Origin of the sequence: Acidovorax sp. (assembly GCF_047607405.1) — a bacterium.
Lineage (GTDB): Bacteria > Pseudomonadota > Gammaproteobacteria > Burkholderiales > Burkholderiaceae_C > Acidovorax.
Map to the genome: position 1 here is coordinate 1 of NZ_JASGDA010000127.1, position 45,772 is coordinate 45,772.

Here is a 45,772-nt window from a genome sequence, read left to right on the forward strand (position 1 = left end):
CACCGCCCCCCGCGCAGGCTGGGGCTGGGCGCTGGCGGGCGCGCTGCTCGGCGCCCTGCCAGCGGTGCTGGCCTTCGCGCCCGCGCACTGGCTGGCCGACGGCGTGGCCCGCGCCAGCAGCGGACAGGTACTGCTGCTGCAGCCGCGCGGCACGGTGTGGAACGGCTCGGCCCAACTGGTCCTGACCGGCGGCAGCGCCAGCCAGGACCGCGCCGCCCTGCCGGGCCGCCTGGACTGGCAGCTGCGCCCCGCCTGGGCGGGCCTGCGCGCGCAACTGCATGCCAGCTGCTGCACGCCCGCGCCGCTGCGGGCGCAGGCCCGCGTGGGCCTGTCCGGCACCAGCCTCACTCTGGCCGATGGCGATAGCCAGTGGCCCGCCGCCGTGCTGGCGGGCCTGGGCACGCCGTGGAACACGCTGCAGCCCCAGGGCCAACTGGCCCTGCGCACGCGCGGCCTGCAGGCGCGCTGGGCGGCGGGCCGCATGGCGCTGGCGGGCCAGGCGCAGCTGGATGCGCGGGCCATGTCCTCGCGCCTGTCCACGCTGCGGCCCATGGGCAGCTACCGGCTGGTGCTGGACGGGGGCGAGGTGCCCGCGCTCACGCTGTCCACGCTGGAGGGGCACCTGCGCCTGTCCGGCAGCGGCCAGTGGGTGGGCCAGCGCCTGCGCTTCGCGGGCGAGGCCAGCGCGGCCACGCCGGAGCGCGAGGCGCAGCTGTCCAATCTGTTGAACATCATCGGGCGGCGCAACGGCGCGCGCTCCCTCATCACCGTGGGTTGACCGACACCATGAATACTCTCAAAACAATAGCTGTCTGCGCTTTACTAGCGTGCGCTAGCGGCCAAATTCATGCCCAAACCGCGATCGACACGGGCACCAGCAGCGTGCGCGCGGGCGAGCCGGTGACGCTGAACTTCGCCAACGCCGAGATCGAGGCCGTGGCGCGCACGCTGGCCACCATCACCGGACGCAACGTGGTGGTGGACCCGCGCGTGAAGGGCCAGCTCACCCTCGTCACCGACCGGCCCGTGACGCCCACGCAGGCGTTCCAGCAGTTCCTGGCGGCGCTGCGGCTGCAGGGCTTCACGGTGGTCGAGTCGGCGGGCCTGTACAAGGTGGTGCCCGAGGCGGACGCCAAGCTGCAAGGCGGCAGCGTGAACGTGTCGCAGGGCGGCGCCAGCGGCGTCCCGGCGGGCGGGCAGGTCGTCACGCAGATCTTCAAGCTCAACTTCGAGAACGCGAACAACCTGGTGCCGGTGCTGCGCCCGCTGATCAGCCCCAACAACACCATCAACGTGAACCCCGGCAACAACTCGCTGGTCATTACCGACTACGCCGACAACCTGCAGCGCATCGCGCGCATCGTGGCGGCGATGGACGTTGCCAATGCCAGCGACATCGAAGTGATCCCGCTGCGCAACGCGCTGGCGAGCGACATGGCGCCGCTGGTGCAGAAGCTGCTCGACTCCGCCACGACCGGCGGCAGCACCCCGGCGGCGGGCAACGCCACCCCGACGGCCGCCGCCAGCGGCGAGGGCGGCTACCGCACCACGGTGCTGCCCGAGCCGCGCAGCAACGCCCTCATCGTGCGCGCCGCCAACCCGGCGCGCGTGGCCCTGGTGCGTTCGCTGGTCAGCAAGCTGGATCTGGCGCCGCTGCCCGGCAGCCCGGAGGCGTCGGGCAACATCCGCGTGGTGTACCTCAAGCATGCGGACGCCGTGCAGCTGGCCGCTACGCTGCGCGCCGCCATGGCGGCCATGCCCGGCGCGTCGGCCAGCGGCGCGTCCGCCGCCACGGGCGCAACCGGCACGACGGGCGGCCAGGGCAGCACCACCACCAGCACGTCGTCCTCATCGACCACGTCCAGCACCACGTCGTCCACCGGCGGCCTGGGCAGCACCAGCGCCACCAGCAGCGGCCTGCCGTCGAACACCGCGCAGCCGAGCACGGGCGGGCAGATCCAGGCCGACCCGGCCAGCAACGCGCTCATCATCAGCGCGCCCGAGCCGCAATACCGGCAGATGCGCGCGGTCATCGACATGCTGGACACGCGCCGCGCGCAGGTCTATATCGAGGCGCTGATCTCCGAGATCAGCGCCGACGACACCAGCGACCTGGGCGTGCAGTGGCTGGGCCTGGCCAGCAGCGGCAACGGCTACGTCGGCAGCGGCACCAACTTCGGCACCACCGGCAACCTGTTCACCAACATCGCGCTGGCGGCGGCGGGCAGCACCAGCGGCTACACCTACAACCAGGGCCTGAACATCGGGCTCTACAAGGGCTCGCTCGCCGTCCTGGCCAACGCGCTGCAGTCCAAGACGCGGGCCAACATCCTGTCCACGCCGACGCTGCTGACGCTGGACAACCAGGAGGCCAAGATCCTGATCGGCAAGAACGTGCCCGTCGCCACCGGCTCGTACTCCACCACGTCGAGCAGCTCCACCGTCAACCCCTACACCACCTACGAGCGCATGGACGTGGGCCTGACGCTCAACATCAAGCCGCAGATCAACGCCGACGGCACCGTCAAGCTGCAGATCTACCAGGAGATTTCCAGCATCTCCGGCTCGCTCAACAGCAGCGAGACCACCAGCTCCACCAACCTGGTGACCAACAAGCGCTCCATCGTCTCCACCGTGCTGGTGCAGGACGGCACCACCGCCGTGCTGGGCGGGCTGATCCAGGACCAGCTGGACATCAGCGTCAGCTCCGTGCCCGTGCTCGGCGAGCTGCCCGTCATCGGCTCGCTGTTCCGCAGCCAGAGCCGCAGCCGCACCAAGACCAACCTGATGATCTTCCTGCGCCCCGTGGTGCTGCGCGACACCCAGAGCTCCGGGGCGCTGGCGCTGGACCGCTACGACTCGATGCGCACGCTGCAGATCCTGCAGCAGCCCACGCCCAGCAGCGTGCTGAACGTGAACAAGGGCCCGGTGCTGCCGCCAACGCCCAACGCCCAGCCCGGCGCGGGCACCCCGCCCCCGCCGCTGGTTCACATCGAGCTGCCCATCGAGGCGTCCCAGCCCGCTGCGCCAGCGCCTGCGCCCGCCGCTCCCTGACCGCCTGAGCACGCACGATGCGCCACCCCCTGCCCTACGCCTTCGCGCGCGCCGCGCAGCTCCTGCTGGAGGACGACGGCCACCAGCTCGTGCTGTGGCACGGGCCGAGCCCCGACGCGGGCGCGCTGTCCGAGGTGCTGCGCAAGCACGCGGTGCGGCAGCTGCTGCCGCTGGACGCACCCACACTGGCGCAGCGCATCAGCGCCGCGTATTCGCACAGCGAGTCGAGCGCGGCCACGGTGGTGAGCGAGGTCGAGAGCGACGCCGACCTCTCGCGCATGATGCAGGAGCTGCCCGCCGTGGAAGACCTGCTCGAATCGGCGGGCGACGCGCCCATCATCCGCATGCTCAACGCCCTGCTCACGCAGGCCGCGCGCGACGGCGCGAGCGACATCCACATCGAGCCCTACGAGCGCCACAGCAGCGTGCGCTTTCGTGTCGATGGCACGCTGCGCGAGGTCGTGCAGCCCAACCGCGCGCTGCACGCGGCGCTCATCAGCCGCCTGAAGATCATGGCCGACCTGGACATCAGCGAAAAGCGCCTGCCGCAGGACGGCCGCATCAGCCTGCGCCTGGGCACGCGCGCCATCGACGTGCGCGTCTCCACCCTGCCCAGCGCCCACGGCGAGCGCGCCGTGCTGCGCCTCTTGGACAAGAGCGAGAGCAAGCTCAGCCTGGAGGCCGTGGGCATGCAGGGCGAGGTGCTGCGGCGCTTCGACGGCCTGATCCGCCAGCCGCACGGCATCATCCTGGTGACCGGCCCCACGGGCTCGGGCAAGACCACCACGCTCTACGCCGCCCTGGGTCGGCTCGATGCGGCGCAGAACAACATCATGACGGTGGAAGACCCGATCGAATACGAGCTGCCCGGCGTGGGCCAGACGCAGGTCAACGCCAAGATCGACCTCACCTTCGCCAAGGCGCTGCGCGCCATCCTGCGGCAGGACCCGGACGTGATCATGATCGGCGAGATCCGCGACTTCGAGACGGCGCAGATCGCCATCCAGGCCAGCCTGACGGGCCACCTGGTGCTGGCCACGCTGCACACCAACGACGCGGCCAGCGCCGTGACGCGCCTGACGGACATGGGCGTGGAGCCGTTCCTGCTGTCCAGCTCGCTGCTGGGCGTGCTGGCCCAGCGGCTGGTGCGCAGGCTCGACCCCAGCGACCCCAGCGGCTACCGGGGCCGCACGGGCGTGTTCGAGCTGCTGGTGGTGGACGACACCATTCGCGCCCTCATCCACAACCAGGCCGCCGAGGCCGACATCCGCGCCGCCGCGCTGGCCAACGGCATGACGCTGATGCGCGACGATGGCGAGCGGCTGGTGGCCGCGGGCATCACCAGCCCCGAGGAAGTCTTGCGCGTCACACGCGACTAGCTTCTTTTTTGATAGCTACTGGTGCTTGCTGGATAAGCGCTAGAGGCCAAAAAGGCTTGAAATTTACCGAAGCTGCAGCGCCGCCGCAGGCGCTGGCGCGCCGCCGCCTTCGCGCAGCTTGAACTGGCGCACGGCGCTGGCCAGGTGCAGGGCCTGTTCGCGCAGCGATTCGGACGCTGCCGTGGACTCCTCCACCAGCGCCGCGTTCTGCTGCGTCATCTGGTCGAGCTGGGTGACGGACTGGCTGATCTGGCCGATGTTGTCGCTCTGCTCGGCGGCCGATGCGGTGATCTCGCCGATGATGTCCGACACGCGGCGCACGCTGCCCACGATCTCGGTCATGGTCTGCCCGGCCTGGCTGACCAGGCGCGAGCCGTCTTCCACACGCGCGACCGATGCGCCGATCAGGTCCTTGATCTCCCTGGCAGCCTCGGCACTGCGCTGCGCGAGGCTGCGCACCTCGCTCGCCACCACGGCGAAGCCCCGGCCCTGCTCGCCCGCGCGGGCGGCCTCGACGGCGGCGTTCAGCGCCAGGATGTTGGTCTGGAAGGCGATGGAGTCGATCACTCCGGTGATGTCGGCGATCTTGCGCGAGCTGGTGGTGATCTGGTCCATGGTGGTCACCACCTGCGACACCACGGCGCCGCCGCGCGCGGCCACTTCGGCGGCGGACGTTGCAAAGTCGCTGGCCTGGCGAGAGGACTGGGCGCTTTGCCGCACGGTGCTGGTGAGCAGCTCCATCGACGAGGCGGTTTCTTGCAGGTTGGCCGCCGTTTGCTCGGTGCGCTGGCTCAGGTCGTGGTTACCGCTGGCGATCTCGGAGCTGGCGGTGGAGATGCTGCCCGCCGCGTCCTGCACGTCGCGCACCAGGCCGCGCAGCGACTCCTGCATGCGGCCCATGGAAGCGACGAGCTGGCCCACCTCGTCCTGGTTCATGGCCGCCACGTCGCGCGACAGGTCGCCGCTGGCGATGCGCTCGGCCAGCTCCTGCGCCTGGCCCAGCGAGCGGGTGATGGAGCGCACGCTGAAGATGGTGAGCGGGATCAGCACGGCCAGCCCCAGCAGCAGGCCGATGCCGATCAGCGCCGACATGAGCTGCGTGCGCGCCTCCACGGCCGCGCGCGCCCCGTCCATCTGCGTGCGGGCCGATGCGGCCAGGCCGGAGAACAGCTTGTCCGTCGCCTCCATGTGCCCCTTGAGGCGGTCGGCATAGGCGCCGCCGCCCGCGCCGTCGAGCTGCGCGCCCTCGATCTTCTCGAAGATGGGGGAAATGCCCTCGGCGTACTGCCTGATCTCGTCGAGCGACTTGTCGATGGACGCGACGACCTCCGCGTCGCCCGCCTGCGCCTGGCGCTCGTCGGCCAGGCTCTTGCGCAGCGCGGCCAGGGTCTTGGCCCAGGATTCACGCAGCGCGGCGACCTCGACCGGGTTGTTGAAGCTGATGATGATGTCCTTCTCGGTGCGGCGCAGGTCACCCAGGACGGTGCGCAGCTCCGCCATGTCCATCAGCGTCAGCACCCGCTGCGAGAACAGCACCTGCAGCGTGTCGCGCGTGCGTTCCAGGGCCATGTAGCCCATGGCGCCTATGACGACCAGCAGGAAGAGGGAGAAGACGGTCCCGAAATACAGGCGCGCGCGGATCGAGAAGCGGCTGAGAGCGTTCATGGCCCCTCTTTACATTTCTTAACACATGCCGGAAAAGCAAATTGTGCGCCAGCCATCTCCGTCCAGCGGAAGGCTGCGCGGCGCTTACCAGGCCCGCGCGGGCTGGGCGAAGCCCCTGGGCGCCTGGCGCTCGTCCTCGAAGGTCACGATCTCCCAGGCGTCGCGCTCGGCCAGCAGCGCGCGCAGCAGCTGGTTGTTCATGGCATGGCCCGAGCGGAACGCGCTGTACGCGGCCAGCAGCGGCTTGCCGATGATGTACAGGTCGCCCATGGCGTCCAGGATCTTGTGGCGGGCGAACTCGGCGTCGTAGCGCAGGCCGTCGCTGTTGAGCACCTTGTAGTCGTCCATGACGATGGCGTTGTCCAGCCCGCCGCCCAGGGCCAGGCCGTTGGACCGCATCATCTCCACGTCCTTGGTGAAGCCGAAGGTGCGCGCGCGCGCGATGTCGCGCATGTAGTTGCCTTGCCCCAGGTCGAACTCCGCGCTCTGCTCGGTGGAATCGACGGCGGGGTGGGCGAAGTCGATCTCGAAGCGCAGCTTGAAGCCGTGGTACGGGTCGAGCCGCGCCCACTTGAGGCTGCTGCCCTCGCCCTCGCGCACCTCCACGGGGCGCTTGATGCGGATGAAGCGCTTGGGCGCCTTTTGCAGCTCGATGCCCGCGCTTTGCAGCAGGAAGACGAAGGACGCCGACGACCCGTCGAGAATGGGCACTTCCTCGGCCGTGATGTCCACGTACAGGTTGTCAATGCCCAGCCCCGCGCAGGCCGACATCAGGTGCTCCACCGTGTGGACCTTGGCGCCGCCCGTGCCGATGGTGGAGGCCATGCGCGTGTCGGTGACGGCCTCGGCGCGGATGGGAATGTCCACGGGCTGCGGCAGATCCACCCGGCGGAACACGATGCCCGTGTCCGGCTGCGCGGGCCGCAGCGTCAGCTCGACCCGCTGGCCGCTGTGCAGGCCCACGCCGACGGCGCGGGTGATGGTCTTCAAGGTGCGTTGCTGGAGCATGGGGCGATTTTACCGGGCGGGGCGGCACCCCTGCACCAGACAGGGGCGCAATGGATTCAAGCCAAATCGGCCTCTAGCGCTTGATACACAAGCGCCAACAGCTATCAAAAAAGGAGTAAACCCATGAAAAAGCCCGCTGGCATGCCAGCGGGCTTTCAGGGCATGGCCCCCGCTTCCTCAGTCCGCTTGCTTGCGCAGGAAGGCGGGGATTTCGAGGTCGTCCATGCCGCCCGAGGACAGCGCGTCCACGCGCGCCGCCGCCTGCGTGCGGTTGGTGCGCCACACGCTGGGCACGGACATGTTGCCGTAGTCGGCCTGCCCGGCACCGCCATGGCCGCCCTGCATGCCCGCGGCCGCGCCCAGCGCGCCCACGCCCGCCACGGGCATCTGGTAGGCCACGTTGTCCGTGCCCGTGCGCAGGCCGCCCTGCACCACCGAGATGGGCTGGCGGCGCGCGTTGGGGCGCGACAGGCCGGTGGCGACCACGGTCACGCGGATCTCGTCGCCCAGGCTGTCGTCGTAGGCGGCGCCGTAGATGACGTGCGCGTCGGGCGAAGCGTAGGCGTTGATGGTGCTCATGGCCAGGCGCGACTCGGACAGCTTGAGGCTGCCCTTGGCGGCCGTCACCAGCACCAGCACGCCCTTGGCGCCCGACAGGTCGATGCCTTCGAGCAGCGGGCAGGCGACGGCCTGCTCGGCGGCGATGCGGGCGCGGTCGGGGCCGCTGGCGGTGGCCGTGCCCATCATGGCCTTGCCGGGCTCGCCCATCACGGTGCGCACGTCCTCGAAGTCCACGTTCACGTGGCCGTACTCGTTGATGATCTCGGCGATGCCGCCCACGGCGTTCTTGAGCACGTCGTTGGCGTGCGCGAAGGCCTCGTCCTGGGTGATGTCGTCGCCCAGCACTTCGAGCAGCTTTTCGTTCAGCACCACGATCAGCGAATCGACATTCGCCTCCAGTTCGGCCAGGCCGTCGTCGGCGTTCTTCATGCGGCGACCGCCCTCCCAGTCGAAGGGCTTGGTGACCACGCCCACGGTGAGGATGCCCATCTCCTTGGCGACGCGCGCGATCACGGGCGCGGCGCCCGTGCCCGTGCCGCCGCCCATGCCCGCCGTGATGAACAGCATGTGCGCGCCGTCGATGGCCTGGCGGATGTCGTCCACCGCCGCCTCGGCCGCCTCGCGGCCCTTGTCGGGCTTGCTGCCTGCGCCCAGGCCGCTGCCGCCCAACTGGATGTGGCGGTGCGCCGAGCTGCGCGTGAGCGCCTGCGCGTCGGTGTTGGCGCAGACGAACTCCACGCCCTGCACGCTGCGGGCGATCATGTGCTCGACGGCATTGCTGCCGCCGCCGCCCACGCCGATCACCTTGATCTGCGTGCCCTGGTTGAATTCTTCCGTTTCGATCATTTCGATGGACATGCTGCGACTCCTGTAACTTTTACTAAAACCAAATGCGTGAGGAAAACGGGGGTGAAGGGCGGTGGCGGCCCGGTGCATCGCCATCGCCCGCTGGGTATTCGGTGCGGGCTGGCCCTCACCCCGGCCCTCTCCCAAAGGGAGAGGGAGTGAATGGCACCCTCTCCCTCTGGGAGAGGGCGGGGGTGAGGGTGGGGCGGGTGTTTCATGGTCAGAAGTTCCCCACGATGAAGTCCTTGAAGCGGCCAAAGGCGGTCTTCATCGACCCGCTCTTGGCCGCCACCTTGAAGCCGCGCAGGCGCGCCAGGCGCGCTTCTTCGAGCAGGCCCATGACGGTGGCCGCGCGCGGCTGGGCCACCATGTCCGACAGGGCGCTGGAATACTTGGGGATGCCGCGCCGCACGGGCTTGAGGAAGATGTCCTCGCCCAGCTCGATCATCCCGGGCATCACCGCGCTGCCGCCCGTGAGCACGATGCCCGACGACAGCACTTCTTCATAGCCCGACTCGCGCACCACCTGCTGCACCAGCGAGAAGATCTCCTCCACGCGCGGCTCGATCACACCCGCCAGCGCCTGCTTGGAGAGCATGCGCGGGCTGCGGTCGCCCAGGCCCGGCACCTCGACCTGCGCCTCGGGGTCGGCCAGCAGCTGCTTGGCGTAGCCGCTCTCGACCTTGATGTCCTCGGCATCCTTGGTAGGAGTGCGCAGCGCCATGGCGATGTCGCTGGTGATGAGGTCGCCCGCGATCGGGATCACCGCCGTGTGGCGGATCGCCCCGCCGGTGAAGATGGCCACGTCCGTCGTGCCCGCGCCGATGTCCACCACCACCACGCCCAGCTCGCGCTCGTCGTCGGTCAGCACGGCCTGGCTGCTGGCGAGCGGGTTCAGCATCAACTGCTCCACCTCCAGCCCGCAGCGGCGCACGCACTTGATGATGTTCTCCGCCGCGCTCTGCGCGCCGGTGACGATGTGGATCTTGGCCTCCAGGCGGATGCCGCTCATGCCGATGGGCTCCTTCACGTCCTGCCCGTCGATCACGAATTCCTGCGGCTCCACGAGCAACAGGCGCTGGTCGCTGCTGATGTTGATGGCCTTGGCCGTCTCCACCACGCGGGCCACGTCGGCGGACGTGACTTCCTTGTCCTTCACGGCCACCATGCCGCTCGAATTGAGGCCGCGGATGTGGCTGCCGGTGATGCCGGTATAGACGCGCTGGATCTTGCAGTCGGCCATCAGCTCGGCCTCTTTCAGCGCCTGCTGGATGCTCTGCACCGTGGCGTCGATGTTCACGACCACGCCGCGCTTGAGGCCGTTGCTGGGCGCCACGCCCAGGCCCGCGAGCTTGAGTTCGCCGCCGGGCAGCACCTCGGCCACCACGGCCATGACCTTGGCCGTGCCGATGTCCAGCCCCACCACCACGTCTTTGTATTCTCTTGCCATATCAGTCTCTGCCCTTCTTCTGCTGTTCTCTACCTTGTCCGCGCGGCTGCCGCAGTGCCCCCCGCCGGGGCTGCCGTGGTGCTGACGCCGCGCAAGCGCAGCGCGTAGCCGTCCGCGTGCCGCAGGTCGGCCGACTCCAGCGCGTCCACGCGCCGGCCGTACTGCGCGGCCACCTGGGTCAGCGTGCGGGCGAAGCGCTGCGTGCGCTGCACCACCTCCTGCGGCGTGCCCCCTCCCAGCTCCAGCGCCGCGCCGCTGTCCAGCACGGTGCGCCACCCGCCCCGGCCCGTCAGCTCCAGCGTTTCGATCTCCAGGCCCAGCGGCTTGAACACCGGCGCCAGCAGCCCGTGCATGCGCAGCACCTCGGCGGAGCTGCCGTCGGGGCCCATGAGGCGCGGCAGACCCTCCTGCTCCACGTCGCCCACGTTGGCCTCGAAGACTTCGCCCTGGGTGTTGACCAGCGCCGAGCCGCTCTCCGGCCCCCAGTACGCCGCCGCGTCGTGCTCCTGCAGCTCCACCTGCAGGCTGCCGGGGTACACGCGCCGCACCTGGGCGCGGCGCACCCAGGGCACCTGCTCGAACGCATCGCGCGCGGCGCGCAGGTCCACGGTGAAGAAGTTGCCCGCCAGGTGCGGCGCCACGTTGGCGCGCAGGGTGACGGCGTTGTTGTGTACCAGCTCGCCCTGCACCACGATGCGCGCAATGGCGAAGCCCGGGTAGCGCAGCACCCACCACGCGCCCGCCGCCAGCACGCACAGGGCGAAGCCCATGAACAGGGCCGAGGCGGTCCAGTTCATGAGGCGTACGTCCAGCGGTGCGGGCAATGTGGCGGTCATTGCTGGGGGGCTCCTTGCGGCGTATCGAGCGCGGCATTCGCCAGGATGCGCAGGCACAGGTCTTCGTAGCTGATGCCCGCCGCGCGCGCGGCCATGGGCACGAGCGAATGGCCCGTCATGCCCGGCGAGGTGTTCATCTCCAGCAGGAAGGGCTTGCGGTCGCTGGCGCGCACCATCAGGTCGGCACGGCTCCAGCCCCGGCAGCCCAGGCTGCGGTAGGCGTCGAGCACGATGCGCTGGATCTCGCGTTCTTCCGACTCGGGCAGGCCGCTCGGGCACTGGTACTTCACGTCGTCGGTGAAGTATTTGTTCTGGTAGTCGTAGGCGCCGTCGGGCGCGCAGATGCGGATGACGGGCAGCGCGCGCGCATCGGCGCCCTGGCCCAGCACGGCGCAGGTGACTTCCTCGCCGTCGATGAATTCCTCGCACAGCACGTCGGGGTCGTAGCGCGCCGAGAGCTGCACCGCGTCCTGCATGTCCGAATAGCCGCACACCTTGGTCACGCCGATGGACGAGCCCTCGCGCGGGGGCTTGACGATGAGCGGCAGGCCCAGCTCGTCGGGCACGGTGCGCACCACCTCGCGCTGCTGGCGGTCGGGCGCCAACCACACGTAGCGCGGCGTGGGCAGGCCCTCGGCGCTCCACACGCGCTTGGTCATGACCTTGTCCATGGCGATGGCGGACGCCATCACGCCCGGGCCGGTGTACGGAATGCCCAGCAGTTCCAGCGCGCCCTGCACCGTGCCGTCCTCGCCGTGGCGGCCATGCAGCGCGATGAAGCAGCGGGCGTAGCCGTCGCGCTTGAGCTGCGCCAGCTCGTTCTGCGCGGGGTCGAAGGCGTGCGCATCGACACCGCGCGCGCGCAGGGCCTGCAGCACGCCGCTGCCGGACATGAGGGATACCTCGCGCTCGGCGGAATCGCCGCCCATGAGCACCGCCACCTTGCCCAGGGCCTTCACGTCAATATTTGAATCAAATCGGCTCATAGCGCTTGTCCAGCATGCACTTCCAGCTCACTATTTTGTAGCATATCGACCACCTTGGCGGGCACGGCGCCAATCGAGCCTGCGCCCATGCACATCACCACGTCGCCGCCGCGCGCGTTGTCGGCAATGGCCTGGGGCAGCGCGGCCACGTCATCGACGAACACCGGCTCCACGCGGCCCGCCACGCGCAGGGCGCGCGCCAGCGAGCGGCCATCCGCCGCCACCACGGGTGCCTCGCCCGCCGCATAGACCTCGGTCAACAGCACGGCGTCGGCGCTGCCGATGACCTTCACGAAATCCTCGAAGCAGTCCCGCGTGCGCGTGTAGCGGTGCGGCTGGAAGGCCAGCACCAGCCGCCGACCGGGGAAGGCGCCGCGCGCGGCGGCCAGCGTGGCGGCCATTTCCACGGGGTGGTGGCCGTAGTCGTCGATGACGGTGAAGCTGCCGCCGTCCTTGGCGGGCAGGTCGCCATAGCGCTGAAAGCGCCGCCCCACGCCCTTGAAGCCCGCCAGGGCGCGCAAAACCGCCTCGTCGGGGATGTTCAGCTCCACCGCCACGGCAATGGCCGACAGCGCGTTGAGCACGTTGTGCTCGCCCGCAAGGTTGAGGGTGACTTCCAGGTCGGGCAGCGTGACGCCGTTGCGCCGCTGCACGGTAAAGCGCATCTGCCCCGCGTCGGCCCGCACGTTGACGGCGCGCACCTGGGCGTCTTCGCTGAAGCCGTAGCTGGTGATGGGGCAGGTCACGCTGGGCACGATCTCGCGCACGGCCGGGCTGTCTACGCAGAGGATGGCCGTGCCGTAAAAGGGCATGCGGTGCAAGAAATCGACGAACGCGCCCTTGAGCCTGCCGAAGTCGTGGCCGTAGGTCTCCATGTGGTCGGCGTCGATGTTGGTGACGACGGCCATCACGGGCAGCAGGTTCAGGAAGGATGCGTCGGACTCGTCCGCCTCGACCACGATGTAGTCGCCGCTGCCCAGTTGGGCGTTGGCGCCCGCGCTGTTGAGCCTGCCGCCGATGACGAAGGTCGGGTCCAGCCCCGCCTCGGCCAGCACGCTGGTGACGAGGCTGGTGGTCGTCGTCTTGCCGTGCGTGCCCGCGATGGCGATGCCCTGCTTCAGGCGCATCAACTCGGCCAGCATGATGGCGCGGGGGACGACCGGAATCTTCTTCTCGCGCGCGGCCAGCACCTCGGGGTTGTCGGCCTGCACCGCCGTGGAGGTGACCACGGCATCGGCCCCTGCGATGTTCGCCGCCGCATGGCCCACGTGGGTGGCGATGCCCAGCCCCTGCAGGCGGCGCAGCGTGGCGCTGTCGGCCAGGTCGGAGCCGGAGATGGCGTAGCCCAGGTTGTGCAGCACCTCGGCGATGCCGCTCATGCCCGCGCCGCCCAGGCCGACGAAATGGATGTGGCGGATGGCGTGCTTCATAGAGCCTGTCCAAAGTCTTTTCGTGGTGCCCGCAAGGCGGCAAAAGGTTGCAATCTAGGCGCGCGCCGCAGCCCATGCTGGCGGCCTGGGCAAGGCGCGCAACAACGAGTGCGGCCTTTTGCCGCCTTGCCCGAAGGGTTGCCCCGCAAAGGCGGCATCTGCGGCGTTGCCCATCCTCGCCGCACATCAGTGCGGCTTGCGGTGGGCGCCTTGCACCTGCCGCCTTTGCGGGGCAACGGGCACCACGAAAAGACTTTGGACAGGCTCATGCCAACTCCTCGCAGGCGGTCACCACCTCGCGGGTGGCGCTGATTTTTTGCATGTTTTTGGCCTCTAGCGCGCATGCAGCAAGCACTTTGCGCTCCATATTTTGTAGCATTTGCGCCAAGCCTTGGGGCGTGAGGTCGCGCTGCTGCACCAGCCAGCCGCCGCCCGCCTGAACGAGGAACTGCGCGTTGGTGGTCTGGTGGTCATCGACTGCGGAGGGGAAGGGCACGAAGATGGCCGCAGCACCCACGGCTGCGATCTCGGTCACCGTGCTCGCGCCCGCGCGGCAGACGATGACATCGGCTTGAGCGAACGCCGTGGCCGTGTCGTCGATGAAGGGGGTGCATTCAGCATCGACGCCCGCCGCTGCGTAGTTGGCGCGGAGTTGGTCGATCTGCGTGGTGCCGCTTTGGTGAATCACGGTGGGGCGCTGGTCGGCAGGCATCAACGCGATGGCCTGCGGCACGATCTCGTTGAGCGCACGCGCGCCCAGGCTGCCGCCCACGACCAGCAGGCGCAAAGGCCCGGTGCGGCCCGCGAAGCGCTCTGCCGGTCCGGGCTGCTGGGTAAACGTGCGGCGCAAGGGGTTGCCCACCCACTGGCCCTTCTTGAGCACGTGGGGGAAGGCCGTGAACACCCGGTCGGCCACGACCGCCAGCACCTTGTTCGCCATGCCCGCCACCGAGTTCTGCTCGTGCAGCACCAGCGGCTTGCCCGCCAGCACGGCCATCATCCCGCCCGGAAAGCTGATGTAGCCGCCCAGGCCCACCACCACGTCGGGCTGGACGCGGCGCACCACGGCGAGGGCCTGCCAGAACGCGCGCAGCAGGCGCAGCGGCAGCAGCGCGAGCGTGGCCAGGCCCTTGCCGCGCACGCCGCCGAAGTCGATGGTCTCCAGCTGCAAGCCGTGCGCGGGCACGATGCGCGATTCCATGCTGCCCGGCGCGCCCAGCCAATGCACGCGCCAGCCGCGCGCGCGCAGTTCCTCGGCCACGGCCAGGCCGGGGAAGATGTGACCGCCGGTGCCGCCCGCCATGATGAGCGCGGTTTTCTGCGTCATACGCGGCCGCCCCTCATCAGCAACTTGTTCTCATAGTCCACCCGCAGTACGACCGCCAGCGCCACGAGGTTCAGCAGGATCGCCGACCCGCCAAAGCTCATCAGCGGCAGCGTCAGCCCCTTGGTCGGCAGTGCGCCCAGGTTCACGCCCATGTTGATGAACGCCTGAAAGCCGATCCAGATCGCCACGCCCTGCGCCACCAGCCCCGAGAACACGCGGTCCAGCGCGATGGCCTGGCGGCCTATGTGCATGATGCGGCGCGTCATCCACAAGAACAGCACGATGAGCGTGACCACGCCCACCAGGCCGAACTCCTCGCCGATGACGGCGAGCAGGAAGTCGGTGTGCGCCTCGGGCAGCCAGTGCAGCTTTTCCACGCTGCCGCCCAGGCCCACGCCGAAGATCTCGCCGCGCCCGATGGCGATCAGCGAGTGCGAGAGCTGGTAGCCCTTGCCCAGGGCGTGCTCCTCGCTGAACGGGTCGAGGTAGGCGAACACGCGCTCGCGCCGCCAGGGCGAGCTGGCGATCATGATGCCGAAGGCCGACACCAGCACGCCCGCGATCAGGAAGAACATGCGGGCGTTCACGCCGCCCAGGAACAAAATGCCCATGGCGATCACGGCCACGACCATGAAGGCGCCCATGTCGGGCTCGGCCAGCAGCAGCACGCCCACGATGGCGACTGCCGCGCCCATGGGCAGCACGGCGCGAAAGAACCGCTCCTTCACGTCCATCTTGCGCACCATGTAGTCGGCCGCGTAGATGAGCACGGCGAACTTGGCGACCTCGGACGGCTGAAAGCCCACCGGCCCGATCGACAGCCAGCGCCGCGCGCCGTTGACCACCTTGCCCACGCCCGGAATCAGCACCGCCACCAGCAGCAGCAGCGCCGCCACGAACAGCCAGGGCGCCACGCGCTCCCAGACCTTCATGGGCACCTGGAAGGCCAACAGCGCCGCCACGAAGCCCACCACCAGGTACATCACGTGGCGCATGAGGAAGTGGGTGGATGCGTAGTTGGCAAAGCGCGGGTTGTCCGGCATGGCGATGGACGCGGAATACACCATCACCAGCCCCCAGGCGAGCAGCGCCACCACCACCCACAACAGGGCCTGGTCAAAGCCGAGCACGCTGGCGGGCGTGGCGGTGGCGCGGGGCCGGTACTCGGTGCCGCCCACGCGCACGGGCAACACGTCGGCAGCCTTGCCCGGCAGGCCGCCGAACCAGCCGGTGATGCGTTGCAGGGTGGCGTTCATGCGCTGGCGCCCCCCATCGCATCGTCGGCCAAGTTGCGCACGGCCTCGCAGAAGACCTGCGCGCGGTGCTCGTAGCCGGTGAACATGTCGAAGCTGGCGCACGCGGGCGACAGCAGCACGGCGTCGCCCGCGTGGGCGCGCTGCGTGGCGAGCTGCACGGCCTGGGGCAGCGTTTCCGCGTCGATCAGCGGCACGCCGCTGTCCTGCAGCGCGGCGCGGATCTGCGGCGCGTCGCGCCCAATGAGCACCACGGCGCGCGCATGGCGCGACACGGGCGCGGCCAGCGGTGCAAAGTCCTGCCCCTTGCCGTCGCCGCCCAGGATGACGACGACGCGGCGCTCGGCACCCAGGCCGGTCAGCGCGGCCACCGTGGCGCCCACGTTCGTGCCCTTGCTGTCGTCGAAGTATTCGACGCCGTTGACGATGGCGATGGGCTCCACGCGGTGCGGCTCGCCCCGGTATTCGCGCAGGCCGTAGAGCAGCGGCGCCAGCGTACACCCCGCCGCCGAGGCCAGCGCCAGCGCGGCGAGCGCGTTCACGGCGTTGTGGCGGCCCCGGATGCGCAGGGCGTCCGCGGGCATCAGGCGCTGGATGTGCAGGTCTTCCTGCGCGGCGTTGCGGGCGCGCTTGAGCGTCTCGTCGGCGTCCATGGCGCGCACCAGCCAGGGCATGCCGCTCACGACCTCGATGCCGAAGTCGCCCGGGCGCTGGGGCATGTCGCTGCCGAAGGTGATGTGGTCGCGCTGCTGGGGCTTTTGCAGCTTGACCTTGACGGGCGGGGGCAGCATCTGCATCACCGTGGCGTCGTCGCGGTTCAGTACCATCAGGCCCTTGTCGCCAAAGATGCGCGCCTTGGCCGCCGCGTAGGCCGCCATGTCGCCATGCCAGTCCAGATGGTCCTGCGTGAGGTTGAGCACGACCGCCGCCGTGGGCTCGAAGCCTTCCACGCCGTCGAGCTGGAAGCTCGACAGCTCCAGCACCCAGGCGTCGGGCAGCGTGCCTGCGTCCAGGTGCGCGGCCAGCGTGTCGAGCAGCGTGGGGCCGATGTTGCCCGCCACGGCCACGCTGCGGCCCGAGCGCTCCACCAGTTGGCCGGTGAGCGAGGTGACCGTGGTCTTGCCGTTGGTGCCCGTGATGGCGAGCACGGCGGGCGCGTAGCCGTGCGACGCGCGCAGCGCCGACAGGGCCATGGAATACAAGCCTAATTCGCCTCCAGCGCCTATCCCACAAGCACGAGCAGCTCCCAAAACAGGAGCAACCGTTGCCGGGCTGAGGCCGGGGGAGCAATAGATGGCGTCCTGCCCCTCGGCCAGCGCGGCGTTGAACGCGCCGGGTACGAAGCGCACCTGCGGCAACTCGCGCCGCAGCGCGGCCAGTTGCGGCGGCGCTTCGCGCGTGTCGGCCACCGTCACCTGCGCGCCGCAGCGCGCGCACCAGCGCGCCATGGCAAGGCCCGATGCGCCCAGGCCCAGCACCAGGACGCTGCGGCCCTGCAGCAGCGCAGCCAGCGACTCGGCGGGCGTACATTGCGACTCCACCACTTCGGCCACCTCGGGCGCGGCTTCTTCCTGCACTGGCGCAGCCTCGCTCTCCGGCGCAGCCACGTCGGCAAAGATCTGCGCGACGAAATCCGCCGCCGCCTGGGCGGCGTTCAGCGCGGGGGTGGGGGGTTGCTGCTCTTCGGTGCTCATCGCAGTTTCAGCGTGGAAAGGCCGATCAGGCACAGCAGCATGGTGATGATCCAGAAGCGCACGACGACCTGCGTTTCCTTCCATCCGCTCTTTTCAAAATGGTGGTGCAGCGGCGCCATCTTGAGCAGCCGCCGCCCTTCGCCGTAGCGGCGCCTGGTGTACTTGAACCAGGTGACCTGCAGCATCACCGACAGCGCCTCGACGACGAAGATGCCGCCCATGATGGCGAGCACGATCTCCTGCCGCACGATGACGGCGATGGTGCCCAAGGCTCCGCCCAGCGCGAGCGCGCCCACGTCGCCCATGAAGACCTGGGCAGGGTGCGCGTTGAACCACAAAAAGGCCAGCCCCGCGCCCGCCATGGCCGCGCAGAAGATCAGCAACTCGCCCGAACCCGGGATGTGCGGGAAGAACAGGTACTTGGAATAGACGGAGCTGCCCGTGACGTAGGCGAACACGCCCAGGGCCGAGCCGACCATCACCACGGGCATGATCGCCAGCCCGTCCAGCCCGTCCGTCAGGTTCACCGCGTTGCTGGAGCCGACGATGACGAGGTAGGTCAGGATGACGAAGCCCAGCACGCCCAGCGGGTAGCTCACTTCCTTGAAGAACGGCAGTTGCAGCCCGGCCTTGGGCGGCAAATCGAGCGCGAAGCCCGACTGCACCCAACCCACGAACAGCTCCCACACCCGGGCGTTGGAGCTTTCCGAAATGCTGAACACCAGGTACAGCGCGGCCAGCAGGCCGATGACCGACTGCCAGAAATACTTTTCGCGCGAGCGCATGCCCTCGGGGTCCTTGCGCACCACCTTGCGCCAGTCGTCCACCCAGCCGATGGCGCCGAAGCCCAGCGTGACGGCGAGCACGATCCACACGAAACGGTTGGACAGGTCGAACCACAGCAGCGTGGAGAGCGCGATGGACGCGAGGATGAGCACGCCGCCCATGGTGGGCGTACCGCTCTTGGACAGGTGCGTCTGCATGCCGTAGCCGCGGATCGGCTGGCCGATCTTGAGCGCGGTCAGCATGCGGATGACCTTGGGCCCCATGAACAGGCCGATGAGCAGCGCGGTCATCGCCGCCATCACCGCGCGGAAGGTGAGGTACTGGAACACGCGCAGGAAGCTGAACTCCGGCGACAGCCCCTGCAGCCACTGTGAAAGCATCAGGAGCATGCGGCCTCCCCTCCATCGGTTTCGATGGCCTGCACCACCTGTTCCATCTTCATGAATCGTGATCCCTTCACCAGCACGCTGCCCACGGCGGGCAGGGCTGCGCGCACCGCCGCGATGAGCGATGCCATGTCGTCGAAATGCCGTGCGCCCGCCACGTGGGCGCACAACGCGCCCAGGGCGAAGACCTGCTCGATGCCGCGCGCCTGCGCATGCGCGCCCGCCTCGGCGTGGAACTGCGGCCCCTGGTCGCCCACCTCGCCCATGTCGCCCAGCACCAGCAGGCGCGGGCCGGGCAGGTCGGCCAGCACGTCGATGGCAGCGCGCACCGAGTCGGGGTTGGCGTTGTAGGTGTCGTCCACCACGGTGATGCGGCCCACGCTGAAGGCGCGCGAGCGGCCCTTGACCGGGGTGAATGCGTCGAGCCCCCGCGCGATGGCGGCCAGCGGCGCGCCCGCCGCGAGCGCGCAGGCGGCTGCCGCCAGCGCGTTGGTCACGTTGTGGCGGCCCGCGATGTGCAGGCGGGTGGCGACCGCGCCCTGCGGCGTTGCCATCGCCACGGCCCATGCGCCCTGCTCCCATGCGGCCTGCGTACACGCCACGTCGCCGCCCTCGCCGAAGGTCAGCACGCGGCGGCCCTCTGCGAGCGACCGCCACAGGCCCGCGTAGGCGTCGCCCGCCGGGAACACGGCCACGCCGCCTGCGGGCAGGCTGGCGAAGACGGAGCCGTTCTCGCGCGCCACGGCTTCCACCGTGTGCATGAACTCCAGGTGCTCGCGCTGGGCGTTGTTCACCAGCGCCACCGTGGGCTGGGCCATCGCCGCCAACTGGGCGATTTCGCCGGGGTGGTTCATGCCCATTTCGATCACGGCGGCGGCGTGCGCGGCGGAGAGGCGCAGCAGCATCAGCGGCACGCCGATGTCGTTGTTGAAATTGCCCTGCGTGGCAAAGGCCGCATCGCCCTGCCAGGCGCGCAGGATGGACGCGATCATCTGCGTCACCGTGGTCTTGCCGTTGCTGCCGGTCACGCCGATCAGCGGCAGACGGAACTGCGCGCGCCAGCCAGCGGCCAGCGCGCCCAGGGCTGCCAGTGTGTCGGGTACTTCGATGCCGGGCAGGCCCGCCGCTTGCAGCCCGCCGTGGGCCAGGGCAGCGACCGCACCGGCGGCGCGCGCATCGGCCAGGAAGGCGTTGGCGTCGAAGCGCTCGCCCTTGAGCGCCACGAACAGGTCGCCCGCCTGCAGCGTGCGCGTGTCGGTGTGGACGCGGCCCAGCGCCACCGTCCCGTCGCCCACCAGCCGCGCTGCGGGAATGCGCGCCTGCACCAGCGCATGCGCCTGCGCCAAGGTCAGCGCGCGGCGCGCCAGCGCGGCGCGGGCGTGGGCCATGTCGCTGAACGGCAGGCGCTGGCCTGCGGCCTCCTGGTAGTCCTCATGGCCCTTGCCCGCGATGAGCACCACGTCGCGCGCACCGGCCTCGGCCAGCGCCAGGGCAATGGCGGCGGCGCGGTCGGGCTCGGCGCGCACGTGGGTGGCCGCGATGGTGCCTTGCAGGACCTGGTGCACGATGGCGACGGGGTCTTCATGGCGCGGGTTGTCGCTGGTGACGATCACCTGGTCGGCCCGGTGCTGCGCCACCGCGCCCATGAGCGGGCGCTTGCCCGCGTCGCGCGCCCCCCCGCAGCCAAACACGCACCACAGCCTGCCGCCGCGCTGCTGGGCCACGGGGCGCAGGGCCTGCAATGCCTTGTCCAGCGCGTCGGGCGTGTGGGCGTAGTCCACGGCCACCAGGGGCTGGCCTGGGTTGGCGATCTGCTCCATGCGGCCCGGCACGGGCGAGAGCTGGGCGCAGGCGTACAGCGCGTGCTCCAGCGGGATGCCCAGGGCGCGCAGCGCGGCCAGCACGCCCAGCAGGTTGGACACGTTGTAGTGCCCGACCACGTTGGTCTGCAGCACGTACCTGTGGGCGCCCTCGGCCACGGTGAAGACGAGGCCGCTGTCGCCCATGGCGATGTCGCGCGCGGCCAGCCGCGCCGGGCCGGTGATGGAGACGCTCCACACGTCCAGCCCGCGCCCTTCCAGTGCGGCGTGCAGCTCTGCGCCGCGCGGGTCGTCGGTGTTGACCACGGCGGCCTGCAGGCCGGGCCAGTCGAACAGCATGCTCTTGGCCTGCCAGTAGGCGGCCATGCCGGGGTGGTAGTCCAGGTGGTCCTGCGTGAAGTTGGTGAACAGCGCCACGCGGATGCGCGAGCCCGCCAGCCGGTGCTCTGCCAGGCCGATGGACGACGCCTCGATGGCGCAGGCCGTGCGGCCCGCGTCGGCGAACTGGCGAAAGCCCCGCTGCAGCCGCACGGGGTCGGGCGTGGTCATGCCGGTACTGACGAGCGCGGGCGGAACACCCATGCCCAAAGTGCCCACCAGCGCGCATCCAGATTGCGCATGCAGCTCAGTTTTTGATAGCAAATTGAGCGCCTCGGCCAACCACCAGCTCGTGCTGGTCTTGCCGTTGGTGCCGGTGACGGCCAGCACGTCCAGGCTCTGCGTGGGGTGGCCGAACCACTCGGCGGCAATGGGGCCGGTGGCGGCTTTCAGTCCATGCAGTGCAGCGACCGGCAAGCCTTGCGGCAGCGCGAAGGCATCCAGCCCTTCGTTCTCCACCAGGCAGGCCGCAGCGCCGCGCGCAATGGCGTCGCCGACGTGGGCGCGGCCATCGGTGGCGGCGCCGGGCCAGGCAATGAAGCCGTCGCCCGGGCGGACCTGGCGGCTGTCGGTCTGCAAGTCGCCCGTGACCCGCTCGCGCAGCCAGGCCACGGCGTCGCGCACGGTGTGCAGCAGGGGGATCGTCGTCACAGCGATTCCTCCACCGTGTCGGCCACGATCTGCGGCTTGACGGCCATGTCGGGCTGCACGCCCATCATGCGCAGCGTTTGCTGCACGACCTCGCTGAACACCGGCGCGGCCACGGCGCCGCCGTAGAACACGCCGTTGCTGGGCTCGTCGATCATCACGGCGACGATGATGCGCGGCTTGTCGATGGGGGCCATGCCGGTGAACCACGCACGGTACTTGCCCGAGGCGTAGCTCTTGCCCACCTGCTTGCGCGCCGTGCCGGACTTGCCGCCCACCGAATAGCCCAGCGTCTGCGCCTTCTGGCCCGTGCCCCCGGGGCCCGCGGCCATTTGCAGCATCTTGCGCACCTGGTCGGCCGTGCGCTCGGAGAACACGGGCACGCCGACCGCCGCCTCGTGCGTCTTGAGCAGCGTGGCGGGGATGACGCGGCCGCCGTTGGCGAACACGGTGTACGAGCGCGCCATCTGGAACAGGCTGGCCGACAGGCCGTAGCCGTAGGACATGGTGGCCTGCTCGACCGGTCGCCAGGTCTTGTAGGGACGCAGGCGCCCACTGATGGCCCCCGGAAAGCCCACCTGCGGCTTCTGGCCGAAGCCCGCCGCCGAGAACGTCTCCCACATCTCGCGCGCGGGCATCTGCATGGCGATCTTGGTGGTGCCCACGTTGCTGGACTTCTGGATCACGCCCTCCACCGTGAGCACGCCGTAGTTGTGCGTGTCGCTGATGGTGGAGCCGGTGATGGTGATGCGGCCTGGGTTGGTGTCCACGACGGTGTCGGGGCGCACACGCTTTGTCTCCAGCGCCAGGCCGATGGTGAAGGGCTTCATGGTCGAGCCGGGCTCGAACACGTCGGTGAGTGCGCGGTTGCGCAGCTGCTCGCCGGTGAGGTTCTGGCGCTTGTCGGGCACGTAGCTCGGGTAGTTGGCCAGCGCCAGCAGCTCGCCGGTGTGCGCGTCCAGCACCACCACGCTGCCGGCCTTGGCCTTGTGCGCCAGTACCTGGTCGCGCAGCTTCTGGTAGGCGAAGAACTGCACCTTGCTGTCGATGGACAGCTGCATGTCCTTGCCATCGACCGGCGGCACGGTCTCGCCCACGCCCTCGACCACGCGGCCCAGGCGGTCCTTGATGACGCGGCGCGAGCCGGGCTTGCCCGCCAGGTCCTTGTCGAAGGCCAGCTCCATGCCCTCTTGCCCGTGGTCTTCCACGTTGGTGAAGCCCACCACGTGCGCGGCGGACTCGCCCTCGGGGTACTGGCGCTTGTATTCCTTGCGCTGGTAGATGCCCTTGATGTCGAGCGCGGCGATCTGCTGGCCCACGTCCCAGTCGAGCTGGCGCTTGATCCAGACGAAGGTCTTGTCCTCGTCGGCCAGCTTCCTGTTCAGCTCGGCCAGCGGCATGTCGAGCAGCTTGGCGAGTTGCCGGAGCTTGGCGCGGACCTCGGGCCTGTCCTGCTCCACGTCCTCGGGAATGGCCCAGATGCTGGCGGCGGGCACGCTGGACGCGAGGATGAGACCGTTGCGGTCCAGGATCTTGCCGCGGTTGGCGGGCAGCTCCAGCGTGCGCGCGAAGCGCACCTCGCCCTGGCGCTGGAAGAAGGCGTTGCCGAACACCTGCACGTAGGCCGCGCGCCCCGCCAGACCGACGAAGCCCAGCGCGATCATCGCCACGATGAACTTGCTGCGCCAGACGGGCGTCTTGCTCGCCAGCAGCGGGCTGGACGTGTAGAGCACGCTGCGGCTCATGGCTTGGCTCCCGCAAGCGGGTCGGCCACGTACTGCGTGATGGCGGGCGTGGCGGTGCGCATGTTCAGCTTGCCCTGCGCCAGCTTTTCCACACGCAGCGGCGTGGCCTGGGCGCGCTTTTCCACCTCCAGGCGCTGGTGCTCGGTCTCCAGGCGGCGGGCCTCGACGGTGGCGCGGTCGAGTTCGGTGAACAGGCGGCGCGACTCGTACTGCGTGTGTACCAGGTACAGGGCGCTCGCCAGCACGGCCACCAGCAGCATGATGTTGAGGCGGATCATGTTCTCAGGCCCCCGTGCGCTCGGCCACGCGCATGATCGCGCTGCGCGCGCGGGGGTTGGCCTCGACCTCGGCGGCGCCGGGCTTGGTGCGGTCCAGCGCGGCGAGCTTCATCGGCTGCGGCGCGGCAAACGGCGCGCGGCGGTCGAACACCTCCTTGGAGTGCCTGGCGATGAACTGCTTGACGATGCGGTCTTCGAGCGAATGGAAGCTGATGACCACCAGCCGCCCGCCAGGCGCCAGCACCGACAGGCTGGCCTCTAGCGCTTGCTGCAGTTCTTCAAGCTCGGCGTTGATGAAAATCCGAAGAGCCTGAAATGTGCGCGTTGCAGGGTTCTGGCCCGGCTCGCGGGTTTTGACCGCGCCAGCCACGAGGTCGGCCAGTTCGGCGGTGGTTGCAACAGCACCCCGTTCCTGCCGCCGAGCAACAATCGCCTTTGCAATGGGGCCAGCAAACCGTTCTTCACCGTAGTCACGTATCACCTCCGCAATCTGCTGAACATCGGCCTCGGCCAGCCACTCGGCCACGCTGATGCCGCGCGTGGGGTCCATGCGCATGTCCAGCGGGCCATCGAAACGGAAACTGAAGCCCCGCGCGGGGCTGTCGATCTGCGGCGAGCTGACGCCCAGGTCCATGAGCACGCCCGCGACACTGCCCGCAGGCAGGTCGGCGATGTGGCGGAAACCATCGTGCCGGATGGAAAAACGCGCATCGGTGATGCGCGTTGCTTCGGCGATGGCTTCGGGGTCCTTGTCGAAGGCCACCAGGCGCCCGTCGGGCCCCAGCCGCTCCAGGATGCGGCGCGAGTGCCCCCCGCGCCCGAAGGTGCCATCAACGAACACCCCCTGGGGCGGCGCGCCGCCGCCCAGAAGGGCATCGACCGCTTCGTCCAGCAGAACGGTGGTGTGTTGCAAGGGCTGGTTCACGCGCAGCCCCTTCAGAAAGAGAAGTCCTTGAAGACATCGGGCATCTCGGCCTGCATGGCCGCTGCCTCCTTGGCTTCGTACTGGGTCTTGTCCCACAGCTCGAAATGGCTGCCCATGCCCAGCAGGATCACGTCCTTGGTGATGCCCGCGAACTCGCGCAGCTCGGGCGAGACCAGCACGCGGCCCGTGGCGTCCATGTCCACGTCCATGGCGTTGCCCAGAAAGAAGCGCTTGATCCACTGCGCCGACATGGGCAGCTTGGCGATGCGCTCGCGGGCGATCTCCCATTCGGGCCGGGGGAAGACCATCAGGCAGCCGTCGCGGTTCTTGGTGATGGTCAGGCTGCCGTTCGCCTGCGCCAGCAGCGCGTCACGATGCCGGGTCGGCACGGACAGCCGACCCTTCGCATCGAGACTGAGCGACGAGGCACCTTGGAACACGGACAGCAGATTCCCAGTTCGGTTTTCGATCCTTCAGGCCCTGGAACAAGGGCTTGAGGGCACTTTTCACCACTTAATTGCACTTTTTTGCACTGTAGCAGGAAAAGTACACCGGACAAGGGCCGTCCAACAAATTTTTGCAATGAAATCAACGACTTAGGCGCGAATCCGCAGCCTCGGCGGAGGCAAAACTCGTTGAAAAATAAGCACTTACGCAAACCTGTGAAAGTGACCTCTCAAGGCTTGGCTGCTTCGTCACAGGATGTAGCGCGACAGGTCTTCGTCCTGGCTCAGGGTCTGCAGGCGACCGTCCACGTAGGCGGCGTCGATGGTGACGGTCTGGCCCGCCATGCGCGTGGCCTCGAAGCTCACCTCGTCCAGCAGCCGCTCCATGACGGTGGACAGGCGGCGCGCGCCGATGTTCTCGGTGCGCTCGTTCACGTCGAAGGCGATGTGCGCCAGGCGCGTGATGCCCTCGGGCGCGAACTCCAGCGTGACGCCCTCGGTGGCGAGCAGCGCCTGGTACTGCTTGACCAGCGAGGCGTGCGTCTGCGTGAGGATGGCCTCGAAGTCAGCGACCGACAGCGACTCCAGCTCCACGCGGATCGGAAAGCGCCCCTGCAGCTCGGGGATCAGGTCGCTGGGCTTGGCCAGGTGGAAGGCGCCGGACGCGATGAACAGGATGTGGTCGGTCTTGATCATGCCGTACTTGGTGGACACGGTGGTGCCCTCCACCAGCGGCAGCAGGTCGCGCTGCACGCCCTGGCGCGACACGTCGGCGCCGCTGGCCTCCTGGCGCGCGGCGACCTTGTCGATCTCGTCGATGAAGACGATGCCGTTCTGCTCGGCGTTCGCCACGGCGCGGGTCTTGATCTCCTCCTCGTTGACGAGCTTGCCCGCCTCCTCGTCGGTGATGAGCTTCAGGGCCTCGGCGATCTTGAGCTTGCGCGTCTTGCGCTTGCCCTGCCCGAGCTGGCTGAACATGCCGCGCAGCTGCTCGGTCATCTCCTCCATGCCCTGCGGGCCCATGATTTCGAGCTGCGGGCGGGCGTCGGCCACGTCGATCTCGATCTCCTTGTCGTCGAGCTGGCCCTCGCGCAGCTTCTTGCGGAAGGCCTGGCGCGTGGAGCTGTCGGGCGCGGCCTCGCCCACCAGCACGTCGAGGATGCGGTCCTCGGCGGCGTCCTCGGCGCGGGTGCGCACCTTCTTCATCTCGGACTCGCGCGTCTGCTTGACGGCCATCTCGACCAGGTCGCGGATGATGGAATCGACATCCTTGCCCACGTAGCCCACCTCGGTGAACTTGGTGGCCTCGACCTTGATGAAGGGCGCGTCGGCCAGCCTTGCAAGGCGACGCGCGATCTCGGTCTTGCCCACGCCCGTGGGGCCGATCATGAGGATGTTCTTGGGCGTGATCTCCTGGCGCAGGCCGCCTTCGACCTGCTGGCGGCGCCAGCGGTTGCGCAGCGCGATGGCGACGGCGCGCTTGGCGCTGCCCTGGCCCACGATGTGGTTGTCAAGCTCGGAGACGATCTCCTGGGGGGTCATGGAGGACATGCTGTGAATATGGGTCAAATTGGCCTCTAGCGCTTATGCAGCAAGCGCCAGCAGCTATGAATTTCAGAGTACTTCGATGGTGTGGTGCATGTTGGTGTAGATGCACAGCTCACCGGCGATTTCGAGGGATTTCTTGACGATCTCCTGGGCCGGGAGATCGGTGTTGGTCAGCAGCGCCTTGGCGGCGGAATGCGCGTACGCGCCGCCCGAGCCGATGGCGACGATGCCCTGCTCGGGCTCCAGCACGTCGCCGTTGCCGGTGATGATGAGCGAGGCGCTGTGGTCGGCCACGGCCAGCATGGCCTCCAGGCGGCGCAGCACGCGGTCGGTGCGCCAGTCCTTGGTGAGTTCGATGGCGGCGCGCGTCAGGTGGCCCTGGTGCTTTTCGAGCTTGGCCTCGAAGCGCTCGAACAGCGTGAAGGCGTCGGCGGTAGCGCCCGCAAAGCCCGCCAGCACCTTGCCGTGGTAGAGCTTGCGCACCTTGCGCGCCGAGCCCTTGACCACGATGTTGCCCAGGGTGACCTGGCCGTCGCCGCCGATGGCGACCTGCACGCCCGCAGGGGTGTCGCGGCGCACGCTGAGGATGGTGGTGCCGTGGAACACCGGGGATTCGCTGTGTTTTTCCATAGCTGCAGCATATGGGGCGCCGCAGCCGGTTTGCAAGCTAGTTCTTGCGCGGGACGACCCAGGCGTGTTCGTTGATGCCGATCACGTTGAAGAAGATCGCCACCAGGCGGTGCAGGTTCTGAAAGCGCACCTCGTAGCCCCGGCCCTGCTGCTCGGCAGCCCAGTTGAGCACCGCGCCCGCAGCGGCGAAGTCCACGCGGATGAGCCTGTCGCAGGCGATGGTGAGCGGCACGCCGGGCTTGCACAGCGCCTCGAAGGGCTGCAGCAGCGGCACGGCGTCGCCCTCGATGTGGCCGCTGAGCTGGGCGGCGGGTTCGGCGTCCGGCAGCCCCGGGGCGGACAGGTTGTCGCCCAGGTCCGTGGCCAGGAAATCGCTGTCCACCGTCAGCGGCGCGGCGCCCGAAACGACGCCCTCGTTGTCGGAATAGCCGCAGCGCGGCGACACCCACGAAGGCGGCGAGACCTCGTAGGTCACACAGTAGTCCAGCGCGACCAGTTCGAACTCGTCGGCCCTGCCCATGAGCCGCAACGCCGCCATGCGCAGGCGCCACCACTCGGTGCTGCTGCTGCGGTCGCCGGACTGCGTCTTGGACTCCAGCAGCGCGTTGAGCTTTTCCACGCCCGAGAAAACGATCTGGCCGTCCTTGTCCGCCCACCGCGTGAACTGGTCGGCCAGCAGCGGCACGGCGGCCTCGTCGATGGCGGTGATGCGCGACCACGACAGCGTCCAGGGCGCGGCGGCGCGCGCCAGCGAAGCCTGCAGCGCCGCGACGGACGACACCGCCAGGGTGCCCGGCGCGTTCCAGCTGAATTCGCGGCGCGCAGAGGCAGCCACCGTGGCGGCAGCGTCCCCGACCGGGGCATCCACCATGCCCAGCTGCTCGGGGATGGAGAACCACAGCGGCGCCGAGCGGCTGAACTGCGCCGCGAAGTCGATGGCCAGGGTGTCGAAGCGCTCGTGCTGGCCGGTGGCGCGGTACAGGTCGAACAGCGTCATCCAGATTTCGAGCTGCTGCTCGGGGTCGTCCTGCTGGTGCAGGGCCAGCACGTCCATCAGGCCGGCCTCGGCCCCGGCGTGGTCACCGTTGGCGAACCGGATGGCGGCTTCTTCTAGGTCGGGTTCGTGCACGAATTCCTCCGGTTCGGGTGCGGGTGCCGGATTGGCTGCGGTGCTCAAGGATGCCATGCCGCCAGGATTTGACGGCCCCGCGGCCAGTTGCGCGTCCACGCCGCCGAACCGGCCGATGGCCATGCTGTCGTCGGCGAACAGCGGCTGCACGGGCGGAGGGGGGGCGAAGGCGGGCGCCTGATGATTGCCGACCTTGCCGCCGCCGTCCATCGGCGCGGGCAGGCTGCCCGGCTCGGTCGGCGCATAGGCCCTGGAATGCTCGGTGTCGGACATTCCGTCGACCCCGGGCTCGGACAGCGCGCCGGGCCCGGTGGACTCTTCGGCGCCCTGCTTGCCCTTCCACCACTGCTGCGACATCTGCGCCTCGATCTCGTCGATCTTCTTGAGCGTGACGGCACGGTCGTCGGACGAGGCCATGCTGCTCTGGAAGAACGAGGGGCGGTTGGTGGGGTCCTCGGTGCGGTGGCCCTGCAGCACCTCGCGTCGGCGCAGCTTGCGCAACTGGTCGAACTCGCGGCGCCGCACGAAGTCGTTGCGGCGCTTGCGCTCGATCATCTCCTTGAGCATCTGCTTGCTGTACTGGCTCTCGCGGTCGTCCAGCGAGTCCAGCTCCTGCCAGCTCACGGTCGGATTCTTGACGAACCGAACCACCTTCGACAGCAGGCCGCCGGGGTTGGTTTCTTCCTTGGTCATGGCGTCAACAATCCATTCAGGCCGGTCGGTGCGCGGAGCAGGGTCAGTCCCCGAACATCTTCTGCTTGAGCTCGCGGCGCTGCTGCGCTTCGAGCGACAGCGTGGCGGTGGGCCGGGCGATGAGGCGGCCCACGCCGATGGGCTCGCCGGTCTCGTCGCAGTAGCCGTAGTCGCCCGCGTCGATGCGGGCGATGGACTGCTCGATCTTCTTGAGCAGCTTGCGCTCGCGGTCGCGGGTGCGCAGCTCCAGGGCGTGCTCTTCCTCGATGGTGGCGCGGTCGGCCGGGTCGGGCACGACCACGGTGTCCTCGCGCAGGTGCTCGGTGGTCTCGCCCGCGCTGTTGTGGATGTCCTGCTTGAGCTGCACGAGCTTGCGGCGAAAGAACGCCATCTGCTTGTCGTTCATGTACTCGCTGTCGGGCATGGCGATGACTTCGGCATCGGTCAGCTCGTCGGCGGACTTGGTCTTCCAGTTGTTCGCCAGCTTGGGGTCTTTCTTGGCCGCCGCAAAGGTGGGCGGCGCTTGCACGGTCGTGGGCATGGTGTGTTGGTAACTGGCTTTGGCGGCGGTCGAAGCCACTGCCTGTGCCATGGATGGTACGGTCAATTGCGCCAATCGGGAAGAAGGCCGGGCCGCGCGCGCGGGCACCTGCAAGGCAGGGGCTGGCGCAGGCGCCACGGCCTTGGGCGTTGCGGCGGCCTTGGGAGCCGCCGCCTTGGCGGGAGCGGCCTTTGCGGGGAGCTTGGCCGCAGCGGCCTGGGGGGCAGCGGCGCGCTTGGCGACCGCTGCGGAGGCGGCTGGCTTGGCAGCCCCCTTGGGTTTGCTGGTGTCGGCTTTCACGTCCTGGTCTCCTCGCTGTACGGGCGGGCCCTGGCGGCGGTCGCGGCCAAGGGCGGGTGGCAAGCCTTCCGGGTTTTACCGGGGCGCGATTGTATCGACCTGGGCCTGCCGCGCCGTTGCGGATATGACACGCTTAAACGAGGCTCTGCTCCAGCCCCTGCAGGAAGATGTCCCGGGGCAGGTCGATGCCGATGAAGACCATCTTGCTGACGCGGGCCTCGCCCTCGGCCCATTGCGGCCCCAGGTCGCTGCCCATGAGCTGGTGTACGCCCTGGAAGATCACCTTGCGGTCGGTGCCCTTCATATGAAGCACGCCCTTGTAGCGCAGCATGCGCGGTCCATAAATGTTGACAATCGCCCCGAGAAAGTCTTCGAGCCTGGCGGGGTCGAACGGGCGCTCGGAGCGGAAGACGAAGCTCTTCACGTCGTCGTCATGGTGATGGTGGTGCCCGTGGCCGTGCCCATGACCGTGCTGGTGCGAGGGGTGGTCGCAGTGCTCGCCGTGCGCGTGGTCATGGTCGTGGTGGTCATGGCCGTGCCCGTCTTCGTCCTTGAGGAAGTCCGGGTCGATGTCGAGCTTGGCGTTGAGGTTGAAGCCGCGCAGGTCCAGCACCTCCTTGAGCGGCACCTCGCCGAAATGCACGGCCCGGATGGGCGCGCGCGGGTTCATGTGCTTGAGGCGATGGATCAGCGCATCCGTCTCTTGCGGCGTCACCAGGTCGGTCTTGGACAGGAAGATCTGGTCGGCAAAGCCCACCTGGCGCCGCGCCTCCTGCCGGTCGTTGAGCTGCTGGGGCGCGTGCTTGGCGTCCACCAGGGTGATGATGGAGTCGATGAGGTAGGTCTCGGCGACCTCCTCGTCCATGAAGAAGGTCTGCGCCACGGGGCCGGGGTCGGCCACGCCGGTGGTCTCGATCACGATGCGGTCGAAGTCCAGCAGCTTCTTGCGGCGCTTGGCGGCCAGCAGCTGCAGCGTCTCGCGCAGGTCTTCGCGGATGGTGCAGCAGATGCAGCCGTTGCTCATCTGCACGATCTGCTCCTTGGATTCGGTGACCAGGATGTCGTTGTCGATGTTCTCCTCGCCGAACTCGTTCTCGATCACGGCGATCTTCTGGCCATGGGCCTCGGTGAGCAGGCGCTTGAGCAGGGTGGTCTTGCCCGAGCCCAGGAAGCCGGTGAGGATGGTGACGGGGATGAGGGACATGGCGGGGGACTCGCAGGTGACAGAGAGAGAGGGTCGCTGGAACACGGGGCGGATCAGTATAGTTATTCAGCGACTACGATGCGCCCCAACACCTTTGAATTGCCCCCATGGACTACCGCCCGACCGCCACGCTTCTCGATTCACTGGGCATCGGCATGTGCGTGTTCGACGCCGAGTTGCGCGCCGTGCTGTGGAACCAGCACTTCCTGCGCTTCTTTCCCGAGCATGAGGGGCACGTCCACGAAGGCGAGCTTTACGCCGACAACCTGCAGCGCTTCTACCGCACGCGGCTGCCCGCCGAGGAGCTGCCGCACATCGGCCGCTACATCAGCGACGGCGTGATGCGCCACCAGACCCAGTCGCGGACCTTCGTGTTCCAGCACCACGGGCGCTGGCTGCGCGCGGCGGTCGCGGCCATGGCCAACGGCGACCGCATCCGCCTGTGGACGGATCTCTCCGACGTGGGGCTCAAGCAGCCGATCGGGCCCGCCGCGCCCCGCCAGTTCGCCAACCTGCAGGCGCAGGACGCGCTGCACATGATCGAGCACTCGGGCGACGGCATCACCGTGCAGGACGCCGAGGGCAGCCTGGTGTTCGCCAACGACCGCTTCGCCACGCTGTACGGGCTGCCCACCCAGCTCTCGGCGCTCGGGCGGCGCTATGCCGACCTGGTCCACCAATGCTGGGACGGGGCCGAAGCCGCGGAACGCGCCGAGCGCGCCGAGGACGTTACCGCCGCGCTGCGCGACAGCCTGCAGTTCGCGGGCGTTCCGTTCGTGCTGCCGCTGCCCGGCCAGCGCTGGATGCGCGTGACCATGGGCCGCACCGTGGGCGGCCAGACCTACGCCGTCCACACCGACGTGAGCGCCGACAAGCGCGAGGAGAGCGCGCTGCGCGCCCTCACCGACCGCCTGCGGCAAGAGACCCACCGGGACGCCCTGACCGGCCTGGACAACCGCCGCGCGCTCGACGCCATGGTGCGCGAGCTGGCCGCGCAGCCCGGCCCGCACGCCGTGCTGTTCATCGACCTGGACGGCTTCAAGGCCGTCAACGACAGCGCGGGCCATGGCGCGGGCGACGCCGTGCTGCGCCAGGTGGCCGCGCTGCTGCGCGCGTCGGTGCGCGCGGGCGACGCGGTGGTGCGCTTTGGCGGCGACGAGTTCGTGGTGCTGCTGCGCGCCTGCGGCCTGCCCCAGGCGCGGGCCGTGGGCGCAAAAATCGTGCAGGCCATCTCCACGACCGGTTTCACCAACGAGGCGGGGAGCTTCCGCGTCGGCGCCTGCGCGGGCGTGCGCATCTTCAACGGCGGCGACACCGACAGCCCCGACGTGCTGCTGCACGACGCCGACGCGGCCTGCTACCAGGCCAAGCGCAACGGGCGCGGGCGGGTGGAAGTGTTCGGCGGCAGCGCCTGACCGCCGTTTCTTATTTGCGCATCACCGCCAGGCCCTTGAGGTATTCACCCTCGGGGAACTCCAGCGTCATCGGGTGGTCGGGCGCGCCGCCCAGGCGCTCCAGGATGTAGCCGTCCACACCCGCGTCGGCCCCGGCGGATGCGACGATCTTGTGGAACAGATCGGCGCTGATGCCGCCCGAGCACGAGAAGGTGAACAGCAGCCCGCCCGGCGCGAGCAGTTGCAGCGCCAGGCGGTTGATGTCCTTGTACGCCCGCGCCGCGCGCTCGGCGTGGGCGGCGGTGGGGGCGAACTTCGGGGGGTCGAGCACGATGGCGTCGAAGCGCCGCCCTTCCTGCACAAAGCGGCGCAGCGAGGCGTTCACGTCCGCATCCATAAAGTCCGCCCGCGCCGCATCAAAGCCGTTCAGCACCACGTGCGAGCGCGCCCGCTCCAAGGCCGGGCCGGACGAGTCGATGGACGTGACGTGCCCTGCCCCACCCGCCAGCGCCGCCACGGTGAAGCCGCCCGTGTAGCAATAGCAGTTGAGCACGCGCTGGAAGCCCAGGCGCTGCGTGTACTGCGCAAAGCGCTGGCGGCTGTCGCGCTGGTCGAGGTAGAAGCCGGTCTTGTGGCCTTCGGCAATGTCGAGCGTGAGACGCCAGGCGTGTTCGCGGATGGTCAGCTCCGTCGCGCCGCCGCCGCGCAGCCAGCCCGTGGCGGGCTCCAGCCCTTCCAGGGCGCGCACGCTGGCGTCGGAGCGCTCGTACAGGTTGGCCAGCCCCGTTGCGCGCAGCAGCGCGTCGGCAATCACGCCCTTCCAGCGCTCGGTGCCCGCGCTGGTGAACTGCGCCACCAGCGTGTCGCCGTAGCGATCGACGATCAGGCCCGGCAGCCCGTCGGACTCGCCATGCACCAGCCGAACGCCGTCGCTCTCTATGCCAAATCGGCCTCTAGCGCTTATGGATCGTGCGCAAGCAGCTATGAGAAACGCAGCATCAATGCGCTGCGCCTCGTCAAAGCTCCAGGCCCGCGCCCGGATGCGCGACTGCGGGCTGAACGCGGCCCAGGCCAGGAAGCGGCCCTCGTGCGACTCCACGCGCACCGTCTCGCCGCTGTCGCCGCCGCCCTTGGCGATGGCCGATTCAAAAATCCAGGGGTGGCGGCGCAGCAGGGAGCGTTCCTTGCCGGGTTTGAGGCGGATGGTTTTCATGGTGTTTTTGGCCTCCAGCGCTTGCTATACAAGCGCCAGCAGCTATTCTTTTGATAGTTTTGCACGCGGATGCGCCGCGTCGTACACCTTGGCCAAGTGCTGGAAGTCCAGCCGCGTATAGACCTGCGTGGTGGTGATGTTGGCGTGGCCCAGCAGCTCCTGCACGGCGCGCAGGTCGCCGCTCGATTGCAGCAAATGGCTGGCGAACGAGTGGCGCAGCATGTGCGGGTGCACGGGCGTGGTCAGCCCCGCGAGCTGGCTGCGCTGGCGCAGGCGCTGCCAGATGGCCTGCGGCGACAGGCGCGTGCCGCGCTGGCCCAGGAACAGCGCCACGTCCGGCTCGGCCCCGCCGAACGGCGTGGCGCGCAGGGCCAGCCAGGCTTGCAGCGCCTCGGTGGCGGCGCGGCCCACGGGCACGCTGCGGCGCTTGCTGCCCTTGCCGAAGACGTGGGCCTCGCCCCCGGCCAAGTCCACCCAGCCCCGGCCCAGGCGCTGCGTGTCGGCGTTGGGAATGGCGTCCAGCCCGGCCAGCTCGCCCACGCGCAGGCCGCAGCCGTACAGCAGCTCGACCATGGCGGCGTCGCGCGCTTCCAGCCAGGGGTCTGCGCCGCCGTTGTCGAACTCGGCCAGGCGCACGGCGTCGTCCACCGGCAGCGCCTTGGGCAAGGGCTTGGGCGCCTTGGGCGCGCGCACGTCCTGCACGGGGTTGTGCGGTATCAGGCCCTGCCGCCCCGCCCAGGTAAAGAAGCCGCGCCACCCCGAGAGGATGAGCGCAATGCCGCGCCCGCTGCGCCCCGCGCCGTGCATCTGCGCGACGAAGCGGCGGATGTGCGCGGTTTGCAGTTGCAGCAGCGGCACGTTGACGCCCACCGCCATCTGCGCGAGCTTTTCCAGGTCAAGGGTGTAGAGCGCCAGGGTGCGGTCGGCCAGGCGCTTTTCGACGCGCACGTGCTCCAGGTAGCGCAGCACGTGCGGGTCGGCGGGTGTCATTGCAGACGCAGCAGCGCGGCGCTGGCGATCTCCGCCATGCGCGCCAGGAAGTCCGTGCCCATGGTCGCGTCAAAGCGCAGCGGGTCGGGCGAGCCCAGCACCAGCAGCCCGAAGGCGGGCGTGGCGCTGTCGATGGCGCCTGCGCGCAGGGGCAGCAGTGCGAGGGATTGGGCAGGCTCGCCCGGCTCCTGCGCCAGCCAGCCCGCGGGCTCGAAGCCCAGGTTGGGGCCGCAGAAGGGCATGGTGAGCGACGAGGCAAACGCCCGCGCATCCTCGCTCGCGCCCTGCGTGAAGTCGGCCTCGACATAAGGGCCGGACACGTCCCACACGCGCACCGCCGCCTGCGGCACGTCGAACAGGGTGCGCACGCCATCCACCACGGCCTGGGGCAGGTCGAACGGGTCTTTGACCTGCAGCAGCGCGCCCGTCCACTGGTGGACTTTGTGGGCGATGGCTGCGTTCTCGGTGCTGTTGCGCACCATCTCCATGATGCGCTGCTCCAGGCCCTTGATCTTCTCGCGCAGCATCTCGGCCTGGCGCTCCTGCAGGCTCACGGCGCGCGCGCCGTGGGGGCTGGTGATCTGCACGCTGGCCAGCACCTCGGCGTGGCGCTCGAAGAAGCCGGGCGTGTTGGCCAGGAACTCGGCGATGTCGTCTTCGGTGATCGGCGGGATTTGGGGAGAGGTCATAGGAGGTCTTGCGGGATGTCGATCTGGCCCTCGAACACCGTGGTGGCGGGGCCGGTCATGAAAACGGAATCGGCGCTCTGGCCGCTCCACGCGATGGTGAGCTGGCCGCCGCGTGCGTCCAGCAGCACCTCGTTGTCGAGCAAGCCCAGGCGAATGCCGCAGGCCACCGCCGCGCAGGCGCCGGAGCCGCAGGCCAGCGTCTCGCCCACGCCGCGCTCGAACACGCGCAGGCGCACGTGGGCGCGGTTCACGATCTGCAGGAAGCCCGCGTTCACCCGCTCCGGAAAGCGCGGGTGGCTTTCGATCAGCGGGCCGGTCTGCAGCACGGGGGCGGTGTCCACGTCATCCACGATCTGCACCGCGTGCGGGTTGCCCATGGAGGCGATCGCTACCAAAACAGGAGCTGCCTGCGCTTGTCCAGCAAGCGCCAGAGGCCATTTTTGCCCTGAACCCTGCGGCACGGGCGCGAGGCCGCTGGCATCGAACGGCACCTCGGCGGGCTCGAACCGGGGGCGGCCCATGTCCACGGTCACGCGCCCATCGGGCGTGAGCCGGGGGGCGATGACGCCGCCGCGCGTCTGCACGCGGATGGTGTCCTTGTCCGTCAGCCCCTTGTCGCGCACGAAGCGGGCAAAGCAGCGCGCGCCGTTGCCGCACTGCTGCACCTCGCCGCCGTCGGCGTTGTGGATCACGTATTCAAAGTCGATGCCCTCTGCAGGCGAAGGGCGCACGGTAAGGATCTGGTCGGCCCCCACGCCGAAGTGGCGGTCGGCCAGAAAGCGGTACTGCGCGGGCGTGAGGCCCAGGCGGCCCTGGGTTTCGTCGAGCACCACGAAGTCGTTGCCCGCGCCTTGCATCTTGGTGAACCGGATGTGCATGGGGGCTGATTATCCATTGCGGGTTGGTTCGGAGCGCCAGAGGCCAGGGCAACACCTTAGGGAGCTTGAGCTTTGGAGGTGGTCACAGTTTGTGATCACCTCGGCCTTCCGGATAACAGAAAGCTGATGCAAGAAGCCGGACTGAGCAATGCAGCGGCATCCCCCGTCGCTGCAAGGGCACCTCTACGCCGGTAAGCTCGCTTTTCCCTCATCCACCCCGCCAAGGACTCCCATGGCCGACCTCAGCGCCTTCCCCATCACCCGCAAGTGGCCTGCCCGCCACCCGGACCGCATCCAGCTCTACTCCCTGCCCACGCCCAACGGCGCGAAGGTGTCCATCGCGCTCGAAGAACTGGGCCTGCCCTACGAGGCGCACCTGGTGCGCTTCGACACCAACGACCAGTTCTCGCCCGAGTTCCTCTCGCTCAACCCCAACAACAAGATCCCCGCCATCCTCGACCCGAATGGCCCCGATGGGAAACCGCTGGCGCTGTTCGAGTCCGGCGCCATCCTGGTCTATCTGGCGGGCAAGACCGGCCAACTGCTGCCGCAGGACACCGCCGGGCGCTACGAAACCCTGCAGTGGGTGATGTGGCAGATGGGCGGCCTGGGGCCGATGTTCGGCCAGCTCGGCTTCTTTCATAAATTCGCGGGCAAGGACTACGAGGACAAGCGCCCGCGCGACCGCTACGTGGCCGAGTCCAAGCGCCTGCTGGGCGTGCTGGACCAGCGCCTGGCGGGCCGCCGGTGGGTGATGGGCGACGCGTACACCATCGCCGACATCGCCATCCTGCCCTGGGTGCGCAACCTCGTGGGCTTCTATGGCGCGGGCGAGCTGGTGGAGTGGGGCCGGTTCCAGAACGTGCAGCGCGTGCTGGACGCCTTCGTCGCGCGGCCTGCCGTGGCGCGGGGGCTGGAGATTCCGGCGCGCGGCTGATAATGCCCCGATGCCCCGCCCCAGCCAACAACTCCACCCCTACCGCGAACCCGCCGCCCCCCGCCCGGCCGCCACCGTGCTGCTGCTGCGCGATGCGCCGGACGGCGGCCTTGAAGTCCTGATGACGCGCCGCTCGGACACGGCCAGCTTCGCGCCTGGCGCCTACGTGTTCCCCGGCGGCGGCATCGACGCGCTGGACGCCGCTCCCGCCACGCACGCCGCCGCCGACCGCCGCCCCGCGCAGAGCGACCTGCACCTGACCCAGGCCATCACCGCCATCCGCGAGAGCTTCGAGGAGCTGGGCGTGCTGCTCGCGCGCCATGCCGATGGCCGCATGGCGGACGCGGCGGACATCGCCGCCATCGACCGCCACCAGCCCTTCGTGGCGCAGTGCGCGGCGCGCGGCCTGCGCCTGGCGGCCGACAGCGTCTTCCTGCTGGCCCACTGGACGGCCGACCGCGACCTGGCGCGCCGCTTTGCGGTGCCCTTTCTCGTCGCCCGCATGCCCGGGGGCCAGGAGCCCGTGGCCGACGAGGCCGAGCAGTTCGAGCCGGTGTGGGTGCGCCCCGCCGACGCGCTGGCGCGGCACGAGGCGGGGCAGTTCTTCATGATCTACCCCACCATCCGCACGCTGCAGCGGCTGGCCAAGTTCGCCGACACCCAGGCCGTACACGATGCCGTGGCGCACGAAAGGCCGCTGTGGGTGAGCTGCCCGCGCACCGGCCTGCTGGCCGGCCAGGAAGCGCGCTACATGGAAGACGAGATGCCCTTCGGCGAGCTGGCCCTGGTCTGCCCCGACGGCCAGATCGCGCACACGCTGGACTGGCAGACCGAGCGCCCCGTACCCCTGCTGCGCAACGTGCAGCGCCTCACGGCGCCCAACCCCGGCGTGATGACCGGCCCCGGCACCAACAGCTACCTGGTGGGCGACGCGGCCACGGGCTTCATCGCCATCGACCCCGGCCCGGCCGATGCCGAGCACCTGGACAGGCTCTGGCGCGCGGCGGGCGGCGACATCCGCATGATCGTGTGTACGCACTCGCACCCCGACCACGCGCCCGGCGCCGCGCCGCTGCAGGCGCTGTGCGAGCAGGCGGGCCGCGCCAGGCCGCCCATCCTGGGCCTGCCATCGGCCCCCACGGCGCGGGCGGGCAGCCAGTTCACACCCGACCGGGTGCTACAAAATAATGAGCTGCTGGTGCTTGCTGGACAAGCGCCAGAGGGCGAAATCACCCACACCCTGCAAGTCATCCACACCCCGGGCCACGCCGCCAACCACCTGTGCCTGCTGCTGCTGGAAGACGCGCTGCTGTTCAGCGGCGACCACATCCTGAACGGCAGCACCACGGTGGTGGACCCGCCCGACGGCAACATGGCCGACTACCTGGATTCGCTGGACGTGCTGGACGCCGTGTGCGCCGAACACGGCGTTGAATTCATCCTGCCCGCGCACGGCTACGTGCTGGGCTTTGCGCGCGACGCCATCGCCCGCCTGAAGGCCCACCGCCTCGCCCGCGAGGCCAAGGTGCTGGCCGCCATGCAGGCCCAGCCGCACGGCAGCATGCAAGACTGGGTGCGGCTGGCCTACGACGACGTACCCGAGCGCATGTGGCCCGTGGCGCAGCGCTCGCTGCTCGCGCACGTGGAACGCATCCGCGCCCTGCAGCCCGGCAATGACTGAGGCCGACAACGCCGTCCGGCTGGCCAAGCGCCTGGCCGCCGAGCGCGGCTGCTCGCGCCGCGAGGCCGAGTTGCTGATCGACAACGGCGCGGTGCGCGTGGACGGCGTGCTGGCCGAATCGCCCGCCCAGCGCGTGCTGCCCGCGCAGCGCATCGAGGTCGCGCCGAATGCCCAGGCCCGCGAGGCGCCGCCCGTCACCCTGCTGCTGCACAAGCCCGCTGGCTGCACGGCAACCCAGGCGCTGCGCCTGCTGCGACCCGAAACCCACGCAGGCGACCTGGGCCCGCCCGTGCGCATCCTGCCACGGCACTTTCGCCACCTGGCGCCCTGCACCCCGCTGCCCGATGCGGCCAGCGGCCTGATGGTCTTCACGCAGGACCCGCGCGCCCTGCGCCACTTCGACGAACGCCCCACGCTGGAGCACGAATGCCTGGCCGACGTGGACGGCACCGCCGCGCCCGACGCCCTGGCCCGCGCCGCGCAGGCCCACCGCGCCAAGCTCAGTTGGCAAAGCGAGCAGCGCCTGCGCATCGCGCTGCAAGGCCCGCACCTGCATGCCGTACACGCGCTGTGCCAGTCGCTGGGCCTCGCGCTGCGGCACCTGCGCCTGCTGCGCATCGGCCGCGTGCCGCTGGCCAAGCTGCCTGAGGGGCAGTGGCGCTACCTGCAGCCCTGGGAACGCTTCTGAAACGATAGCTGCCAGCGCTTGACTGGCAAGCGCTGGAGCCGTTTTTTGCTTGAAAAGTGTGAAGCCCGCCGGTAAGCCGGATTCTGTGCATTGCGGTTGCCCGCAACGTGACCGCCATTACTCTGGGCCGGGGGTCGCCCGCCCGGCTCGATGCCACCTACCCGCACACTCCGGGGGCCCCGTCAACGTGTGCCTACTTGGTGTTGCTGCGCGTAGAGATTGCCCGTTTCACCCCGGGCGCGAAGCGCCCGGGGTGGCTGCGTCGTGCCGGGCTTGCGCCCGTCACCGTCTGGCTTGCGCCAGCCGCGCCAGCTTGCGCTGGCGAACCGCAGAACACCCAAGGGGGCACTTCTACGCTCGGACTCGTCTCTGTTGCTCTGATCCTCACCTCGCGGTGGGCAGCCGTTAGCTGCTACGCTGCCCTGTGCAGTCCGGACGTTCCTCCAGTGCCTGGTTTCCCAGATCGCACCAGCGGCGGTCTGGCGGGCTTCACGGGGTCGATTATAGGCGCCCGACCGCAGAAACTTCCAAAATGATAGCTATCAGCGCTTGTCTGATAAGCGCTAGCGGCCAATTTGACCCATATTTTGCCTGGCGCCCTCAGCGGCAGGGGCGCGTGGCTGCCGCCTTCTCGACCATGGCGATGACCTCGGCCCGGCGCGCGCCGGTCAGCGGCATGCGCGGCATGCGCACGCGCTCGCTGCCGCGGCCCATGATCTGCTCGGCCAGCTTGATGGTCTGCACCAGGTCGTGCTCGGCGTCCAGGTGCAGCAGCGGCATGAACCAGCGGTAGATGCGGCGCGCCTCGTTCCAGTCGCCGCGCTCGGCGGCGGCCACGAGCTGCACCGACTCCTGCGGGAAGGCGCTGGTCAGGCCCGAGACCCAACCCTTGGCGCCCAACAGCAGCCCTTCGAGCGCCACGTCGTCCAGCCCCGCGAACACGTCGAAGCGCTCGCCGAAGGCGTTGATGAGGTCGGTGAAGCGGCGCGAGTCGGGCGCGCTTTCCTTCACGGCCTGGATGTTGGGCAGGTCGGCCAGCTGCGCCAGCACCTCGTTGGTGATGGTGACGCGGTACGCGGGCGGGTTGTTGTAGAGCATGATGGGCAGCGAGGTCGCCTGCGCCACGGCGCGCAAGTGCGCCACCAGCTCCTCGGGCTTGGGCACATAGACCATGGCGGGCAGCACCATCAGGCCGTCGGCGCCGAGCTTCTCGGCGTCCCGCGCGTAGGCGACGGCGCGGCGCGTGTCCAGCTCGGACACGCCGGTGACCACCGGCACGCGGCCCTTGACCGCCTCGACGGCGGCGCGCAGCACGGTGCGCTTCTCGTCGGCGTCCAGCGAGTTGTTCTCGCCGCAGGTGCCCAGGATGATGAGGCCGTTCACTCCGTCGTTGACCAACGCGTCCTGCACGCGCTGCGTGGCGTCGATGTCGATCGACAGGTCTTCGTTGAACTGCGTCGTGGCGGCGGGGAAGACGCCGTGCCATCCGGTGTTGCTCGTCATGGTGACTCCTTGGGTCTGAAATGTTCTGCAAATATATTTGAAATATCTTTTGCTGTCCAGCAGTCCAGACACGGCCATCAGCCCACAGCGGTCGGCGGCCCTGCCAGACAATGGGTGCTTTCCTGCCCGACACACCATTTTTGGAGACGCCATGAAAGCCCTGAACATCCTGCAGACCATCGGCAACACCCCGCACGTGCGCGTCCAGCGCCTGTTCGGCCCGGCTGCCAACGTGTGGATCAAGTGCGAGCGCAGCAACCCCGGCGGCTCGATCAAGGACCGCATTGCCCTGGCCATGGTGGAAGACGCCGAAAAGAGCGGCGCGCTCAAGCCCGGCGGCACCATCATCGAGCCGACCAGCGGCAACACCGGCATCGGCCTGGCGCTGGTGGCCGCCGTCAAGGGCTACAAGCTCATCCTGGTGATGCCCGACAGCATGAGCATCGAGCGCCGCCGCCTCATGCTGGCCTACGGCGCGCAGTTCGACCTGACGCCGCGCGAGAAGGGCATGAAGGGCGCCATCGCCCGCGCGCAGGAGCTGCAGGCGCAGACGCCCGGCGCCTGGATTCCGCAGCAGTTCGAAAACCCCGCCAACATCGACATCCACGTGCGCACCACGGCAGAGGAGATATTGGCCGACTTCCCCGAGGGGCTGGACGTGCTCATCACCGGCGTGGGCACGGGCGGGCACCTGACGGGCGTGGCACGGGTGCTTAAAGCGAAATTCCCGCAGTTGAAAGTCTTCGCGGTGGAGCCCATGGCCTCGCCCGTGATCTCGGGCGGCCAGCCCGCGCCGCACCCCATCCAGGGCATCGGCGCGGGGTTCGTGCCCAAGAACCTGGACACCCGCGTGCTCGACGGCGTGATCCAGGTGGACGCCGAGCCCGCCCGCGAATACGCGCGCCGCAGCGCCCGCGAGGAAGGCATGCTGGTGGGCATCTCCTCGGGCGCCACGCTGGCCGCCATCGCGCAGAAGCTGCCCGAGCTGCCCGCGGGCAGCCGCGTGCTGGGCTTCAACTACGACACGGGCGAGCGCTACCTGTCGGTGGAAGGCTTCCTGCCCACGGCCTGACGCGGCACGGCCTGGCATGGCGGCATCCATGCACAATGCCGCCATGTCGTCCCCCATCCTCATCGGCAGCGCCCCCGGCGGCGCGCCGCTCGGCCCCCAGCAGAAAAAATTCAACACCCACGTGCAGCGCATCGCCGCGCAGCGCGAGCTGCTGGCCGCCTGGCAGGCGGGCGTGGACGCCTACCGCGTGCGCCACGCGGCAGACTTCATGCCCCTGCTGGCCGACCACCGCGCCCTGACCCGCGAAATGGCCCTGCTGCTGGACGCCGAATCGGGCCGCAAGGGCCTGTCGAAAACCGACCGCGCCACGCTGGCCGATGCCGTCGCCAGCCTGGCGGGCAACCTGGCCGACCGCGCCGACGACGACGCCGAGCGCGAGGCCATGAAGGCCCTGTACAACCGCCACACCGGCGGCGACTTCGACGCCGAGGAGGCCGAGGGCCACGCCATGGCCCGCGAGGTGGCGCGGGAAATGGCGCAAGACCTATTCGGCATCGACCTGGACGGCGTGGACCTGGACTCGCCCGAGGCCATCGCCCGCCACGTCGAAGCGCAGATGCAGGCCCAGCAAGCCCAGGCCGAAGCCGCCCGCGCCGCCCACCAGGCCACGCGCCGCGCCAAGAAGAAGCCCAGCGCCCGCGAGCGCCAGGAGCAGGAGGCCGAGCAGCAGGCCAGCCAGTCGCTGCGCGACATCTACCGCAAGCTCGCCAGCAGCCTGCACCCCGACCGCGAGCCCGACCCCGCCGAGCGCGCGCGCAAGACGGCGCTGATGCAGCGCGCCAACCAGGCGTATGCCGCCAACAACCTGCTGGACCTGCTGCAACTGCAGCTCGAAGCCGAGCAGATCGACCCCGCCCGCATCGCCTCGCTGGGCGAGGAGCGCCTGAAGCACTACAACCGCGTGCTGGCCGAGCAGCTCGCCGAACTGCAGCGCGAGGTGTATGCCACACAGCAGCGCTTTTGCGCCGAGTTCGGCCTGGACCCGTTTCGCAGCTACAAGCCCGCCCGGCTGATGACCGAACTGCGCGCGCAGATGCAGTACCTGCAACAGGACATGCACGACCTGCGCCTGCAACTGCGCGCCCTGCGCGAAGACCCGGCGGAGCTGAAAATCTGGCTCAAGCACCAGCGCGCCGCACAGCGAGAGGCGGATATGTTTGCAGGCTTTTGACTACTAAATTAATAGCTATAGGTGCTTACTGCAAAAGCACTAGCGGCCAATTTGACCCATTATTTCATCCACGGGAACCGCATCGCAGTAGCATGCCACCCAGACTGACGGGCCCGCACGGTGGGCCAGGAGAAAACGCCATGGGCATCACCGCCGAACAAATCGAGCAACTGGGCAGATTCGAGCAGCTTCAACTGGCCGAGGACTTGTGGGATCGCTTCGCCAGCGATGCCGCGCCCGAGACCGACCCCGCCGTGCTCGACGAACTGGAGCGCCGTGCGCGCTGGCGCGATGCACACCCTGCCCAAGGCAAGACGCTCGCGGAGATTGCCCAAGGGCTTGGCGTGCGGCTGTGATGCGCGAGGTTCGGTTCGAGCCTGCGGCGCAAGCCGAGATCGCTGCCGCATTCGACTGGTATGAGCGACGCTCGTATGGGCTGGGCGGCGATTTCCTGCGCGCCGTGGCCGCTGCACAGGAGCGCATCGCCCGCGATGCCGACCAGTTCCCCACCAGCCGGGGGCGCTTTCGGCGCGTGCTGCTGCGCCGCTTTCCCTACGCCTTGCATTTCGAGGTGACCGACGCGCACCGTGTCTCGGTGCTGGCTTGCCTGCACCACCGGCAAAGCCCGCAGCGCTGGCCTGGCGGCTGACCTATCATCGCCGTCCGTCCCCACGCACCTTGCCCGATCACCACGGGCCCGCCGCCATGATCCGCCTCTCCGAACTCAAGCTGCCGCTGTCCGCGCTGCGCTACCACCCCGAGAACCACTCCGAAATCCACCCCGACGAAGCCCTGCGCCAACTGGCCGCGCAGCGCCTGGGCGTGCCGCCCGGCTCCATAGCCAGCGTGCAGATCTTCAAGCGCAGCTTCGACGCGCGCAAGGCCGAGCTGCTGGCCGTGTACATCATCGACGTGGCCCTGGCCGACCCGTCCGCCGAGCCCGCGCTGCTCGCCCGCCTGGCGGGCACGCCCCACGTGCAGCCCACGCCGGACATGGCCTGGCGCCCCGTGGGCCAGGCCCCGGCGGGTTTGCCGCTGCGCCCGGTGGTGGTGGGCTTTGGCCCCTGCGGCATCTTCGCGGCGCTGGTGCTGGCGCAGATGGGCTTCAAGCCCATCGTGCTGGAGCGCGGCAAGACCGTGCGCGAGCGCACCAAGGACACCTGGGGCCTGTGGCGGCAGCGCGCGCTGCAGGCCGAGAGCAACGTGCAGTTTGGCGAAGGCGGCGCGGGCACGTTCAGCGACGGCAAGCTGTACAGCCAGATCAAGGACCCGCGCCACCTGGGCCGCAAGGTGATGAACGAGTTCGTGCAGGCGGGCGCGCCCGAGGAGATCCTGTACGCCGCGCACCCGCACATCGGCACCTTCAAGCTGGTGAAGGTGGTGGAAAGCCTGCGCGAGCAGATCATCGCGCTGGGCGGCGAGGTGCGCTTTTCGCAGCGGGTGACGGACGTGTTGATCGACAACGGCCACCTGCGTGGATTGAAGGTGCTGAACCAGGCCACGGGCGAGACGAGCGAGCTGCGTGCCGACCACGTGGTGATGGCGCTGGGCCACAGCGCGCGCGACACCTTCGCCATGCTGTACGAGCGCGGCGTGGCGATGGAGTCCAAGCCGTTTTCCATCGGCTTTCGCGTGGAGCACCCGCAGGGCGTGATCGACCGCGCCCGCTGGGGCCGCCACGCAGGCCACCCGCTGCTGGGCGCGGCGGACTACAAGCTGGTCCACCACGCCAGCAATGGCCGCGCCGTCTATAGCTTTTGCATGTGCCCCGGCGGCACCGTGGTGGCCGCCACCAGCGAGCCGGGGCGCGTGGTGACCAACGGCATGAGCCAATATTCGCGCAACGAGCGCAACGCCAACGCGGGCATCGTGGTGGGCATCGACCCGCAGGACTACCCGCACAGCGCCGACGCCTTCACCGCCGCGCTGGGCCAGCCGCATGGCGTGGAGGCGCTGCCCGCTGGCGCGCACCACCCGCTCGCGGGCATCGTGCTGCAGCGCCAGCTGGAGTCCAACGCCTTCGCGCTGGGCGGGCGCGACTACAGCGCGCCGGGGCAGCTGGTGGGCGACTTCATCGCGGGCAGGCCGTCCAAGCAATTGGGCGGCGTGGAGCCTTCGTACAAGCCCGGCGTGGCCCTCACCGACCTGCACGCCGCCCTGCCCGGCTACGCCATCGCCGCACTGCGCGAGGCATTCCCCGCGTTCGGCAAGAAGATCAAGGGCTTCGACATGCACGACGCGGTGCTGACGGGCGTGGAGACGCGCACCTCGTCGCCGCTGCGCATCGACCGGGGCGACAACCTGCAAAGCCCCACGGCTGCGGGCCTGTACCCGGCGGGCGAGGGCGCGGGCTACGCGGGCGGCATCCTGTCGGCGGCGGTGGACGGCATCAAGGTCGGCGAGGCCGTGGCGCGGGCGATGCTCGCCATTTGAAGCCAAATCGGCCTCCAGCGCTTAGGCGGCCTCAAATCTGAAGTGCAACACCCCTTCAGAATTGAGACTCCCATGACAAAGAACACCTACGAACAACTGAGCGAGATGGAGCGCCATGCGATAGCGCTGGGGCTACAGCAAAAGCAGAGCCTGCGAGCCATAGCGAGGGCATTGGGC

The 45,772-nt window shown here is 69.3% G+C and carries 39 protein-coding genes and 1 other RNA gene; 13 read left to right on the forward strand and 27 right to left on the reverse strand.

Going from position 1 to position 45,772, the window contains the following annotated elements; all coding sequences use genetic code 11:
• From gspN to QM569_RS15095, 3 genes are all read left to right on the forward strand, one after another.
• Window positions 1-778, forward strand: a 778-nt coding sequence (gene gspN / locus QM569_RS15085; RefSeq protein WP_414988058.1) for a type II secretion system protein N, incomplete at its 5' end; no start/stop codon positions are given.
• A gap of 8 nt (window positions 779-786) precedes the next feature.
• Window positions 787-3,054, forward strand: coding sequence for a type II secretion system secretin GspD (gspD, locus tag QM569_RS15090; RefSeq protein ID WP_414988059.1), 2,268 nt, complete (start codon window positions 787-789; stop codon window positions 3,052-3,054).
• A gap of 17 nt (window positions 3,055-3,071) precedes the next feature.
• A complete protein-coding gene (locus QM569_RS15095; RefSeq protein WP_414988060.1) occupies window positions 3,072-4,433 on the forward strand; it encodes a GspE/PulE family protein in 1,362 nt (453 codons plus the stop codon).
• Window positions 4,434-4,496: 63 nt separating this feature from the next.
• Here QM569_RS15095 and QM569_RS15100 read toward each other — a convergent pair whose 3' ends face one another.
• The 21 genes from QM569_RS15100 to QM569_RS15200 form a co-directional block, all read right to left on the reverse strand.
• Window positions 4,497-6,098 (reverse strand): methyl-accepting chemotaxis protein, encoded by a 1,602-nt coding sequence (locus tag QM569_RS15100; protein ID WP_414988061.1) that lies wholly within the window; start codon window positions 6,096-6,098, stop codon window positions 4,497-4,499.
• A gap of 84 nt (window positions 6,099-6,182) precedes the next feature.
• Window positions 6,183-7,106 (reverse strand): UDP-3-O-acyl-N-acetylglucosamine deacetylase, encoded by a 924-nt coding sequence (gene lpxC / locus QM569_RS15105; RefSeq protein WP_414988062.1) that lies wholly within the window; start codon window positions 7,104-7,106, stop codon window positions 6,183-6,185.
• 177 nt (window positions 7,107-7,283) lie between these two features.
• Entirely contained in the window at window positions 7,284-8,525 is a 1,242-nt protein-coding gene (gene ftsZ, locus QM569_RS15110) for a cell division protein FtsZ (RefSeq protein ID WP_414988063.1), read from the reverse strand.
• A 208-nt stretch (window positions 8,526-8,733) separates the two neighbouring features.
• Window positions 8,734-9,963, reverse strand: coding sequence for a cell division protein FtsA (ftsA, locus tag QM569_RS15115; protein ID WP_414988064.1), 1,230 nt, complete (start codon window positions 9,961-9,963; stop codon window positions 8,734-8,736).
• Between the two features lie 29 nt (window positions 9,964-9,992).
• Window positions 9,993-10,799, reverse strand: coding sequence for a cell division protein FtsQ/DivIB (locus tag QM569_RS15120; RefSeq protein WP_414988065.1), 807 nt, complete (start codon window positions 10,797-10,799; stop codon window positions 9,993-9,995).
• Complete coding sequence (locus tag QM569_RS15125; RefSeq protein ID WP_414988066.1) at window positions 10,796-11,785, reverse strand: D-alanine--D-alanine ligase; 990 nt, start codon at window positions 11,783-11,785, stop codon at window positions 10,796-10,798. The genes QM569_RS15120 and QM569_RS15125 overlap by 4 nt, the downstream gene beginning before the upstream one ends.
• Window positions 11,782-13,215, reverse strand: a complete 1,434-nt coding sequence (gene murC / locus QM569_RS15130; RefSeq protein WP_414988067.1) for a UDP-N-acetylmuramate--L-alanine ligase — start codon at window positions 13,213-13,215, stop codon at window positions 11,782-11,784. The genes QM569_RS15125 and murC overlap by 4 nt, the downstream gene beginning before the upstream one ends.
• A gap of 265 nt (window positions 13,216-13,480) precedes the next feature.
• Window positions 13,481-14,542, reverse strand: coding sequence for an undecaprenyldiphospho-muramoylpentapeptide beta-N-acetylglucosaminyltransferase (gene murG, locus QM569_RS15135; RefSeq protein ID WP_414988068.1), 1,062 nt, complete (start codon window positions 14,540-14,542; stop codon window positions 13,481-13,483).
• Window positions 14,539-15,798, reverse strand: a complete 1,260-nt coding sequence (ftsW, locus tag QM569_RS15140; RefSeq protein WP_414988069.1) for a putative lipid II flippase FtsW — start codon at window positions 15,796-15,798, stop codon at window positions 14,539-14,541. Before ftsW ends, murG begins: the two co-directional genes overlap by 4 nt.
• Window positions 15,795-17,489, reverse strand: coding sequence for a UDP-N-acetylmuramoyl-L-alanine--D-glutamate ligase (gene murD, locus QM569_RS15145; protein WP_414988070.1), 1,695 nt, complete (start codon window positions 17,487-17,489; stop codon window positions 15,795-15,797). Before murD ends, ftsW begins: the two co-directional genes overlap by 4 nt.
• Complete coding sequence (gene mraY, locus QM569_RS15150; RefSeq protein WP_414988071.1) at window positions 17,486-18,664, reverse strand: phospho-N-acetylmuramoyl-pentapeptide-transferase; 1,179 nt, start codon at window positions 18,662-18,664, stop codon at window positions 17,486-17,488. The genes murD and mraY overlap by 4 nt, the downstream gene beginning before the upstream one ends.
• Window positions 18,655-21,510: a bifunctional UDP-N-acetylmuramoyl-L-alanyl-D-glutamate--2,6-diaminopimelate ligase MurE/UDP-N-acetylmuramoyl-tripeptide--D-alanyl-D-alanine ligase MurF gene (gene murF, locus QM569_RS15155; protein ID WP_414988072.1), complete on the reverse strand. Its 2,856-nt coding sequence runs from the start codon at window positions 21,508-21,510 to the stop codon at window positions 18,655-18,657. Before murF ends, mraY begins: the two co-directional genes overlap by 10 nt.
• Window positions 21,507-23,252, reverse strand: coding sequence for a peptidoglycan D,D-transpeptidase FtsI family protein (locus tag QM569_RS15160; protein WP_414988073.1), 1,746 nt, complete (start codon window positions 23,250-23,252; stop codon window positions 21,507-21,509). Before QM569_RS15160 ends, murF begins: the two co-directional genes overlap by 4 nt.
• A complete protein-coding gene (gene ftsL / locus QM569_RS15165; protein ID WP_414988074.1) occupies window positions 23,249-23,530 on the reverse strand; it encodes a cell division protein FtsL in 282 nt (93 codons plus the stop codon). Before ftsL ends, QM569_RS15160 begins: the two co-directional genes overlap by 4 nt.
• A gap of 4 nt (window positions 23,531-23,534) precedes the next feature.
• A complete protein-coding gene (rsmH, locus tag QM569_RS15170; RefSeq protein WP_414988075.1) occupies window positions 23,535-24,455 on the reverse strand; it encodes a 16S rRNA (cytosine(1402)-N(4))-methyltransferase RsmH in 921 nt (306 codons plus the stop codon).
• An 11-nt stretch (window positions 24,456-24,466) separates the two neighbouring features.
• A complete protein-coding gene (mraZ, locus tag QM569_RS15175; protein WP_414988076.1) occupies window positions 24,467-24,895 on the reverse strand; it encodes a division/cell wall cluster transcriptional repressor MraZ in 429 nt (142 codons plus the stop codon).
• Between the two features lie 255 nt (window positions 24,896-25,150).
• Entirely contained in the window at window positions 25,151-26,452 is a 1,302-nt protein-coding gene (hslU, locus tag QM569_RS15180; RefSeq protein ID WP_414988077.1) for an ATP-dependent protease ATPase subunit HslU, read from the reverse strand.
• 63 nt (window positions 26,453-26,515) lie between these two features.
• The gene (gene hslV / locus QM569_RS15185) at window positions 26,516-27,079 is read right to left on the reverse strand and encodes an ATP-dependent protease subunit HslV (RefSeq protein ID WP_414988078.1); all 564 of its coding nucleotides are present in this window, start codon (window positions 27,077-27,079) and stop codon (window positions 26,516-26,518) included.
• Window positions 27,080-27,116: 37 nt separating this feature from the next.
• Window positions 27,117-28,901, reverse strand: a complete 1,785-nt coding sequence (locus QM569_RS15190) for an STAS domain-containing protein (RefSeq protein WP_414988079.1) — start codon at window positions 28,899-28,901, stop codon at window positions 27,117-27,119.
• 43 nt (window positions 28,902-28,944) lie between these two features.
• Window positions 28,945-29,742 carry an RNA polymerase-binding protein DksA gene (gene dksA / locus QM569_RS15195; RefSeq protein WP_414988080.1) on the reverse strand — a complete coding sequence of 266 codons (798 nt, stop codon included), beginning with the start codon at window positions 29,740-29,742 and terminating at the stop codon, window positions 28,945-28,947.
• A 133-nt stretch (window positions 29,743-29,875) separates the two neighbouring features.
• Entirely contained in the window at window positions 29,876-30,946 is a 1,071-nt protein-coding gene (locus QM569_RS15200) for a CobW family GTP-binding protein (RefSeq protein ID WP_414988081.1), read from the reverse strand.
• Between the two features lie 107 nt (window positions 30,947-31,053).
• On the opposite strand from QM569_RS15200, the gene QM569_RS15205 reads away from it, so the two are divergent.
• Window positions 31,054-32,361: a diguanylate cyclase gene (locus tag QM569_RS15205; RefSeq protein WP_414988082.1), complete on the forward strand. Its 1,308-nt coding sequence runs from the start codon at window positions 31,054-31,056 to the stop codon at window positions 32,359-32,361.
• Window positions 32,362-32,371: 10 nt separating this feature from the next.
• On the opposite strand, the gene QM569_RS15210 is transcribed toward QM569_RS15205, so the two are convergent.
• The 4 genes from QM569_RS15210 to dapF are packed head-to-tail and all read right to left on the reverse strand — an operon-like array spanning window position 32,372 to window position 36,110.
• Window positions 32,372-33,553 carry a class I SAM-dependent rRNA methyltransferase gene (locus QM569_RS15210; protein WP_414988083.1) on the reverse strand — a complete coding sequence of 394 codons (1,182 nt, stop codon included), beginning with the start codon at window positions 33,551-33,553 and terminating at the stop codon, window positions 32,372-32,374.
• A gap of 42 nt (window positions 33,554-33,595) precedes the next feature.
• A complete protein-coding gene (locus QM569_RS15215) occupies window positions 33,596-34,543 on the reverse strand; it encodes a tyrosine recombinase XerC (RefSeq protein WP_414988084.1) in 948 nt (315 codons plus the stop codon).
• Window positions 34,540-35,232, reverse strand: coding sequence for a DUF484 family protein (locus QM569_RS15220; protein ID WP_414988085.1), 693 nt, complete (start codon window positions 35,230-35,232; stop codon window positions 34,540-34,542). Before QM569_RS15220 ends, QM569_RS15215 begins: the two co-directional genes overlap by 4 nt.
• Window positions 35,229-36,110 (reverse strand): diaminopimelate epimerase, encoded by an 882-nt coding sequence (gene dapF, locus QM569_RS15225; RefSeq protein WP_414988086.1) that lies wholly within the window; start codon window positions 36,108-36,110, stop codon window positions 35,229-35,231. The genes QM569_RS15220 and dapF overlap by 4 nt, the downstream gene beginning before the upstream one ends.
• Window positions 36,111-36,342: 232 nt before the next feature.
• Between dapF and QM569_RS15230 the strand changes: the two genes are divergently transcribed.
• From QM569_RS15230 to QM569_RS15240, 3 genes are read left to right on the forward strand one after another with little or no spacing between them, the layout of a single operon-like run.
• Entirely contained in the window at window positions 36,343-37,047 is a 705-nt protein-coding gene (locus QM569_RS15230; protein WP_414988087.1) for a glutathione S-transferase N-terminal domain-containing protein, read from the forward strand.
• 10 nt (window positions 37,048-37,057) lie between these two features.
• Entirely contained in the window at window positions 37,058-38,728 is a 1,671-nt protein-coding gene (locus QM569_RS15235) for an MBL fold metallo-hydrolase (protein ID WP_414988088.1), read from the forward strand.
• The gene (locus tag QM569_RS15240; RefSeq protein ID WP_414988089.1) at window positions 38,721-39,416 is read left to right on the forward strand and encodes an RNA pseudouridine synthase; all 696 of its coding nucleotides are present in this window, start codon (window positions 38,721-38,723) and stop codon (window positions 39,414-39,416) included. The genes QM569_RS15235 and QM569_RS15240 overlap by 8 nt, the downstream gene beginning before the upstream one ends.
• Before the next feature lie 56 nt (window positions 39,417-39,472).
• Here QM569_RS15240 and rnpB read toward each other — a convergent pair.
• Together rnpB and QM569_RS15250 are read right to left on the reverse strand one after the other, a co-directional pair.
• Window positions 39,473-39,907, reverse strand: an RNA gene (gene rnpB, locus QM569_RS15245) — RNase P RNA component class A.
• A 109-nt stretch (window positions 39,908-40,016) separates the two neighbouring features.
• Window positions 40,017-40,919 carry a dihydrodipicolinate synthase family protein gene (locus tag QM569_RS15250; protein WP_414988090.1) on the reverse strand — a complete coding sequence of 301 codons (903 nt, stop codon included), beginning with the start codon at window positions 40,917-40,919 and terminating at the stop codon, window positions 40,017-40,019.
• Window positions 40,920-41,070: 151 nt separating this feature from the next.
• On the opposite strand from QM569_RS15250, the gene cysK reads away from it, so the two are divergent.
• The 6 genes from cysK to QM569_RS15280 form a co-directional block, all read left to right on the forward strand.
• A complete protein-coding gene (gene cysK / locus QM569_RS15255; RefSeq protein ID WP_414988091.1) occupies window positions 41,071-41,991 on the forward strand; it encodes a cysteine synthase A in 921 nt (306 codons plus the stop codon).
• 43 nt (window positions 41,992-42,034) lie between these two features.
• Complete coding sequence (locus tag QM569_RS15260; protein WP_414988092.1) at window positions 42,035-43,162, forward strand: J domain-containing protein; 1,128 nt, start codon at window positions 42,035-42,037, stop codon at window positions 43,160-43,162.
• A gap of 140 nt (window positions 43,163-43,302) precedes the next feature.
• Window positions 43,303-43,518 carry an addiction module protein gene (locus tag QM569_RS15265; RefSeq protein WP_414988093.1) on the forward strand — a complete coding sequence of 72 codons (216 nt, stop codon included), beginning with the start codon at window positions 43,303-43,305 and terminating at the stop codon, window positions 43,516-43,518.
• Window positions 43,518-43,811, forward strand: coding sequence for a type II toxin-antitoxin system RelE/ParE family toxin (locus QM569_RS15270; protein WP_414988094.1), 294 nt, complete (start codon window positions 43,518-43,520; stop codon window positions 43,809-43,811). Before QM569_RS15265 ends, QM569_RS15270 begins: the two co-directional genes overlap by 1 nt.
• Window positions 43,812-43,867: 56 nt before the next feature.
• Entirely contained in the window at window positions 43,868-45,595 is a 1,728-nt protein-coding gene (locus tag QM569_RS15275; protein WP_414988095.1) for an FAD-dependent protein, read from the forward strand.
• Window positions 45,596-45,667: 72 nt separating this feature from the next.
• Window positions 45,668-45,772, forward strand: a 105-nt coding sequence (locus QM569_RS15280; protein ID WP_414985932.1) for a helix-turn-helix domain-containing protein, incomplete at its 3' end; no start/stop codon positions are given.

Coding starts and splice junctions, on each gene's coding strand:
- gspD (WP_414988059.1), top strand. CDS start 787: ATGAATACTCTCAAAACAATAGCTGTCTGCGCTTTACTAGCGTGCGCT.
- QM569_RS15095 (WP_414988060.1), top strand. CDS start 3,072: ATGCGCCACCCCCTGCCCTACGCCTTCGCGCGCGCCGCGCAGCTCCTG.
- QM569_RS15100 (WP_414988061.1), bottom strand. CDS start 6,098: ATGAACGCTCTCAGCCGCTTCTCGATCCGCGCGCGCCTGTATTTCGGG.
- lpxC (WP_414988062.1), bottom strand. CDS start 7,106: ATGCTCCAGCAACGCACCTTGAAGACCATCACCCGCGCCGTCGGCGTG.
- ftsZ (WP_414988063.1), bottom strand. CDS start 8,525: ATGTCCATCGAAATGATCGAAACGGAAGAATTCAACCAGGGCACGCAG.
- ftsA (WP_414988064.1), bottom strand. CDS start 9,963: ATGGCAAGAGAATACAAAGACGTGGTGGTGGGGCTGGACATCGGCACG.
- QM569_RS15120 (WP_414988065.1), bottom strand. CDS start 10,799: ATGACCGCCACATTGCCCGCACCGCTGGACGTACGCCTCATGAACTGG.
- QM569_RS15125 (WP_414988066.1), bottom strand. CDS start 11,785: ATGAGCCGATTTGATTCAAATATTGACGTGAAGGCCCTGGGCAAGGTG.
- murC (WP_414988067.1), bottom strand. CDS start 13,215: ATGAAGCACGCCATCCGCCACATCCATTTCGTCGGCCTGGGCGGCGCG.
- murG (WP_414988068.1), bottom strand. CDS start 14,542: ATGACGCAGAAAACCGCGCTCATCATGGCGGGCGGCACCGGCGGTCAC.
- ftsW (WP_414988069.1), bottom strand. CDS start 15,798: ATGAACGCCACCCTGCAACGCATCACCGGCTGGTTCGGCGGCCTGCCG.
- murD (WP_414988070.1), bottom strand. CDS start 17,489: ATGAGCACCGAAGAGCAGCAACCCCCCACCCCCGCGCTGAACGCCGCC.
- mraY (WP_414988071.1), bottom strand. CDS start 18,664: ATGCTCCTGATGCTTTCACAGTGGCTGCAGGGGCTGTCGCCGGAGTTC.
- QM569_RS15160 (WP_414988073.1), bottom strand. CDS start 23,252: ATGAGCCGCAGCGTGCTCTACACGTCCAGCCCGCTGCTGGCGAGCAAG.
- ftsL (WP_414988074.1), bottom strand. CDS start 23,530: ATGATCCGCCTCAACATCATGCTGCTGGTGGCCGTGCTGGCGAGCGCC.
- hslU (WP_414988077.1), bottom strand. CDS start 26,452: ATGTCCTCCATGACCCCCCAGGAGATCGTCTCCGAGCTTGACAACCAC.
- hslV (WP_414988078.1), bottom strand. CDS start 27,079: ATGGAAAAACACAGCGAATCCCCGGTGTTCCACGGCACCACCATCCTC.
- QM569_RS15190 (WP_414988079.1), bottom strand. CDS start 28,901: ATGACCAAGGAAGAAACCAACCCCGGCGGCCTGCTGTCGAAGGTGGTT.
- QM569_RS15200 (WP_414988081.1), bottom strand. CDS start 30,946: ATGTCCCTCATCCCCGTCACCATCCTCACCGGCTTCCTGGGCTCGGGC.
- QM569_RS15205 (WP_414988082.1), top strand. CDS start 31,054: ATGGACTACCGCCCGACCGCCACGCTTCTCGATTCACTGGGCATCGGC.
- QM569_RS15210 (WP_414988083.1), bottom strand. CDS start 33,553: ATGAAAACCATCCGCCTCAAACCCGGCAAGGAACGCTCCCTGCTGCGC.
- QM569_RS15215 (WP_414988084.1), bottom strand. CDS start 34,543: ATGACACCCGCCGACCCGCACGTGCTGCGCTACCTGGAGCACGTGCGC.
- QM569_RS15220 (WP_414988085.1), bottom strand. CDS start 35,232: ATGACCTCTCCCCAAATCCCGCCGATCACCGAAGACGACATCGCCGAG.
- dapF (WP_414988086.1), bottom strand. CDS start 36,110: ATGCACATCCGGTTCACCAAGATGCAAGGCGCGGGCAACGACTTCGTG.
- QM569_RS15230 (WP_414988087.1), top strand. CDS start 36,343: ATGGCCGACCTCAGCGCCTTCCCCATCACCCGCAAGTGGCCTGCCCGC.
- QM569_RS15235 (WP_414988088.1), top strand. CDS start 37,058: ATGCCCCGCCCCAGCCAACAACTCCACCCCTACCGCGAACCCGCCGCC.
- QM569_RS15240 (WP_414988089.1), top strand. CDS start 38,721: ATGACTGAGGCCGACAACGCCGTCCGGCTGGCCAAGCGCCTGGCCGCC.
- QM569_RS15250 (WP_414988090.1), bottom strand. CDS start 40,919: ATGACGAGCAACACCGGATGGCACGGCGTCTTCCCCGCCGCCACGACG.
- cysK (WP_414988091.1), top strand. CDS start 41,071: ATGAAAGCCCTGAACATCCTGCAGACCATCGGCAACACCCCGCACGTG.
- QM569_RS15260 (WP_414988092.1), top strand. CDS start 42,035: ATGTCGTCCCCCATCCTCATCGGCAGCGCCCCCGGCGGCGCGCCGCTC.
- QM569_RS15265 (WP_414988093.1), top strand. CDS start 43,303: ATGGGCATCACCGCCGAACAAATCGAGCAACTGGGCAGATTCGAGCAG.
- QM569_RS15270 (WP_414988094.1), top strand. CDS start 43,518: ATGCGCGAGGTTCGGTTCGAGCCTGCGGCGCAAGCCGAGATCGCTGCC.
- QM569_RS15275 (WP_414988095.1), top strand. CDS start 43,868: ATGATCCGCCTCTCCGAACTCAAGCTGCCGCTGTCCGCGCTGCGCTAC.